General features: G+C 43.5%; 45 protein-coding genes and 5 pseudogenes. 19 read left to right on the top strand and 31 right to left on the bottom strand.

Annotated elements, in window-relative coordinates:
• A pseudogene (locus H6F92_RS16560) lies at positions 1-114 on the top strand (IS5/IS1182 family transposase); the annotation flags it as partial.
• Between the two features lie 45 nt (positions 115-159).
• Here H6F92_RS16560 and H6F92_RS16555 read toward each other — a convergent pair.
• Positions 160-771 (bottom strand): choice-of-anchor R domain-containing protein, encoded by a 612-nt coding sequence (locus tag H6F92_RS16555; protein WP_199308245.1) that lies wholly within the window; start codon positions 769-771, stop codon positions 160-162.
• Between the two features lie 582 nt (positions 772-1353).
• Between H6F92_RS16555 and H6F92_RS16550 the strand changes: the two genes are divergently transcribed.
• The gene (locus H6F92_RS16550) at positions 1354-2109 is read left to right on the top strand and encodes a cobalt-precorrin-6A reductase (RefSeq protein WP_190358755.1); all 756 of its coding nucleotides are present in this window, start codon (positions 1354-1356) and stop codon (positions 2107-2109) included.
• Between the two features lie 452 nt (positions 2110-2561).
• Here H6F92_RS16550 and H6F92_RS16545 read toward each other — a convergent pair whose 3' ends face one another.
• Together H6F92_RS16545 and panD are read right to left on the bottom strand one after the other, a co-directional pair.
• On the bottom strand, positions 2562-3749 hold the full coding sequence (locus H6F92_RS16545; protein ID WP_002741890.1) for a TRC40/GET3/ArsA family transport-energizing ATPase: 1188 nt from the start codon (positions 3747-3749) through the stop codon (positions 2562-2564).
• 74 nt (positions 3750-3823) lie between these two features.
• Positions 3824-4243 carry an aspartate 1-decarboxylase gene (gene panD / locus H6F92_RS16540; protein ID WP_190358754.1) on the bottom strand — a complete coding sequence of 140 codons (420 nt, stop codon included), beginning with the start codon at positions 4241-4243 and terminating at the stop codon, positions 3824-3826.
• Positions 4244-4280: 37 nt separating this feature from the next.
• Here panD and H6F92_RS16535 point away from each other — a divergent pair, with 37 nt between their 5' ends.
• Both H6F92_RS16535 and H6F92_RS16530 read left to right on the top strand, forming a co-directional pair.
• The gene (locus H6F92_RS16535) at positions 4281-5105 is read left to right on the top strand and encodes a DUF3598 family protein (RefSeq protein ID WP_190358756.1); all 825 of its coding nucleotides are present in this window, start codon (positions 4281-4283) and stop codon (positions 5103-5105) included.
• Between the two features lie 254 nt (positions 5106-5359).
• Positions 5360-5653 (top strand): shikimate dehydrogenase, encoded by a 294-nt coding sequence (locus H6F92_RS16530; protein WP_043995933.1) that lies wholly within the window; start codon positions 5360-5362, stop codon positions 5651-5653.
• A gap of 137 nt (positions 5654-5790) precedes the next feature.
• Here H6F92_RS16530 and H6F92_RS16525 read toward each other — a convergent pair whose 3' ends face one another.
• Positions 5791-6318, bottom strand: a complete 528-nt coding sequence (locus tag H6F92_RS16525; RefSeq protein WP_338420910.1) for a choice-of-anchor R domain-containing protein — start codon at positions 6316-6318, stop codon at positions 5791-5793.
• Between the two features lie 1449 nt (positions 6319-7767).
• On the opposite strand from H6F92_RS16525, the gene H6F92_RS26150 reads away from it, so the two are divergent.
• Complete coding sequence (locus H6F92_RS26150; protein WP_242030164.1) at positions 7768-7956, top strand: hypothetical protein; 189 nt, start codon at positions 7768-7770, stop codon at positions 7954-7956.
• A gap of 42 nt (positions 7957-7998) precedes the next feature.
• On the opposite strand, the gene H6F92_RS16520 is transcribed toward H6F92_RS26150, so the two are convergent.
• The gene (locus H6F92_RS16520) at positions 7999-8781 is read right to left on the bottom strand and encodes an aldolase/citrate lyase family protein (RefSeq protein ID WP_190358752.1); all 783 of its coding nucleotides are present in this window, start codon (positions 8779-8781) and stop codon (positions 7999-8001) included.
• 220 nt (positions 8782-9001) lie between these two features.
• On the opposite strand from H6F92_RS16520, the gene aspS reads away from it, so the two are divergent.
• On the top strand, positions 9002-10789 hold the full coding sequence (aspS, locus tag H6F92_RS16515) for an aspartate--tRNA ligase (protein ID WP_190358751.1): 1788 nt from the start codon (positions 9002-9004) through the stop codon (positions 10787-10789).
• Positions 10790-10858: 69 nt separating this feature from the next.
• Here aspS and H6F92_RS16510 read toward each other — a convergent pair whose 3' ends face one another.
• From H6F92_RS16510 to rpsO, 9 genes and pseudogenes are all read right to left on the bottom strand, one after another.
• Positions 10859-13246 (bottom strand): SUMF1/EgtB/PvdO family nonheme iron enzyme, encoded by a 2388-nt coding sequence (locus tag H6F92_RS16510; RefSeq protein ID WP_190358750.1) that lies wholly within the window; start codon positions 13244-13246, stop codon positions 10859-10861.
• A gap of 28 nt (positions 13247-13274) precedes the next feature.
• Entirely contained in the window at positions 13275-14096 is an 822-nt protein-coding gene (locus H6F92_RS16505; protein WP_190358749.1) for a hypothetical protein, read from the bottom strand.
• A gap of 389 nt (positions 14097-14485) precedes the next feature.
• A pseudogene (locus H6F92_RS26835) lies at positions 14486-14608 on the bottom strand (Uma2 family endonuclease); the annotation flags it as partial.
• 159 nt (positions 14609-14767) lie between these two features.
• The gene (locus H6F92_RS16500; RefSeq protein WP_190358748.1) at positions 14768-16195 is read right to left on the bottom strand and encodes an SUMF1/EgtB/PvdO family nonheme iron enzyme; all 1428 of its coding nucleotides are present in this window, start codon (positions 16193-16195) and stop codon (positions 14768-14770) included.
• A 368-nt stretch (positions 16196-16563) separates the two neighbouring features.
• Entirely contained in the window at positions 16564-17220 is a 657-nt protein-coding gene (locus H6F92_RS16495) for a Uma2 family endonuclease (RefSeq protein WP_190358747.1), read from the bottom strand.
• Positions 17221-17227: 7 nt separating this feature from the next.
• The gene (locus tag H6F92_RS16490; protein ID WP_190358746.1) at positions 17228-17881 is read right to left on the bottom strand and encodes a Uma2 family endonuclease; all 654 of its coding nucleotides are present in this window, start codon (positions 17879-17881) and stop codon (positions 17228-17230) included.
• A 65-nt stretch (positions 17882-17946) separates the two neighbouring features.
• Positions 17947-19002: a 3-deoxy-7-phosphoheptulonate synthase gene (gene aroF, locus H6F92_RS16485; RefSeq protein WP_190358745.1), complete on the bottom strand. Its 1056-nt coding sequence runs from the start codon at positions 19000-19002 to the stop codon at positions 17947-17949.
• Positions 19003-19060: 58 nt separating this feature from the next.
• Positions 19061-19525, bottom strand: a complete 465-nt coding sequence (locus H6F92_RS16480) for a PAM68 family protein (protein WP_002738795.1) — start codon at positions 19523-19525, stop codon at positions 19061-19063.
• Positions 19526-19549: 24 nt separating this feature from the next.
• The gene (gene rpsO, locus H6F92_RS16475; protein ID WP_002741886.1) at positions 19550-19819 is read right to left on the bottom strand and encodes a 30S ribosomal protein S15; all 270 of its coding nucleotides are present in this window, start codon (positions 19817-19819) and stop codon (positions 19550-19552) included.
• 307 nt (positions 19820-20126) lie between these two features.
• Between rpsO and ndhM the strand changes: the two genes are divergently transcribed.
• Positions 20127-20456: an NAD(P)H-quinone oxidoreductase subunit M gene (ndhM, locus tag H6F92_RS16470; RefSeq protein ID WP_002738864.1), complete on the top strand. Its 330-nt coding sequence runs from the start codon at positions 20127-20129 to the stop codon at positions 20454-20456.
• A 198-nt stretch (positions 20457-20654) separates the two neighbouring features.
• Complete coding sequence (locus tag H6F92_RS16465) at positions 20655-21182, top strand: hypothetical protein (protein ID WP_190358744.1); 528 nt, start codon at positions 20655-20657, stop codon at positions 21180-21182.
• Positions 21183-21223: 41 nt separating this feature from the next.
• Here H6F92_RS16465 and H6F92_RS16460 read toward each other — a convergent pair whose 3' ends face one another.
• On the bottom strand, positions 21224-22003 hold the full coding sequence (locus tag H6F92_RS16460; protein WP_190358743.1) for a pentapeptide repeat-containing protein: 780 nt from the start codon (positions 22001-22003) through the stop codon (positions 21224-21226).
• 575 nt (positions 22004-22578) lie between these two features.
• A complete protein-coding gene (locus tag H6F92_RS16455; RefSeq protein ID WP_190358742.1) occupies positions 22579-23466 on the bottom strand; it encodes a helix-turn-helix domain-containing protein in 888 nt (295 codons plus the stop codon).
• A gap of 197 nt (positions 23467-23663) precedes the next feature.
• Here H6F92_RS16455 and carA point away from each other — a divergent pair, with 197 nt between their 5' ends.
• The 5 genes from carA to H6F92_RS16430 all read left to right on the top strand — a co-directional run bounded on the left by carA (position 23664) and on the right by H6F92_RS16430 (position 26973).
• Positions 23664-24812 (top strand): glutamine-hydrolyzing carbamoyl-phosphate synthase small subunit, encoded by a 1149-nt coding sequence (gene carA, locus H6F92_RS16450; protein WP_190358741.1) that lies wholly within the window; start codon positions 23664-23666, stop codon positions 24810-24812.
• Between the two features lie 74 nt (positions 24813-24886).
• Positions 24887-25237 (top strand): STAS domain-containing protein, encoded by a 351-nt coding sequence (locus tag H6F92_RS16445; protein ID WP_190358740.1) that lies wholly within the window; start codon positions 24887-24889, stop codon positions 25235-25237.
• A gap of 3 nt (positions 25238-25240) precedes the next feature.
• On the top strand, positions 25241-25657 hold the full coding sequence (locus H6F92_RS16440) for a Mini-ribonuclease 3 (RefSeq protein ID WP_002734315.1): 417 nt from the start codon (positions 25241-25243) through the stop codon (positions 25655-25657).
• Positions 25658-25697: 40 nt separating this feature from the next.
• Entirely contained in the window at positions 25698-26564 is an 867-nt protein-coding gene (gene rlmB, locus H6F92_RS16435; protein WP_190358739.1) for a 23S rRNA (guanosine(2251)-2'-O)-methyltransferase RlmB, read from the top strand.
• Between the two features lie 112 nt (positions 26565-26676).
• Entirely contained in the window at positions 26677-26973 is a 297-nt protein-coding gene (locus H6F92_RS16430) for a DUF1816 domain-containing protein (RefSeq protein ID WP_002768846.1), read from the top strand.
• Between the two features lie 421 nt (positions 26974-27394).
• On the opposite strand, the gene H6F92_RS16425 is transcribed toward H6F92_RS16430, so the two are convergent.
• Together H6F92_RS16425 and H6F92_RS16420 are read right to left on the bottom strand one after the other, a co-directional pair.
• The gene (locus H6F92_RS16425; RefSeq protein WP_190358738.1) at positions 27395-28828 is read right to left on the bottom strand and encodes a bifunctional orotidine-5'-phosphate decarboxylase/orotate phosphoribosyltransferase; all 1434 of its coding nucleotides are present in this window, start codon (positions 28826-28828) and stop codon (positions 27395-27397) included.
• An 11-nt stretch (positions 28829-28839) separates the two neighbouring features.
• Positions 28840-29844, bottom strand: coding sequence for a CHAD domain-containing protein (locus H6F92_RS16420; protein WP_190358737.1), 1005 nt, complete (start codon positions 29842-29844; stop codon positions 28840-28842).
• Positions 29845-29962: 118 nt separating this feature from the next.
• Here H6F92_RS16420 and H6F92_RS16415 point away from each other — a divergent pair, with 118 nt between their 5' ends.
• The gene (locus tag H6F92_RS16415) at positions 29963-31492 is read left to right on the top strand and encodes a glycine betaine ABC transporter substrate-binding protein (RefSeq protein ID WP_190358736.1); all 1530 of its coding nucleotides are present in this window, start codon (positions 29963-29965) and stop codon (positions 31490-31492) included.
• Here H6F92_RS16415 and cysS read toward each other — a convergent pair.
• Positions 31475-32917 carry a cysteine--tRNA ligase gene (gene cysS / locus H6F92_RS16410; RefSeq protein WP_190358735.1) on the bottom strand — a complete coding sequence of 481 codons (1443 nt, stop codon included), beginning with the start codon at positions 32915-32917 and terminating at the stop codon, positions 31475-31477. The genes H6F92_RS16415 and cysS overlap by 18 nt on opposite strands.
• Before the next feature lie 556 nt (positions 32918-33473).
• On the opposite strand from cysS, the gene H6F92_RS16405 reads away from it, so the two are divergent.
• Positions 33474-33749: a hypothetical protein gene (locus tag H6F92_RS16405; RefSeq protein WP_002768833.1), complete on the top strand. Its 276-nt coding sequence runs from the start codon at positions 33474-33476 to the stop codon at positions 33747-33749.
• A 250-nt stretch (positions 33750-33999) separates the two neighbouring features.
• On the opposite strand, the gene H6F92_RS16400 is transcribed toward H6F92_RS16405, so the two are convergent.
• Entirely contained in the window at positions 34000-35157 is a 1158-nt protein-coding gene (locus H6F92_RS16400; RefSeq protein WP_190358734.1) for an NAD(P)/FAD-dependent oxidoreductase, read from the bottom strand.
• Positions 35158-35278: 121 nt separating this feature from the next.
• Here H6F92_RS16400 and H6F92_RS16395 point away from each other — a divergent pair, with 121 nt between their 5' ends.
• On the top strand, positions 35279-35920 hold the full coding sequence (locus H6F92_RS16395; RefSeq protein ID WP_190358733.1) for a Uma2 family endonuclease: 642 nt from the start codon (positions 35279-35281) through the stop codon (positions 35918-35920).
• A 24-nt stretch (positions 35921-35944) separates the two neighbouring features.
• On the top strand, positions 35945-36586 hold the full coding sequence (locus H6F92_RS16390; RefSeq protein ID WP_190358732.1) for a Uma2 family endonuclease: 642 nt from the start codon (positions 35945-35947) through the stop codon (positions 36584-36586).
• 3 nt (positions 36587-36589) lie between these two features.
• On the opposite strand, the gene recN is transcribed toward H6F92_RS16390, so the two are convergent.
• From recN to H6F92_RS16335, 11 genes and pseudogenes are all read right to left on the bottom strand, one after another.
• Entirely contained in the window at positions 36590-38317 is a 1728-nt protein-coding gene (gene recN / locus H6F92_RS16385; protein WP_190358731.1) for a DNA repair protein RecN, read from the bottom strand.
• 57 nt (positions 38318-38374) lie between these two features.
• Positions 38375-39055, bottom strand: coding sequence for a two-component system response regulator RppA (gene rppA, locus H6F92_RS16380; RefSeq protein WP_190358730.1), 681 nt, complete (start codon positions 39053-39055; stop codon positions 38375-38377).
• Between the two features lie 84 nt (positions 39056-39139).
• Positions 39140-40198, bottom strand: a complete 1059-nt coding sequence (locus tag H6F92_RS16375) for a DUF2157 domain-containing protein (RefSeq protein WP_190358729.1) — start codon at positions 40196-40198, stop codon at positions 39140-39142.
• 482 nt (positions 40199-40680) lie between these two features.
• Positions 40681-43035 carry a GH116 family glycosyl hydrolase gene (locus H6F92_RS16370; protein ID WP_190358728.1) on the bottom strand — a complete coding sequence of 785 codons (2355 nt, stop codon included), beginning with the start codon at positions 43033-43035 and terminating at the stop codon, positions 40681-40683.
• 126 nt (positions 43036-43161) lie between these two features.
• Complete coding sequence (locus H6F92_RS16365) at positions 43162-43605, bottom strand: DUF3531 family protein (protein ID WP_002752631.1); 444 nt, start codon at positions 43603-43605, stop codon at positions 43162-43164.
• A gap of 38 nt (positions 43606-43643) precedes the next feature.
• Complete coding sequence (locus H6F92_RS27075; RefSeq protein ID WP_416338788.1) at positions 43644-43760, bottom strand: DUF3531 family protein; 117 nt, start codon at positions 43758-43760, stop codon at positions 43644-43646.
• A gap of 44 nt (positions 43761-43804) precedes the next feature.
• Positions 43805-43915, bottom strand: a pseudogene (locus tag H6F92_RS16355) (DUF3531 family protein); the annotation flags it as partial.
• A gap of 228 nt (positions 43916-44143) precedes the next feature.
• On the bottom strand, positions 44144-44725 hold the full coding sequence (locus tag H6F92_RS16350) for a CPBP family intramembrane glutamic endopeptidase (protein ID WP_190358727.1): 582 nt from the start codon (positions 44723-44725) through the stop codon (positions 44144-44146).
• Positions 44722-45780, bottom strand: coding sequence for a DUF3326 domain-containing protein (locus H6F92_RS16345; protein ID WP_190358726.1), 1059 nt, complete (start codon positions 45778-45780; stop codon positions 44722-44724). Before H6F92_RS16345 ends, H6F92_RS16350 begins: the two co-directional genes overlap by 4 nt.
• The gene (locus tag H6F92_RS16340; protein ID WP_190358725.1) at positions 45777-45953 is read right to left on the bottom strand and encodes a hypothetical protein; all 177 of its coding nucleotides are present in this window, start codon (positions 45951-45953) and stop codon (positions 45777-45779) included. The genes H6F92_RS16345 and H6F92_RS16340 overlap by 4 nt, the downstream gene beginning before the upstream one ends.
• Positions 45954-46265: 312 nt before the next feature.
• Positions 46266-47480 (bottom strand): annotated as a pseudogene (locus tag H6F92_RS16335) (ISL3 family transposase).
• 215 nt (positions 47481-47695) lie between these two features.
• Here H6F92_RS16335 and H6F92_RS16330 point away from each other — a divergent pair.
• Positions 47696-47943 (top strand): annotated as a pseudogene (locus H6F92_RS16330) (transposase).
• Positions 47936-48214, top strand: coding sequence for a hypothetical protein (locus H6F92_RS16325; protein WP_199308243.1), 279 nt, complete (start codon positions 47936-47938; stop codon positions 48212-48214). Before H6F92_RS16330 ends, H6F92_RS16325 begins: the two are co-directional and overlap by 8 nt.
• Positions 48215-48324: the final 110 nt, after the last annotated feature.

Raw genomic sequence — 48324 nt, 5'->3', positions numbered from 1 at the left:
ATTTTATCATCAAGATATAGGAATCGGAGACGGCGTTTTGGTCTGAGATTTAATTTAATCGCTGGCATTTACAACTATGAACTTGCTTTAGGCTATCATCAAGTAGCTGAATAAGACTTTTGCAGGAGGTCTAATCGAGTCGCCCCCACCCTACTGTTCCTATTTCCGTTTCTTCAGGCTAGAAGCTAACCCTAATCCTCCCAATCCTAACAAGGCAACCACGGAACCCGGTTCAGGGACGCTAGTGGGTGGTGGAGGAGTAGTCCCCTCAAGGCTAAATTGGTAAGGGCCATCCGTAGGAAAAGAATCCCAACTTCCCCCTTGATTGTTACTAGCAACGTAACCATCACCAATCGTCCAACTGGGTAGTCCTGTTTGAGCGTAAGATGTAGTATAACCCCATTGATAATTCCCGACATTATCTGAAACACCACTGACTAACCAGTAAGTGGTATTAGCGGCTAATGTGTACGGAGTAGCCAGGGTAAAGGTGTTATTGGCGAGAGAGGTGGTAATGGAAGCCGGGTTAGTAAAACTGGTTATCAAAGTGCCGGGGGTTCCACTGCTGTTGCTATAGAGACGAACAAACAAGTTGGGACTGGCGGTTAATTGTTGGAACAAAAGAGTAGCAGACTGAAGATTGTAACTGCTACTACCAGTGGTAAAGCTTGATCCATTCCAAAAGTTAAAGTTTATACTTCCTATGCCATCATTTGATTCACTTAAGTTCTCAACGAGGGTGACAGCATAAGCTTGTTGCCCTAAACCCAAGGAAAGAAGGAGAGCAAGGCTACCCCCCCCCGATTTTTGCTAGAATTTGCTGGTTTTTGGTCACTTTTGGAAGTCCTAACGACAAAAAGAGTTAAATTGGTCTTGATTGATGGTCTATGTTCTGAGCATCTGCTGGGAAAATAAACTTTGTGGTAACTTAGCGCAGGTTAACTCGCTAGGTGGTACGGCATCATCCGCAGAATACAGAATTTAGGTAGAAATGTCAAGTTTTTAAGATAGGTAGTTGATAAGTAGCTGGTTATTAAAGACTGATTATTTATTCCCCTTTTTGCATGAGTGCATGGGCAGAAAACGGGTTTCTCCGAGAAACCCGTTTTCTGTTTCTCCGAGAAACCCATTTTCTGTGCGTTACTCAACGGATATGGTTAATTGCCCTCACCCCTAACCCTTCTCCCAGAACGGGAGAGAGGATTAGAATGTCTGCCTCTTTGTGTGATAAGTTTAACTTATATGGGAGCGATCTTTCTTTGTCTTCTTTGTGTCTTTGTGGTTCCTTCCTTTACCCACCCAAGAGAGCCGGTGGGAAGATGGAAAATTAGTTAACCTTTTGGCGATTGCTGGATGACTAAAAATAAAAGAGTGCTGATTTTAGGGGGAACGGGGGAAGCGGCGGCATTAGCGGCTAAAATTGCGGCAATTCCGGGTATAGATGCCATCGCTTCCTTTGCCGGTCGCACGAGAGAACCGATTACTCTCACAACTCCTTCTCGCCGGGGGGGGTTTGGTGGTGCCGCCGGGTTAGCCAATTATCTGCGCCAAGAAGGCATTGATTGTTTAATTGATGCCACCCATCCCTTTGCCGCGCAAATTTCCTTTAATGCCGCTCAAGCCGCCTCGGATTGTGGTATTCCTCGATTAATGTTAAGTCGTCCAGCTTGGGAAAAAGTATCTGAAGATAATTGGATTGAAGTAGAAAACAATCAAGCGGCGGCGAATATTTTATCGGGGTTAGCGCCGCGGATATTCCTCACTATTGGTCGGCAAGAACTGGCAAGTTATGCACATTTAAACAATATCTGGTTTTTAATGCGGATGATCGACCCGCCGGAACCAGATGCCATCGTACCAGTTGGAAAATTATTGTTGGAACGGGGGCCTTTTTCCTTGCAGTCAGAGCGCTCTCTTTTACAAGAATATAAGATTGGGGCGATCGTGAGTAAAAATAGCGGCGGTGATGCCACCTACGCCAAAATTATCGCCGCTAGAGAGTTGGGAATAACCGTGGTAATGGTACAACGTCCACCTGTACCTGAAGGAGAAAAAGTGGCAGATGTTCAAAGTGTCCTGGTATGGTTAGAAAAAAGACTGCTCTCTTGATTTTTCTGGGAAAATCATCAGTAGCGTTGGCTGAATAAATGTGAAATATGGACTAGGTAAGGGGTTTGGGGCCTGTTTGGCGAAGCATCTGTAAGATTTTCAAGTTCTGTAAGGGCGAAGCATTCGGGCAATAACCTATCGCTGAAACCATAGATTTTCTATCCGAATGCTTCGCCCCTACTTTTTGCCGCAAACCCTAAGTAGTCGTGCAAAATTAATTTCCCAGTCGAGAGGGTTGATGGGAGACAGCTATCAGTTATCATACTAAATCCGTTGAGTAACGCACAGAAAACGGGTTTCTCGGAGAAACCCGTTTTCTACTCATGCACTCATGCAAAAAGGGGAATAAATAATCAGTCTTTAATAACCAGATTTAGTATCAGATGTTATTTTTCAGTTCACTGATTACTGATCACTGATCACTGAAAAGCTTCCCACCTACTCTGGGGAAATTACACTTTCACCACGTTGCTAAAAGAGATTTTCAGGTAATCATCTTCCATCTTTGCTCCAGAAGGTTTCAGGGCTGCCAAAGCTTGGGGTAAGACTAAATTACGACGGTGATTACCGATGCGAATATTTAACTCATCTCCAGTTTTATTTAGTTGTATTTGTTCCTTGGGTATGCCGGGTAAATATAATTCCAGACTGTAATTATTTTCCTGTTGAACTACCCGAATGGTGTTTTCTTGGTAATAAACCTTAGTCGGATCTTCCCCAGCAAAAAGAGTTTCTTTCAGTCTTTCTAAAGCGGGTAAACCACACATTTCCTCGGAGTAGAGAGGAACTTCCTTAACTGGTAAAGGATGAAAATTATCGTAAATTTCCTGTTTATAACCCTGTTGATTTTCTTTCCAACGAGCAAAGAAAGGATCGGTTACTTTGTCGGGAATAATCCGATTGGCAATAATCAAATCGGTGGAAACATTATAGAGACTTAGGTAGGCATGGGCGCGTAAAGACTCCTTAATCACCATTTTTTCGGGGTTTGTCACCAAACGAACCGAGGTTTGAGTATTATCGGTCAAAACTTTTTCTAAAGCCTCAATCTGCTCATAAAACTCGTAGGGAGCATCCATAACTTCCTTGTCCGGTAGGGAAAAACCGGCGATCGGTCGAAAAAAAGGTTCCACCAGTGGTCGCAATGCCACCGACATTCCCTGTAAAGGTTTGTAAAATCTTCTCATGTACCAACCGCCCACTTCTGGCAAACTCAACAATCGTAAAGCTGTCCCCGTGGGTGCGGAATCGATAATCAACACATCATAAGTACCCTCATCGTAGTGGCGCTTCATGCGAACTAAGCCGAAAATCTCATCCATTCCGGGTAAAATCGCTAATTCTTCCGCTTGCACTCCATCTAAACCCCTAGCTTGCAATACCTGAGTAATGTAACGTTTTACTGCGCCCCAGTTGCCTTCTAACTCCATTAGTGCATCTAATTCTGCCCCCCAAAGATGGGGACGTACCAAACGAGGATCGTGACCTAATTCGAGATCGAAACTGTCAGCGAGAGAGTGAGCGGGATCGGTGCTGAGAACTAGCGTTTTATAGCCAAGTTCGGCGCAGCGGAGTCCTGTAGCGGCGGCGACAGAGGTTTTACCCACGCCTCCTTTACCGGTCATGAGAATTACACGCATGGGGGTTGATTTAAGAAAATTTACATTACTTATTCTTATTATGACGGGAAAGTTAACAAATTTTAGGACAAGAATCAGCATTCTCGGCTATAAAATTCCACTCCCTGACCATTACCCCGGGGAATTAGGCTCTGTTCAAAAAATTGCTGACAGCGATTTTCAGCATCAGCGACGAGAACTTTGGCAAAATGACCCTTTTCGAGAACTTCTTGCCTCGGACGTTGTTCGTAGGCATAGATAATCAAAATATCTCCGGGTTGACAGAGCAGCGCCGCACCACCGTTGGGGCAAATTTCCCCGGTTTGGCCGGGAAAAACGTAGGTGGAAAAGCGCTTACCATTGCTAAGATTGACCACATCCACCTCTTCAAGGGGCAAAATGCCGACCCGCTCAATCAATTCTCGATCGATCGTGATACTGCCGACATAATCGACGTTAGCCTCGCTGACGCGCACTCGATGGAGTTTGGCGTGCATTAATCGAATTGTTCCCATGTATTTTTTCCTATTTCCCCCAATTACCTCAATTATTATGCTCTCCCAGTGGGAATGTTTACTAAAAAATCTCGGTCAATGGCAAGGTTCTTTTACCCGTCTGTCTCCCCAAGGCGATCTGATCGAAGATACCCCGACTTTGGTATCTTTGCAAGGCATTAATAATAATCGATCGATTCGTCAATTGGTTCGCCGTCTCTACAGCGATCGAGCGCCGGAAGATTTAATTTTAGAGTATAGTTCTCTCCATCAGGGTATTCTATTTAGCCAGACGGGAGCTTTTTGCCAAGGTTCTTTATATTTTAGTAGTTTTTCCTCACCATTCGGAGCAGAATTTGGCTTAATCTCCGGGGAAAGACGATTAAGAATCGTACAGTTATTTAATGAACGCTGTGAGTTCGATCGCTTGACTTTAATTCGGGAAAAGTTAGTTGATTCTCAGTCACCAGAAAGACCGATGTTAACGGTGGAGCAATTACTGGGTCAATGGCGAGGACAAGCAGTGACAACGGGACGGGATTTTTATAATTCTGCCGCCTATTCTACCCATGTCTCGATCGAGCGTCAGGGGGATAATTATCTCTCGCAAACTTTGACTTTTGGTGATAATCAAATTACTTCTAGCGCTCGTATCGAGGGACAAAGATTGTTGTTTGAAAATAGTCCGCTGCTGGTGCAAATCCTGCTACTGCCGGATGGTTCTTCCTGTAATACACCTCTGAAAATTACTGCCGGTCATCCTTTTGTTTTAGAGGTGGGTTGGTTACTTTCTCCTGCTCAAAGACAGCGCTTAATTCGTTCTTATGATCAGAAGGGAGAATGGACAGGTATTACTCTGGTGACGGAGGAAAAGGTGTTTTAAAGGAAAAAGTAAACAGTTATCGGTGAAAAGAAAAGTAAATTCGTAGGTCGGGTTGAGGCAACGAAACCCGACATAAATCCTCGGTGGTTGGGTTTCTACGGCTTAAAGCTTCCCCCCCTTGCCCCCCCGACATCGGGGGGGTTGGTAAATTTGTAGAAACCCGACATAAATCCTCGGTGGTTGGGTTGAACGATAGTGAAACCCAACCTACAGCTACAATATTACTAGGCGATCAAATATTCCCGGAAATTCAGATGAGTCAATCCCCCGTCACTATCACCTATTCCCTAGAAACTGTTCTAACAAGAATCGAAGGCAAGTTAGACTCTTTACAGAAAGATGTCGCTGATCTAAAAGTAGATATGGCCGAGGTGAAAACCGAACTCAAAAGTATTGATAGGCGATTGGAAAAAGTAGAGGGAACACAGGACGCTTTAATTCAGGATGTCTCTGACCTTAAGGGAGCAAAATCGTTGATTATTCCCGTGGTAGTGGCAGTATTAACCAGTATTCTGACTCTGCTGGTGCGATCGATCCCGAATCCTTAAAAGTTTCCCCGTTTGTATAGTAAATTCGTAGGTCGGGTTGAGGCAACGAAACCCGACATAAATCCTCGGTTGTTGGGTTTCACTATCGTTCAACCCAACCTACAGCTATGAGAGTTGATTGATGAATCAAGCTACTATTACCCCTTGTTCCGACGACCTTTAACCCCCAGTAATCCCAATCCGAACAGGGACAACGCCGCGATCGCACCAGGTTCGGGAACCTTGGTTGCGTTGATCTGGAAACTGTTGAAATTGGCAAAATTAGAGAAAGTCGATCCACCGTCATTACTCACTCGGTTTCCCGATAGCGTCGCAATTCCCGTCGGGTTTATACCAGGAGTCGTACCGATGTTCCAGCCGAACTGCCCCTGGGTGCTGGCAACGGTTAACCAGTATTTTGTCCCCGCAATAAACGTGAAGGGGGCAGTGGGAGTGAAGCTGTAGTCAAAGGTTCCCGGTCCTTGATTGGGGGGATTGGTGAAACTGGCGAGGACGGTACTGCCCGGATTGATGCCCCCATCATTGCGAATCTGGACGAGGGGAATGTCTATGGGACTGACGATACGGAGGTTACGGAGTCGCAGGATCACGTTGTCGAGGCTGTAATTGTGACCCGCGGGTAGGGTAAAGGCGAGCGCTCTTACCCGATCGTTATCAACACTAATGGCAGTAGCCGTATCATCATTATTTGGCGGGAGATTCCCGATGAGAACCGCCGCGCGGACAGGGTTTACCCCCCCCCATTAGCACAAGAGAACTACTAACACCCGCTAACACCAAAGACATAGATAAGGTTTTCATGATCTCTAAAAAGGTTAAGAAATATTACGGCGACTCTATCGCAGCCGTCTCTTCTTTTCAACCATTGATCAGTTATTGTTATCATTTACCTACTATAATTATTAATTCTTTCTATAGTGTATTGACAAAGTAGCTATAAAGTGGTAAGCAAGATCGGGCGGTTTCTGGTCGTGCCAAGTAAATTCGTAGGTCGGGTTGAGGCAACGAAACCCGACATAAATCCTCGGTTGTTGGGTTTCACTATCGTTCAACCCAACCTACAGGTATTAACCTAAAACTACTATAGGGTGTTGACAAAGTAGCTAGGAAGTGGTAAGCAACATCAGTCGGTTTCTGGCCGTTCCAAGTGGGATTGCTCTAGGGAGAGGGTAAAGAGCGAGTACGGCGGTAATAATCGGGGATAATCGGCGATTTCGCCCCTTACCTGAACCCTCAGCCATCTTGGGTATAGGAGTGGTTTTAGCTGACTGCCCACTTAATACCGTTCACTGAAAAATCAAATCTGATCACTGGTCTTTGTATAACAAAAATTTATCAAAATCCCAATATACTTGAGAAGATTTAAATTTACATTCCTTCATCTTTACTTTTCTTAAAAAATAATTGAGAAAAATTCCTATTTGTCAACGAGATTGCAATAGTTACAGCCTGCTGCTAGGATCTAAGAATTGGCTTACTCTGTGCATTTTTACTCCTTGTACCTTGAAACCCTTACCACGTCTAGGATGACTAATTCGTGCCCAGTAAAAACTTGCCAATTGCCCCTTTGACGAAAAAGATCTTTTGTCAAAAATATGTGTACTTATGTTAAAACGAAAAAGTTTTTTTGACAAAATAGACCAGATGTGCTGCGACAAAAGATCCAGATTAGCTACTGGGGATGGGAAACTGTTAACTATCTAGGGTTTGCAGCAAAAAGTTGGTTGGTGGGGGCGGGGGTGTGGTGCGAACCACAAAGACAGGAAGGACACAAAGATTGATCGCTCCTATATAAGTAGCTGGTTTTAATTAAATTGAAGATAGATTTTGGGTTCGATCCCCCCTGCCCCCCCTTGATAAGGGGGGATCGGCATCCCCTTAATCCCTCCTGAATAAGAGGGCATCTGACAATTTTTAACACCTACCTACTTAAGTTAAACTGGTCGCAACGCGCTCGCTACGCGAGATCACACCAAGAATAAGAGGGCCAATTTACCCCCGAGCGATCCAATCCCTGGCACTTTTTGGAAACCAAAAAGCCTAAAAATCTGATCCAACAAGGTTTTTAGATTTATGCAGCCGGACTTACCTTTTATGGTTCTTCGGTTTGTGTTATGCAATGGACGGGAGCTATAAGGGATGTAACCCTTATAGAGAAAGACGTTTGGCGATTTTTGTCAATTGTTTTTGATCTAGAGCGAACTAATCAATTAAATCTCTTGCCAGATAAGGATTTAGCCGATTTATGCCACCCTATCGAACCATACCAAGTAACGAAGAACCCCTTTTATTTGTCAGATTGATTGGATATGCCTAGGTTTTGCACGATCGAAGGACGAATATCTTTAACCAAAAAGTAAATCATGGAGGATTTCTAAACGCTGGTCATCTTCACGAACAATAGCACCATAATAATTTTTTTTATTCTCTAGCCAGAGTAATTCAAACTCGATCGCCTTGGACAAAGCTAAACTAAAATTATCCAAAGCTTGGGGACAATTAAAGATAACTTTGCGCGTCTCGAATCGGTCAAAATGTCCTTGGCAGAACATTTTGAAAAACGGTAAAGAATCTAGTGATACTCCACCCCCAATAGCAACAGTCAAACCGGCAGCCTTAGCTTTTTTTGCCAAAGGTAAAGCCAGATCCAAAACTTGCTCGCTATTCACATCCCGGCGAGTTAATCCCAAAGAACAGGCTAAATCCATCCGTCCGATGACGATACCATGGAGAGATTTTATCTCTGGAATCGCCAACATTTCCTGAAAATTCTCACAGGCAGTAATCGTTTCAATATTAACTAATAACTCCACATCTTCCACCCCTTGATCAGCTAAAACCCTCCTAGCTCCCCGCAGATATTTTTGTAAAGCGTAGGCTGTTTCTACCATGGGAGCAATTAAGCGATCGACTCCTAAATTAACCGCATCAAATATATCTCTGATCGCTTCGCAACCAGCGATTTTCAGATTAAAATCCACCCCCGCTTGCAGACTAATTTCTTTCAACCGCATCGCTTCCGTCAGTCGGGTTCCTTCCGTCTCGAATTCCGCTTTTACCCCTGAAACATGGTGATCTTCCCTGAGTTCTCTTAACAGTTGCACCATTTTTTTTTCTAAGCAATTCATGTTTTTAATCGTTCAAAATTGGTAACTGCTAGAGGAGCCTTGTTGATTATAGCCCATCTGCGAAAAGCCGATAGCTGAGGACTAGAAGACCATAAAAATACCCTAAACAAGAGGACAAAAGCGACAAAATACTGGCATAATAAGCAAGGCCGTCTGATTTTTTTCTGGCCCCATCCTTTCTATACTACATTCGTAATATAAGTAATTCTCTAGTTAGACTATGCGAACTCACTACTGTGGCGACCTTAGCGCGATCGAAATTGAAAAAAGTGTCACCCTCTTCGGTTGGGTCGATCGCCGTCGCGATCACGGTGGCGTTATTTTTATTGATCTGCGGGATCGCAGTGGTATTGTCCAGATCGTCAGCGATCCCCAACGAACCCCCGCTTCCTACCCGATCGCTGAAACCGTGAGAAACGAGTATGTCCTCAAGGTGACGGGAACAGTCAGTCAACGGCCCCCTGAATCCCTTAACCCGCGCATTGCCACCGGAGAAATTGAAATTTATGCCAGTAGCATCGAGATTCTCAACGGGGTTACTAAACAACTGCCTTTTGTCGTCTCCAGTTCCGAAAGTGAATCGGTCCGGGAAGATGTGCGCTTGCGATACCGCTATCTAGACCTACGCCGGGAGCGGATGAGTCAGAATTTACAACTACGTCACCAAGTTGTCAAGGAAATGCGCCGTTTTCTCGAAGATGAACAGCATTTTATCGAAGTGGAAACACCAATTTTAACTCGATCGACTCCCGAAGGAGCGCGGGATTATCTGGTCCCTTCCCGTGTCAGCCCGGGCCAATGGTACGCTTTACCCCAATCACCGCAACTATTTAAGCAATTATTAATGGTGTCGGGAATGGATCGCTACTATCAAATCGCTCGCTGTTTCCGCGATGAAGATCTGCGTGCTGATCGTCAACCGGAATTTACTCAGTTGGATATGGAGATGAGTTTTCTCTCCTTAAGCGAGATTTTAGCCCTGAATGAGGCTTTAATCGCTCATATCTTCAAAAAAGTCAAAAATATCGATATAAGCCTGCCCCTGCCCCGTTTAACCTATGCTGAGGCTATGGATCGCTATGGGATCGATCGCCCTGATACCCGTTTTGGCTTGGAATTGGTCAATGTGGCGGAGATTTTTGCCGATTCGGGATTTAAGGTGTTTTCAGGTGCGATCGCTAGTGGTGGGACGGTGAAAGTTTTACCGATTCCCAACGGTAACGAGGCGATTTCTAACGTCAGAATCAAACCGGGTGGGGATTTATTCAAAGAAGCCACCGATGCGGGGGCGAAGGGAATTGCCTACATCCGCGTGCGCGAGGACTACGATTTTGATACCATTGGTGCGATTAAAGATAACCTGACAGAGGCACAAAAACAGGCTTTAATCGAGAAGACTGGCGCAAAACCGGGGCATCTGCTCTTATTTGGGGCGGGAGATACCGATACAGTCAATAAATCCCTATCCCGCCTACGCTTAGTTTTAGGGGAACAATTGGGATTAATTGATCCCGAGAAAATCAACCTCCTCTGGGTGACGGATTTCCCGATGTTTGAATACAACGCCGAGGAAAAACGCCTAGAAGCATTGCATCACCCCTTCACTGCCCCTAATCCCGAAGATTTAGAGGATCTAGCCCACGCTCGCGCCCTCGCCTACGATATGATTTTTAATGGTATTGAAATCGGTGGCGGCAGTTTACGGATCTATCAACGGGAAGTACAGGAAAAAGTCTTCGCCACCATCGGTCTATCCCCAGAGGAAGCCTATAATAAATTCGGCTTTTTGTTAGAAGCTTTTGAATACGGAACCCCTCCCCACGGTGGCATCGCCTACGGTTTAGATCGCTTGGTGATGTTGTTAGCAGGAGAAGAATCGATTCGCGATGTGATTGCTTTCCCGAAAACCCAGCAAGCTAGTTGTTTACTCACTTCTGCACCTTCAACAGTGGCAGCGAAGCAATTAAAGGAATTATCCGTTGCTTCTACCTACAAACCGCCATCCTAAGATTAGGGTGGGCATTGCTCACCTAATTTTTGCAAGTCTGTTGACACCATGCTCTTAAATTCTTTTCTGCTACAAAGTCCTCCCAGCACCGCACACCACCCGAAAACCGTTGTTGAAGAGGAAGTGCCAATCGTAGTTGACGCGGTAAGCGGAACCGCAGGAATTCGGGTTGTTTAACCAAGAACCGCCCCGCAATGGAGAACGATTATCATCACCATTTTTTATCCAGACACTGCCATCCCTCGGCGCATCCTTATAGTTATCGTGCCAGGTATCGGCGCACCATTCCCAGACGTTCCCGTGCATATCGTACAGTCCAAAAGCGTTGGGGGGAAATTTACCAACAGGGGTGGTTTCTTGACGATAAACACCTTTGGGTTCCTGAGCATAAATAGAATTGCCGTCGTAGTTGGCTAAATCCGGGGTGATGGTTTCCCCGAAATAGAAGGGAGTGGTGGTTCCTGCACGACAGGCATATTCCCACTGCGCTTCCGAGGGGAGGCGATAGTCTCGTCCCGTCGCTTTCGAGAGTCGCATACAGAATTCCACTGCAGCGTACCAAGAGACTTGTTCAACGGGGCGATTATTGCCAGAGAACTTAGAAGGATTTAAGCTAAGGTCACGTTCAATTTTTGGCAGGGAGGCCACTGCTTTCCACTGGGCCTGAGTGATGGGATATTTGCCCATAAAGAAGGCAGGAACAGTCACTAGATGTTGGGGACGTTCGTTATCATTTCCTTGTCCATCGGGTGAACCCATCTTGAATTGTCCTGCTGGAATAGCGACCATTTCCAGGGTGACACCATTGCCTAAGTTTTCTGTAAAATACCGCGCTGGTTTCTTTTCCCGTTTGACTTCCTTGCCTCGACTATCGACGGTGACAGCTTGAAAATCAAAAAATTGAGCATTACTAGGTAATTGGGGACGGAGTTGGTTAAGTTGAGAATGATTGGGATAACGTTCCAACGCAGCATTAAGGTTCGATAAAGCTTCTTGCAATTGACCTGAATTCAGCAATTTAATGCTACGTTGGTAAAAAGATTCAGCACTCAATTGTTCTGACAATAAACCTTTAACTTGAGTAGCAAGCTGACGACTTTCTAGTTCTGCCAAACAGTGATGTAATTTATTAAAATACACTTCATCTGCTACGGTAACAACAGATTTCATCGCTTTAATCGCTTGCTCTAAATTATTAGGAGGATTTATCCCCCGCAATCGCAACCAAGACTTAACGGAATAATCTAGCTGTTCTCTTGCCCAATTTTTATCAGGCAAAGCAGTTAAACTATCAGCTAAATCTAATGCTAATTCAGGCATCCAAGCGGGGCGTTCATTTTCTAAAGCCTCATAAACCTGACGATAGCCAGAAACGATAGTCTTTAATAACTTAGGATCATCAATACCTCGCATTAAATCGGGTATAAGCTTAGGCAAAATGGGCGGGACATTGTGATGAATTAGGTAGTGAATATCGGCAATCCAACCGCCTACCAGTGATTGACATTTGACTAAAAACTGACAGAGATATTCAAAATCCTTAGCCGTAACTTTATACGGTTGAGTCGCTAAATCACTGCTATCGATTCCCGCACTCTTGAGAGCTTCTTCGTCTTGTAAAATTTTCAAATTAAAGGCATTATCACTCCCATATTGCCGATCAATTTCCTCCAAAGATTTATTTAATTGTTTTGCCAGTTGCTCTCTTTTTTCTCGCCATTGTCTTGCTCTAATTTTAACAGATTCATAGACAACTTCTCGATAGGGAAGATTAGAAATAATCGATTGATAAAAATATTTTTGCTGTCCTTCTCCCCAATAGCCCACATTAAGATGAAGATAATCCCCATCAATTTGTGACTCTAAAATTAACATGGGTTCAGATTTTAATAAGGCAAAAAGACCTATAATAGCCGCACCACCATGATAGCGTTTACTATCCCATCCACCATCAATTAGTTCGATCGGTCTTTCGGTACTTTGAAAAGAATAATGTTGATTAAAAAATTCCCGTAATCCTTGCGCTAAACCAGTTTCAATATTAGGAAAACTTTTGTTGTTGCCACCAAATTGATCAAAATCGATAACAGGAGGTGCGGGAATTATTCTCAGAGAAAGTAAATTCTCATCATGATTAGCATTCAAAATTTGATCGGGAACAATTCTCAAAGGCCAGTTTTGAAATAATTTCTGATCTTGAACAACTTGACGAGCAGTATTTCGTTGTTCTAGGGCTACTTTTAACTGAGTTTGACGGTTATCTTCAGCAAGTTCTTTCTGCAATTGCTTCTGTTTTTCAAATTGCTCTCGCTGAAATTCCTGATTATTTAATTGTTGCCATTTTTGAAATTCCTGTCGCTTATCTTCCAGTTTTTCCGTTGCTTGTCTCGCCAATTGACTATTAATTAAATTGATAACCCCATTAACAACATAAAATCCCATTATTTCATCAGTCATAAGATTTCCTCTCCCAGATCAACTTTGCTCAAGTAGTTTTAAACGGCCAAGCTTCTGCCGGTTTATCGGTAATTAAAACCTCCCCAGTCAACTGCTCATTTGCTTGTTCAATTTGTGAACAAGACCAAAACTTTTCCTCATAGGGAAAATTAGAATCAATCCCCTGATAACCAATAACGTCACCATCGAGATTTCGGCTAACATCGGTTAAAGTAATCGCGTGCCAAGATTGGGAATCGGGATAGGAAATCGGGTCTAAATCGTGGGCATCCCCGACAAAAACCACGGGACGATTCTCATCTAAAGCATTAACCAATTCCTGATGGTCAAAACTTGCCCAATGGGAGGGTATATCATAAGAACTCAAAATTTCTTGATAATCTTCAGGATTTAAAGCACCTCCTCGACCGGGATAGTCTATTTGCAGTTGGTCTGAGAAATTATTCGTAATGTCGGGATGAAAACACTGGATAATATTTTCCATGGTTTCGTAACCACAGGTTGGCCCCGTTTGTAAATCTGCCAACAAATGCACATTTCCTAACCCCGTAAACCCTAATTCTTGATGGGGAATATCATTAATTAAAGCTTCTGGCGATTCATAATGAAAATCCTGATGGCAGTGGGATACATCTTGCCAAGACTCATCAGGTTGATAGTTGAAAGCGGCCTCCATCGTCTCATTTTGCCAATTCCAATACTCTTGATTCGGCATTTCCTGCCAACCGCTTTCGGTTTCCGGCAGATTCACCTCGGTAAAATCTGGGGAAACTAACTCCAAAGCTTGACTATCTAAAGGGTTAAGCAAATAGTCTTCTGGCGCAAAGCCTTGGCCATAGAGGTCATTCATGGTCGCCTCCGCTCCTTGACTGGGGCTATTTTTTAACCTAGAGAATCGGCATCACTAAGTATTTATACTTCGATGATACTCCCAACCCATGAAAGTCTAGTCTGGACGTTTATAAAAGTTAACTGATGTTGACAGCCTCGAATTTTGGGCGCAAGGCTTCACTGGTGTTAACTTAACGGTTGAGATTCCCTGTTTTTTTGATGGGTAACAATAAACCTCTCGCATAATTGATTTTTGAGGATTCAAAAACGTCAAAAAGGCGGATTAACTGGCAGAAAATCTCTAAATAAACCATCTAATTAATTATTACTCATTCTTAATTCTCCTGACTCCTGACGACCGGCTCCTGACTCCTAACCCCACCAACAAACTTTTTCAGCAAACCCTAGTTAATTATTTTCAGCTAGTTGACTAACAACCCATGCTCTTAAATTCTTTTCTGCCCTCACTTCATCCTCTTGAGCAGTGGCTAAAAATTCCTAGAGTTTAGTTTTGGGAACTAGGGGAAAAGTGTAGGGTAAGCGCATCTTAACAATCCTTGACAATTGTTAAGCAAAAATCGACCAAATGGGTCGAGTTCGCCCCTACAAAATCGACCCGCCTAAGGGCGGGAAAGAAAAGAAAAAAGAAAAAATAGGGAATGAGGGTAAAAGGGGAAAAAGGAAAAAGGGTTAGAGAGTTCTCCCGAAAACGCAGGCTACCCGAAAACCGTAATTGTTGATGCGGTTGACGCGGCGGAAGTAGTAGTCGTAGCGAATCGCGGAACGGCAGTAAGTAGGATTGTAGCCCCAGGAACCGCCCCGCAGAGGAGAACGATTATCATTACCATTTTCTATCCAGACACTGCCATCCGTCGGCGCACCGTCATAGTTATCGTGCCAAGTATCGGCGCACCACTCCCGGACATTGCCGTGCATATCGTACAGTCCAAAGGCGTTTGGGGGAAATTGTCCCACGCGAGTTGTTTCGTTTCGATATTCTCCGTTCAGTTCATCGGCGTAGGTATTACTGGCATTGTAGTTAGCCAATTCCCCCGTAATGGTTTCCCCAAAGTAAAACGGGGTGGTGGTTCCAGCACGACAAGCGTATTCCCATTCCGCTTCACTCGGTAGTCGGTATTCCCGAACCGTTAGTTTTGATAATCTCGCACAGAACTCGATCGCATCGTACCAGTTGACTTGTTCCACGGGTCTATCCCAGTGCGTGGGCGATCCCCCCCTAGCCCCCCCTTCAAAAGGGGGGGAATCGGAAGCCCCCCTTTTTAAGGGGGGTTTGGGGGGATCTTTAAAATAGGCTGGGTTGAAATCAAGGTCTTGTTTAACTTTTAAATCCGTGCGAGAGGCGATCGCTTTCCACTGGGCCTGGGTGATGGGGTATTTACCCATAAAGAAGGGTGGGACAGTTACTTCATGTTGTGGTCTTTCCCTTCTAAATCCTTCCCAATTAAATTTTTTAACCAGTCTTTCGATTTCCTCATCTTCTGTTCCCATCAGGAAAGTTCCCCCCGGAATGGCGACCATTTCTAAGGTGATGCCTTTGCCCAGATCTTCCCTGAAATATTGGGACTGTTTCGACTCTTTTCTAATTTGCTCACCCTTCGCATTTACTCCCACCACCTCAAAGTTAAATACTGATAACAGTTGTTTTGGCTCTTCCGGTTCAAGCTTGAATTGATAGGTAATTGCTCTTTCTAGTTGCTCAAATCCGTCTTCTTCCCAATAATCAAGCCAGTGGAGGTCTCGCAGATTCAAGCCATACTCCTCCTGTCGCAGGTCGGGGATATCGCATTCATCCAATCTTAGCGGAATGAGATAGATTGAATTGGGCGGTCTGTCAGCATATTGATTGAGGGCCATTTTAAATTCCGGCTGCACGAATCCTTGTTTAGCAATCGAGCGTTGGGAGAGACAAGCGATAAACAGTTGACTATCTGCGATCGCCTTGGGGATGACTGAACGCCAGTTCTGGCCCGGAATCAGGTCTTTTTTATCCAACCAAGGTTTATATCCCGCTTGCTTAAGGCGCTCATGCAGTGCCAAAACTGCTGGTTTGTCCTCACTAGCGTGAGCTAGGAAAATTTGAATCTCTGACTTTTTCATAACTTTTTCTTATGACCACAAGTAGGGGAGAGCCAGATTAACTGGCAGAAAATCTCTAAATAGGGCTTGCTGAAAAAGTACGGGCGAAGCATTCGGATAGAAAATCTCCAGTTTCACCGATAGGTTATTGCCCGAATGCTTCGCCCCTACAGGACGCGGGCCGATGAAGACGCAAGGTTTTGAAGGACGATTCTCTCAAAATCTGGCACCTGTTTCAAGAGAAGAGCCACAAAACCCTTACCTTGCCTACATTTCACATTTATTCAGCCAACCCTAAATAAACCATTTAATTAATTATTACTCATTCTTAATTCTCCTGTCTCGGAGTCTCCTAACCCCACCAACAAACTTTTTGCCGCAAACCCTAGTTAATTATTTTTAGCTAGTTGACTAACAACCCATGCTCTTAAATTCTTTTCTGCTTTAACTTCATCCTCTTTAGCAGTGGCTAAAAATTCATAGAGTTTAGTTTTGGGAACTAGGGGAAAAGTCGCACTAAATTCTCCTTCCTGATAAACCCCCTTTTCTAACCGATAAATGCGCCAGATTTCTCCATTAAAACGCCATAATTCTGGCACTCCCAAACGGGCATAAAGTGCTAATTTATTAATATCCGTGTGGGTTATATCCACTTCCACCACTAAATCTGGGGGCGGATCTTCAGTTAAATTAATCCTTTTTCCTAGCACTTTAGCTTGATTTTGAATATAGTAAGCATTGTCGGGTTCTGCCCCTCGTTCTAAATCTTCCCTAGCTAGAGTTGTGGAACCCATACTTTTAATTTTTAAACCCAATTCTACCACCAAAATCCGAATAAATAATCCGATTAATTCTCGATAAAACTCGTGTTCTTCTAGGGGCATAGTAATCTCTAAAGTACCACGATCATAAAATAAATGGGCGCGATTATTTTCTCCTATTGCTTGTAAAATTTGCCGATAGGATAACCAACTGAGATGATTAAAAACTACCCGTTTTTCGCCCCTAATTTGCTCAGTATTTAACTCCAGAGGAACTGTCACCATAATTACCTCAACTTTCAGCTAGTTGACTAACAACCCATGCTCTTAAATTCTTTTCTGCCCTCACTTCATCCTCTTTAGCAGTGGCTAAAAATTCATAGAGTTTAGTTTTCGGAACTAGGGGAAAAGTCGCACTAAATTCTTCTTCCTGATAAACCCCCTTTTCTAACCGATAAATGCGCCAGATTTGTCCATTAAAACGCCATAATTCCGGCACTCCCAAACGGGCATAAAGTGCTAATTTATTAATATCCGTGTGGGTAATATCCACTTCCACCACTAAATCTGGGGGCGGATCTTCAGTTAAATTAATCCTTTTTCCTAGCACTTTAGCTTGATTTTGAATATAGTAAGCATTATCCGGTTCTGCCCCTCGTTCTAAATCTTCCCTAGCTAGAGTTGTGGAACCCATACTTTTAATTTTTAAACCCAATTCGGACACCAAAAAATAGATAAAACGTCCGATTAATTCTCGGTAAAACTCGTGTTCTTCTAGGGGCATAGTAATCTCTAACGTGCCACGATCATAAAATAAATGGGCGCGATTATTTTCGCCTATTGCCTGTAAAATTTGCTGATAGGATAACCAACTGAGATGATTAAAAACTACCCGTTTTTCGCCCCTAATTTGCTCAGTATTTAACTCTAGAGGAATCGTCACCATAACTGCCCCGAAAAGCGAAATTTATGCCCAAAAAAGGGGGTTGATTCACCCCCTGATCATCTTAATTAAACCAGTGCCGGAACCTGGGGCCAACGCCCAATCGTCTTACCAATGACCGCTAACTCCCGAGTTAATCGATCGAATCGGTCCGGAGTCAAGGATTGCGGCCCATCGGATAGGGCCTTGGCTGGGTTAGGATGCACCTCGATCATCAAGGAATCGGCCCCAGCTGCCAGGGAAGCCATGGCCATGGTCGGTACATATTCCCATTTACCCGTACCGTGGCTAGGATCGATCATGATCGGCAGGTGAGTTAAAGTTCTTAAAACGGGAATACAGGATAAATCTAGGGTATTGCGAGTATATTTACTGTCAAAGGTGCGGATACCGCGTTCGCAGAGAATAACATTGCTATTTCCTGCCGCGAGGATATATTCTGCCGCCATCAACCAATCTTCAATAGTGGCCGCCATGCCGCGCTTGAGTAGGACTGGTTTCGGTTGCGCTCCAACTTTTTTCAAGAGGGAAAAATTCTGCATATTGCGGGCCCCCACTTGCACCACGTCGGCTATTTCGACAATCTTAGAGAGATCCGCCGCGTCCATTACTTCCGTGATAATACCCAAACCACTGGCATCTCTAGCCGCTGCTAGTAATTCTAAAGCACTTTCCCCATGACCTTGGAAAGCGTATGGAGAAGTGCGGGGTTTGTAGGCACCCCCCCGGAGGAATTGCGCTCCGGCTGCCGCCACTCGTTTGGCAGTTTCCACGATCATGGCTTCATTTTCCACCGAACAGGGGCCGGCGACAATGCTAACGGGATGATTTCTGCCGATGGGGATAACACCGTTAGGAGTGGGGACTAAAACCTCGCTGTATTCCCCGTGACGGTATTCTAAACAGGCGCGTTTGAAGGGTTGTTCGACTCGTAGGACGGTTTCGATCCAAGGGCTTAATTCTTGGATTTGTAGGGGGTCTAATTCCCTGGTTTCTCCGACTAAACCGATGACAACTTTATGCTTACCGACGATTTTCTCGGGACTTAATCCCCATGCCTCGAATTCGGCACCGATGCGCTCGATTTCAATTTCCGGGGAACCAACTTTCATGACAACAATCATGGCATTAACCTTTTATTGTTTCCTTTAATCTCTATTGTTGACGATTTCTAGAGGTTATCTATTTTTCTTCCACTTCTTTTTTGCCGGACCGCCAAGCGGCGATCGTTCTACCAAAATTAGCTTGAAATTCTTGCCATCCTAGCCAATCCCCCACCCGATCCTCATCCCAAGAAGCGGAGAAGATGCCATAACTCAGACCGATAAAACCTAGACCAAATAGGCTTAAACTGACGAGCATGGCGACGTAGGAAGGGATTTCGAGAAGATTGTGGCTAATAATCCAGTAGAAGCCAAAAAAGGAAGTTATCCCCAATACTGTCGGAATGCCACAAAATACCGCCATCCGTTTGGCCATCCGTTGACTGACCGCTTGCGGAATTGCCTTTAAGCTGGTTTCCTCGGAGCGATTCTTTATCGGCGGTGGCACGGGACTAGGGGCAATTTTCGGGGTTTTTCGCTTATTTTGGCGCGGCTCAAAGGGAAGACGCTCTTTTTTCTCCGTCGATTTCGATTCAGAGGCCATGGTAGGGATGCAAGGGGGGTAAGCTTAACGGCGAATTCCGAGACGACCGATCAGGGTTTGATAACGTTGTTGATCTTTCTTCTGAATATAGGTTAACAGTCCCCGACGACGACCGATCATCTGGAGTAATCCCCGGCGGGAAGCGTGGTCTTTTGGGTTAGCTTTCAGGTGTTCGGTCAGTTGGTTGATTCTCTCGGTTAAGAAAGCTACCTGTAACTCCGATGATCCTGTATCGGTTTCGTGGGACTGATATTGGCTGATTAGTTCTTGTTTTTTGGTCTGGGTTAAGGCCATAGGACTCGTGATCTCTGCTTAAACACTGCAATCTATTATAGTATCACGTTTCTGGTCGATCCGTAAACATTGTTCGGGAGACAGCCATCTCAGGGATCAGTGATCAGTTACCAGTTATCAGTGGGAGTATTAAGTGAGCAGTATGTGGGTGACAGTAACAGTGCTGTCTTTTCACTGATTACTGTTTACTGATTACTGGACGGCTACGCCGTGCCTTTGGCAACACTGAAAAAAACTTCCCAATTCCCCATTGCCGCAAATCATGGCAAAATCTTAGACATAGCGTCTAACTTACCTTGAAGATTCCATGCTGTTAAAATCCACGACCCGTCATATTCGCATTTATACGGCTGAAGTAAAAAATAATCAATTAATCGAGAGCAACAATGTCTTGACTCTTGATGTGGATCCCGATAATGAATTTAATTGGGAAGAAGTGGCTCTCAATAAGGTTTATAGTAAGTTCGATGAATTGGTGGAATCCTACAATGGGGAAGAACTGAGCGAATATAATCTCCGTCGCATCGGTTCAGATCTAGAACATTTTATCCGTTCTCTCCTGCAAAAAGGCGAAATTAGCTATAATCTCAACGCCAGAGTCCAGAACTATAGTATGGGTTTACCGAAATTAGGGTGAATAGTCGAGAAACCCCACGCTGTACTCTCAGGTTAGCGTGGGCGGAATTCTATTGCTAGGAGCCAAGGACGATTTGGCTACTGGAAAATTTTAATTGTTGCCAGAGATCGATCGTGGTAATTTAAGAAGGCGATCGGGGAACCCTAACAGGGAAGCTCCCGACCCTGGCCAAGGATTGTCTGTTTAACCATCTGTCCTATGTACAAGTCTATTAGTGTTTTAACGCTGCTGACGGGAATTATCGCCGTTGATGTGGTTTTAGCTCAATCTACTGTTAATCTTCCCATCAGAGTTAAACAGGGAGAATCCTACGAAGGATTATTGACTAGAGCATCGCAATTAGCAGAGAAAACTATCATCAGTCGTTTTAATCAACAACAGGGTCTTAATAAAATTGATTTATTAATAACGGCCGAAAAATCAGGAGCGATCGCACCTCTCCTGGCGGTGAAGGTATCCCGTCAAGATTGGTTTGGCAACCCTAATATTCAACGCTGGACGAATGTTTTTCCCTTTGGCAAAGATCTCCTCGGTTTTAGCTCTCCCGCACCCGTCGTCACCCCGAAAAGTTCCCCCGCTGCCGTTAATCCCAGTCCATCTCCAGCACCATCTCCGGGTGCTACCACTCCTCCTCCTCCCCCTGCTTTACCCTTCGAGGATGAGCCGAATAATGCTCCCCAAATTCCTATTCCTAACCAAAGATTAACCAGTCCAGCTAATCGTTAATTGAGAAGAAAAGGAGAGGCTTTCGGCAGATATATTGACTTTTAAGTGGCAAAACGGGGCTGAAACCAGTCTAGGGGAAAAATATCATCTTCTTGGGCGGTTTCTGTCCAACCGGTGACGCTCTCAAAACAAGTCCCCGTCAAGTTAGCACCCCTCAAGTCCGCTCCCTGTAGATTTACCTCTTGTAAACGCGCTCCCGCTAGATTAGCACCCACTAAATTAGCCCCGCGTAAATCACTACCCGTCAGACGTGCCTCGCTAAAATTAGCCCTTTCTAAATTGGCCCCTTGAAAGTCCACCTCTTTCAGAAAAGAGCCGCTAAAATTGGCTTCCCTTGCGGAAATCTGACGACATTTAGCCCCACTTAACCGCGCTTCCTGCAAATTAGCCCAATTGAGATTGACTTTATCTAGGTTTGCCTCCAAGAGATTAACTAAGTATAAATTCGCCCCGCATAAATTCGCCCCGCATAAATTCGCCCCCCGGAGATTAGCATGGGAAAGATCCGCCCCACTTAATCGGGAGTTACGCAGGTTTGCCTGTACCATAAAGGCCCCGGTGAGATTGGCTTTGGTTAAGTCCGCTTCCACTAATTGCGCTTGACTTAATTTGGCATAGGTTAAATTCGCCCAATTCAAACTCGCTCCCCGTAGATTTGATTTAGTCAAAAAAGAGCGGCTCAAATTAGTTCCGCGCAAATTGGCCGCCGCAAAATTGACAGCAATCAGAGTCACTTGTTGTAGGTCTAGACTCATCAAGTCAATACCCAAAAAATCCCGCTCTCCTTGTTCGTAGAGTCTTAGTAACTGATTAACTTTCATCTCCCTTCTTCTACTTCTAAGATGGTGGTTAAGAAGTAATCAACAAAAGCACCTAAAAACTTTGTCTGATAACTCACTCCGCTTTTATTTGAGTTTATGTAAAGTTTTTTATCGATTTTTTAAGAGAAGATAACCCGAACAGCAAGTTAATTTTAATCATAGTTAAATAGCTTGGCTAAAACAGTTTGACTGGTTTTTCTAATTCTACCCCAGTCCATCGGGTAATTAGTATCTGAAACTACTCTTGTTAAAAAACTTATCTATTGTTCAAACTCGATTATATTTAGGGTTTCCTGAAAAAGTTTGTTGGTGGGGTTAGGAGACAGGAGGCGGTCGTCAGGAGACCGGAGACAGTATTCAGGAGTCAGTATTCAGGAGTCAGTCCCGAGGAAAAAATTTTCATCCCCACAGAGGTTTCTTTCCCTACACCCCACACCCTCTTTCCAGTCAGGAGGATTATTTTTATTTATTCTCCCTGCTCCCCATCTCCCTGCTCCCCATCTCCCCACTTCCCCAATTCATAATTCATAATTCCCACTTCCCCACTTCCCAACCCCGGCTAATCCTCTCATCCCCTACTCTAAAGCGTAGATACGACCATCCATGAGCAGACGGGTGATCCCTTTAGCTTCCAGTTGAGCGTGAGCTTTTTCGATCAGGCGACCGTCGGGAACTTTAATCACTTTTTCCTTGCGCTTGGAGAAACGACGAGCGATGCGATGACTTTCAAAGATGGGGAGAGTGCGCTGCTGGATTTCCTGAGGGGGAACCTTACCCAATTCGGCAAAATCCTTGAGGGGACGGGTGATTAATTCGGCAGCGCGATCAATGACCAAGTAACAGGTTTTGGGAAAAGCCGCTGCCGAGAGGGGTAATATCTGTAATTGGGCTGTTTTAACGATAGTCGGGCCTAAATAGCTCCCCGCTAGTTCCTCCTCCTCCTCGTCTTCATCTTCATCTTCATCCTCCTCTTCATCCCAATCCTCGTCAAGCTCATCTTCATCCTCCTCTTCCTCGAGAGCTTCGACGAAAAATTCGCTTAAATTAGCGTCTTCTAGGGGTTTATCGCCATTAATTTCTGTATCTTCTGGATTATCTGCTTCTGGCGAGTAAGAGGTATCCATTAATAGGGTTAATTGTTCCACAGAAGTGATCGGTTGCTGAAAAGCCTGCTCATCCTTAGCTGCGATTTGGGCTGCCCGAACACTAATCACCTCGATCGCTTTTTCCGGTAAATCCGCTGCTGCCTCCTCCTCCTCAAGGCTGCGACCATTGCGGGCCAAGCGTTTTTTCTGGATTAACTGCTCGTATTCCTCGCTAGAAAAAGAATTTTTGAGAAAACGACTGACCGTAGAACTACTCACTCCATAACGCTCGGCTAACGTGGAAGTGGTGGCCTCCGTTTCCCGATAAAGCTTAAGAATTTCTTTTTTCGTGGCATCAGTCAGTTTTCTTGCACTCATATTACTTATATAGTTATTTTTTAAGCGATAGGATTTTGCCGATGGCTAGTCAGGGGAAACTATTGTCCTTGAGCGGATGTACTCTTAATCATAAAACGCTCTAGCCAATTAAAACTAAGCAATTCGTTTTCTAGTCCCTGTTCTAGTCTATCCTTGACTTCTGTTTCTCACCACTACTCAAGATTAAAAAATTGACGATGATATCCAGTGCTGCTAGTCAAAAAGCCTTATTAGTTCTGGCCGATGGTACGGTTTACGAGGGTTATTCCTTCGGCTCCAAGGGAACCACTGTCGGCGAAGTTGTCTTTAACACGGGGATGACCGGTTATCAGGAAGTCCTCACCGATCCCAGTTATGCTGGTCAAATCGTCACTTTTACCTATCCAGAATTGGGAAATACGGGGGTTAACCCCGAGGATGAGGAGTCAATTCGTCCCCAGGTGAAAGGAGCGATCGCCAAAAACATCTGCCACCGGCCCAGTAATTGGCGTTCTAGCCAATCCCTACCGGATTATCTGGCCGATCATGATGTTATTGGCATCTATGGCATCGATACCCGGTCTCTGACCCGCAAAATTCGCTCGGTTGGGGCGATGAATGGGGCAATTTCCACGGAAATACTCGATTATCATGATTTACTGCGGCTGGTGCAGGCAGCCCCCAGTATGGCTGGGTTAAATCTCGTCAAAGAAGTTACCACCAAGGAAGTGTACGAGTGGACGACTCCCACCCCGTCCGCTTGGGAATTTGCGCCAATTGATAGTGATCAAGAACCGTTAACGGTGGTGGCGATCGATTTTGGCATCAAACGCAATATTCTCCGGCGTTTAGCCAGCTACGGTTGTCGGGTGATCGTGGTTCCCTCTGACACTCCTCCCGAAAAAATCGCCGAATATAATCCCGATGGTATTTTCTTTTCTAACGGACCGGGAGATCCGGCGGCTGTCACCGAAGGGATTGCCCTAGCCAAGGAACTTTTACAAGGGGAAAAACCCACTTTTGGCATCTGTATGGGTCATCAAATTTTAGGCCTATCCCTAGGAGCAGAAACCTTTAAACTGAAATTTGGTCATCGCGGGTTAAATCAACCCTGTGGACTCCAGCAACAGGTGGAAATTACCAGTCAGAATCACGGTTTTGCCGTGCAGGAGGCATCTTTAAATCCGCAAGTGGAGATTACCCATCTCAACCTCAATGATCGCACCGTAGCGGGTTTAAAACACAGGTCCTTGCCCTTTTTCTCGGTACAATACCACCCCGAAGCCAGTCCCGGCCCCCACGATGCCGATTATCTGTTTGGCCAATTTGTCGATTTAATGCGGCAAGCAAAAAAGGGTCGGTCGTAAATTTTTAGGATATACTAGGGTTTTGATTTTTACGGCTCTAGAGCTAGGAGGCGATTATTCCAGAAGCAATTAACTTGACCGTCAGCTTGCGAGGCACGCGTGAGGTCAGAGATAAGTACCAAATTTTCCGTTTGACGGGTCTTTTAGATGCCTTTTCCGAACCGACTTTTTGTAAGGTGATCGAAGGCTATGTGGAGCAAGGTCCTAAGGATGTGATTATTAGCCTCGCTCAGATTGATTTTATCGATAGCTCCGGTTTAGGGGCCCTAGTAAAATTGGTAAAAAAGGCCAAAACCGAAGGGGGCAGTTTACAAATTGTTACCAATCCCCGGGTAACTCAAACCGTAAAACTGGTGCGATTGGAGAAGTTTTTTTCCCTGCGATCCACCCTGGAAGAAGCGATCGAATATCTAGAAAAAGCGTAAATCGTGGAATCTCCTCTCGAAAAACTTCGCTTACAGGTCAGTGGCCAGGGTTCACCAATCCTAGAGGGTCTTGACCGATTATCGCCTGCTTCTCTGGCCTATCTAGGGGATGCTGTTTATGAATTATACATCCGCACTTATTACTTACTGCCGCCCCAGCGTCTGGGAGACTATCACGCTCAGGTGGTGGGCAAAGTTAGAGCAGAACAACAGGCCTTAGATTTAGCGCAACTGCAGCCCTATCTGACAGACCAAGAAAAAGAAATTCTGCGCCGGGGACGCAATGCGGTCACGGGAAAACGCCGTCGTCTGACAGCCCAAGTCTATCAGCAGGCCAGCAGTTTAGAAACCCTGTTCGGCTATCTTTATCTGCAAGACCCCTCAAGATTACATCAACTATTAGAAAAACTAGAATTATAGCCATCGGGATGACTCCCGACTCCTTTACTATTAATCAATCATGAGCGATCGACCATTTCGTGACAAGTCCGATAATCGTAATTCTCGCCGGCCCTCGCGGCCAAAAACCGGGCCAATTCTGACTAAATCCCCGACAGTAACTCCAGAAAACCAAGAAGCTGATGATCTGCTCTACGGTCGCCGGGTGGTTTTAACAGCCATGGAAGAGGAGCGCCAACTGAATCGGATTTGGGTGGTCAATCGACTCCGTTACGATCCCCGTTATCATACCCTCTTAGAAAAAGCCAAAGCCAACGGCACGGTAATTGATGAGGTGGACGATCTGCGTCTCGATCAGATTACCAGTAAGGCCAATCATCAGGGGATCGCCGCCCAGATGTCTCCCTATGATTATATCGAATTAGCCGATCTGATCGAGAAAGCTAAGGGCAGAAGTCGCCACCCCGTCATCGTCATCGCTGAAGGTATTACGGATCCCCATAACCTTGGGGCAATTATTCGCACCGCCGAAGCCATGGGTTGTCAGGGGGTAGTTATTCCCCAACGTCGCGCCGCTGGGGTGACATCGACGGTGATGAAAGTGGCGGCGGGGGCCCTGGAATATTTACCCGTCGCTAGGGTGGTTAATCTCAATCGTGCTTTAGAGGAATTAAAAGCGGCTGGTTTTTGGCTCTACGGCACGGCGGCAAAAACTGGTAAATCTTTACACACAATCAATTTAACGGGTGCGATAGGATTGGTGGTAGGTTCGGAGGGAGAGGGTTTGAGTCTGCTAACCCAAAAGTCCTGCGATGAGTTGGTATCTATCCCTTTGGCAGGCAAAACCCCCAGTCTCAATGCTTCGGTGGCGGCGGGTATGGCTCTTTACGAGGTTTACCGTCAACGCTGGCAAAATTCCCCCGACTGAGAATCTGTATTTTTCGACACTCCCAATAGCCAAAAGGAAAAAGTATAAATAAAATAGGAAGGAAGTTTGCGAAATGTAAACGAACGTAACAAAACCACCAGAGTAGATTTAGATGGGGAACGAAATGAAAGAATTTTTGATTAGCTTACTCGAAAGGTTCGGATTAGCCTACTGGGTCGAGATTAAAACCGACTATCCCAGATGTACTTATTATTTCGGTCCTTTTCTCGCTAAAGACGAGGCTGAAGTCGCTCAAGCTGGTTACGAAGAAGATTTGAAAACAGAAGGAGCGCAGGGGATTAAATTGCATATAAAACGTTGTAAACCGAAAGATTTAACTATTTTTGAGGAAAAAGAAGAAAGCAAGCTCCTGAATACCCTAAAGGTCTTACGCAGTCAAGTTTCTTAACAATTTTCAGTGAGCAGTAATCAGTGATCAGTAATCAGTAATCAGTGATCAGTAAACAGTAAACAGTAAACAGTAAACAGTAATCAGTAAACAGTAAACAGTAATCAGTAAACAGTAAACAGTCAAAAGACAGCAGGAAACTGCCATTTGATGAGGCTCACTTAATACATACTGCTGGGAGCATCTCATTTATGCAAGTGAGTAATTATACTTATCACTAAAACTGTTTTCCAGCAAGGCTTTCAAAATAGCTTGACATAAAAACCTGATTTAGGGGTTACAAAGGTGAGATGCTCCCCATACTGCTTACTTAAAACTGATAACTGATAACTGATAACTGATAACTGATAACTGATAACTGATAACTAATAACTGATAACTGATAACTGATAACTGATAACTGATAACTGATGGCTAAATATCAATGGGAGCGATTTAAAAAACAGCTATATTCTGCTTCTGTCAGTCTTCCCGCTTCGTAGAGAGTATCGGTAATTTCTGCTAGGGTTAAAACCGAATAAGGTTGATAACCATGGCTACGAAGTTTATCTTTAACGGGGCCACCATGGTCGATAAAAACCACGATATCATTAACTAATAATCCCGCCGATTTAATCTTTGCTGCCCCCTCGATCGCACTTTTGCCAGAAATTAAAATATCGTCCACTACTACCACGGTTTCCCCCACTTGAAAATTACCTTCAATTACTCTTCTTGTGCCGTGGGCTTTTACTTCTTTGCGGGGGAAAATCATCGGATGATTTAATAATAAAGATAAACCCGTAGCCGTAGGTAAAGAGCCGTAGGGGATACCAGCAATGCGGTCAAATGTCAAGGTTTTTAATATTTCTCCATAGGCTTCAATTACCTGCTGAAAAATATTAGGATTAGAGATAATTTTTCTCAGATCGATATAATAGGAAAAAGTTTCTCCCGATGCTTGCACATAATCGCCAAACATCAAGCAGCCAATATCAAATAATTGTAGAATTAAATCCTGATGAGGATGTTGTTTTAAAAGACAAACGTTAGCGGTCCAAGTATCATCTTGGCTCGATTCTTGCTGGTGATTTTGTTTAATTTTGTTGACTTCCTCGCGTAAATCCTTGACTTTTGTTCCCAAATCGGGTTGAGATAAAAAGTCTTGGGGTACAGGAATTAATAAACCCTCGCCATGACTATTTAAACCCACAGTAATTAACTCGGAGAATTTACTTTTTTCTTCCCAAATACTGCGTAATAAAATCAATCTTTCGGGGGCAAAATTGCGAATCTTTTTCAATATCTCTGGTTGAGTGGTTCCCACTTCTAAAAATACTTGTTCGGGAGTTCCCCAAGTGCAAGCTTCTTTGACAACTTGCAGATAAAAAGGATTGTCGCGACTGGGAAATTCTTGCAGATTAATCGCGCCTTGATTGGAAGTATGACAGAGGATAAAAGCACCATGCTCGGGATAAACTAAAAAAGGAGCAACGTGATCCTGTCCGGAGTAGGGATTGAGAGTAACCGCGTCCACCTGCCAAGTTTTAAAGATAGTCTCGGCTAAAATACTGCTAGTATTAATATCGCCGTGTTTAGCATCCAAAATTACCGGGATATGATCGGGAATTGCCGTTAAAATTCGCTGTAATAATTCTAAACCTGCCGCTCCCAAAGCTTGATAAAAGCCTAAAGTTGGTTTGTAGGCACAGACAAAAGGGGCAGTTTCATCGATAATAAACTTGAGCCACTGTTCTAAATTAACGATTAATTCTCCCGGGGTGGAGGGCATCATTTCGGGGTTAGCATCTAAACCGAGGACAAGTAGAGTCTGGTTTTGACTAATGGCGTGGTTTAACTTTTGAAAAAAATTCATCGGTTCTAATCTCAGGATTCTGGATTAGTCTCTAATTCTACACTATTTTGCCGAAAAATAGGCTGTAAAATTGTCTGGTGCAGACTTTTTCTGGTGTCAGCGTCAAGGAATTTCTTTTGTAAGGGTTGCCATTCTTGCCATTTTTGGTGACGGATATTTTGGAAAATTTCGAGTAAGGTGGGCATTTCCTTGGCGAGACAATTAGGGAAAATTTGGCTAAGAAAATCCGAGAGAACACAACAATCCTGCATTTCTCCGAGAATACCTTGAAGGTTTTTAATATCTTCTAGATACTCTCGATACTTGTCGCCATAAAACTGAGTGAATAACTCCATATTATAGCGAGAACGCTTGGCTTCTTTGCGGAGATCATGCAGTAATAATCCTTCTTTTTCCAATAAGTCATCAATTTCTTGACTAGAAAACTCTCTTACTTTTTGATCTTCCTCTAAATTTACCCCAACTAACCAGCCTTCGTGCAGTAAAAAGCGACTCGCTTGCGGTAATAATAAGTCTGGTAAAACCGTAGCAATATCTAATTTTCCCATCGGTTGATAGGTGGGATTATCCAACCAACTGGCAAAATCTGCCTTAAAATTGAGAAATTTGTCGGACTTTAACAGCTTTTCTACCTTAGCAAAAGCCTTTTTTCTTTGGCTTTCGAGAACTTGTAAAACTTTCTTCAGTAAATCCTGTTCTTGCGGGGGCAAAATTGGCTGATAATGACCGACAAAAGCCTCTTTTAACACATCTAAATCCCGCAATTCTCCTAAAATTCTGCCCAGATTACCCACCCGTTTTTGATCGGCAGATTTCGGCATGGTTAAAGCGGGATCAAAACCAGTTAAGGTACTGCGAAGACGGCGCATTCCCACACGAATTTGATGTAATTCTTCTGGATCCTGATCGAGTAAAACCCCAGCTTCGTGTTTAAGAACTTTATGAAAATGTTTATCAATACCGATATAGGCCCAATCGGCAACAGTTTTAGCCCGAGGATTAAATTTGTTAGTCATTGGTCTTTAGGGAGGAGATAATGTCAAGATGGTGATAGAATCTTTAAATCAAGACTGGAACTAATAGATCCCATTCATTCTATACAATAGGATGAAGCAGCCGCTTTAAGAGAAGTTTATGGATAGTTTTTGGCTAGATTATGGGGGGGAAATCGCTTTTCGCACTGGAGAACATCTTTTCTTGACGGGAATAGCCATGGCTATGGGTAGCTTAATTGGGATTCCTCTAGGTATTTTGATTAGTCGTCAAGCTATTCTCGCCCCACCAATTATAGCGATCGTTAACACCCTACAGACTATCCCCAGTTTAGCCCTATTTGGTTTTTTAATTTCCGTGCCTTTTTTGGGAGGAATCGGCAAAATTCCCGCTATTGTTGCCCTAACTCTCTATACCTTACTGCCAATTGTTTTAAATACCTATCTGGGCATCAAAAAAGTTGATCCCGAATTAAAATTAGCCGGGTTATCCCTAGGCATGACCGACGGTCAAATCCTGCGCTATATCGAATTACCCCTGGCCGGGGCGACAATTTTGGCAGGAGTGAGAATTGCCACGGTGATTGCTATCGGTGTGGCCACGATCGCAGCTGCCATCGGTGGCGGTGGTTTGGGAGTGTTTATTTTTCGCGGTATTGCCACGGTCAATAATCAGTTAATTTTGGCGGGGGCAATTCCTGCCGCTTTTTTAGCCCTTGTTGCCGATTGGAGTCTCGGTCGGCTAGAAAAGACCTTTTCCCCTTCGCAACGCCCGAAAAAGCCCTCTAAATGGCAATGGGGCTTAGGTTTAATCGGGTTGGCCTTGCTATCTTTCCTCTTGACTCAAATTTTCCATTCATCCCCCGGCACAGTGGTGATCGGTTCCAAAAATTTTACCGAACAGGTGATTTTAGGGGAAATTTTGGCACAGAAAATCGAAAAAGAGACGAATTTACGGGTTGAGCGTCAATTTAATCTCGGTGGTACTCTGATCTGTCATGAAGCGGTGAAAGCGGGTAAAATCGATGGTTATGTGGAGTATTCTGGCACGGCTTTCACGGGAATTTTGCAGGAAAAACCCCTTAACGATGCCCGATTAGTCTCTGAAAAGCTGCAAGAGATTTATCCGGAAAAATTTAATCTAGAAGTCTTTCCCAGTCTAGGATTCGAGAATACTTTCGCCATTGTTATCCGGGGAGAAACCGCCAGTCAATACAATCTGAAAACTCTCTCGCAGGTGGCTAAATATACTCCCAATTGGCAAGCGGGTTTTGGTTATGAATTTTTGGAAAGGGAAGACGGTTACAAGGGATTAGCGAAGACCTACGGCCTAACTTTTGCCCGACCCCCGAAAGTGATGGATTTAGGGTTAATGTACCGCGCTTTAGCCGAAAAACAAGTGGATTTAGTGGCGGGAAATTCCACCGATGGCTTAATTCCCGTGCTAGATTTAGTCATCCTAGAAGATGATCAACGCTATTTTCCTCCCTACGAAGCGGTACCGATTTTTAACCGGGATAGTTTGCAAAAATATCCGCAATTGCGACAGGTTTTAGCCAAACTCACTGGCAAAATCACCTCCAGCACTATGCAGAAATTAAACTATCAGGTGGATGGACGCGATCGCAGGGTGGAGGAAGTGGCCGAAGAATTTCTAGTCTCCCTCTCTTAACCATTTAGTCACTCCCCCGGGTTGGTCGATTAAACTAATCCCTTGCGCTTTTAATTCTGCGCGAATGCGATCGCTTTCGGCGTAATTTTTCGCTTTTTTCGCCTCTGTGCGTTGTTGGATGAGATTTTCGATATCCGCTGCACTAATTCCCTCAGAAACAGGGGTTTCCCTCTGGTCGGCGGCAATTTCTAGACCCAAAACCCTAGACAATTTCACCAAAGTCTGCCATTTTACCGCTAATTCGGCCAGATTGCTGTCCGTCTTACCCGCATGGGTTAAATTATTACCCTCCTTGCGTAATTCCTTAGCGATTTCAAATAACACCGCTAAACCACCGGCAAAGTTAAAATCGTGATTTACCGCCTCTTGAAAGCGATTTTCTAGCTCTTGGTCAGTAATTGCGGGATTATCTGGCGGAAGATGCTTATAACCAAAGGATAAACCCTCTTGTAAAGTATGCCAGCCATTAGTGGCCGCCTGCAATCCCTCATCGGAAAAATCGATCGGTTTGCGGTATTGGGCCCCTAAAATTAATAATCTCACGGCTAAGGGGTCATATTTTGTCAATAACTCGCGAATAGTGATGAAATTACCGAGGGATTTCGACATTTTTTCCCCGGCCACCTTAACCATGCCATTATGTAACCAATAGTGGGCCAGAGGTTTACCAGTTGCCGCTTCACTTTGGGCAATTTCGTTTTCGTGGTGGGGAAAAATCAGATCACTTCCCCCCACATGAATATCGATAGTTTCTCCCAATTGTTCTTTGACCATGGCCGAACATTCAATATGCCACCCTGGACGACCTTGGCCCCAGGGAGAATCCCAACTAGGTTCCCCCGGTTTTGCCCCCTTCCAGAGGGCAAAATCAAAGGGGTCTTGTTTTTTAATTGCTTCCGGGTCGTCGGTTTCTACCCGGCCGCTGGCGCCGGCTTGCAGATCATCCAGTTTTCGCCCTGATAGTTTGCCATAATCAGAAAAACGACGGACGGAATAGTAAACATCGCCATCGCTGGGGTAAGCATAGCCTTTTTGTTCTAATTCATAGACTAGGCGCTTGATACCGTCGAGGGTATGAGTGGCCCGGGGATAAGCGTCCGCCGGTCTGACTCCTAATTTTGCCATATCTTCAAAGTAGGCCTCGATAAATCTCTCGGCTACGGCTGCCATGGTGGTATGTTCATTTTTAGCCCGATTGAGAATTTTATCGTCAATATCAGTGAAATTCTGAATATAGCGCACTTTATAACCGAGATACTCCAAATAACGCCGCACCACATCCCAAACCACACAGGTACGCGCATGACCCAAATGGCAATAATCATAAACGGTAATGCCGCAGCAATACATGGAGACCATGCCGGGGATGAGGGGGGTAAAGGGTTCTTCGCGACGACTGAGGGTGTTGTAGAGGATTAAGGTCATGGATGGGGATTTTTTTCTGGGGAAAAAGGCTAGTCCAATTTTATAGCAGTTATTTTCAGTTATCAGTAATCAGTGATCAGTTATCAGTGATCAGTTATCAGTGATCAGTGATCAGTGAGCAGTTATCAGTGAGCAGTTATCAGTGAGCAGTTATCAGTGTAAGTATCTAAGCACAATTAATTACACATCTAAGCCACTACTCCGTCAGACTTCTGCGGTGGTGAGCAAACAGAGAACTGAAAACTCAAATCCGATCCCTAATAGCTGTATCCCGTCTCCTGTCTCCTGTCTCCTGTCTCGACTAGGAAATTAATTTTGCACGACTACTTATCAGTGACCGCTAACCACTTTCCCAGATTTACCTACTATATTTTGTGTTTTTTGTCAAGGGGTTTTTAGGGTTTTAGCAAAGATGTGACGGTAAGATTCGAGGAGATAGGACTGTTTTGATGAGGACTATTATTGATGAAATCGATAGAATAACGATAGGGGAAGCTTGATTGTTTGCCTTAACCGACAATTTTTATTGTTAATCAACTTTGACCAGACCATCATCATGAATGAACCACCTAATAGCGCTGGCGATGAAATCCAATTACCCCGGGGAGAAAGAGTTGACCAGCTAAGAAATCTCATCGAAACCCTACGCATTGCCGATGAAGTGGCCAATCGCGGTTATTTGATTACCAGCGCCGAAGTGGCCGATTTAATGGATATTAATCCAGGGGCCGTTACCAGTCGCGGCGACCATTGGCCGTGGCGAAATTGGGTAATCTCCCGGGTCAGACGCGAGGGAAACCAAATTCTTTGGCAGTTGGAAAAAGTCGATTAGGGTTAATTGCAACCATCAGTTAATTTCTCTCTTAACTTTTGTCAATTAGCAATTAGGGTTTGCTAAATAAATCTAAAAACCTTGTTGGGTAAGACTTTTAGACTTTTGGTCAATCAAAAAGTCCCAGATCCCGGAGGGATCGGGGGGAAAATTCCGGGACTTTTTCCCTGAAAATTAGGTAATTTACCAGATGAAAATGGGTAAAAACCTACACCCCACACCCCACACCCTGTCCCCACGAAAAACTTTTTCAGCAAACCCTAATTATCTCGTCATTTTCCCCGAGCAGATGACGCGCAAAACGTCGGGCCAGGGGCGGAGCCGATACAAGCGTACTGGTAAAACCAGAAAATACCTGCAATCCCAGTTTATCGGCGATCGCTCCCACTAGGGGCCGTCCCGAGGGAGCAAAGGCCACTAGGCAATGATGACAGCTGCCGGGGAGAGAGGCTAAAGAAGGCAGCAATGTCCCCACGGCGGCGCGTATTGCTTTTTCCCCCGCCAGAGGGTTTAAAATCCCGTCTGGATCGGTGATAATGGCGCTAATTTGCCCTAGATAAAGGCTTTGATCCCGGAATTGTACCGCTCCCGTTTCTAAAACACTGGCAATTATTTCTGGGGTTTCTCTCTGCCAAATGCCCTGATTTTCTAGTTGGGTAATTTTTTGCTCTAATACCAATCTGGCAGGAATTGCGGGCATAACTAGGGTGTTTAATTTGATCTCGCTGGGGGGAATTTTGATCACCTGGGCATGGGTAAAATAGACGGGAGCAGTAATACCGGATTTTTGCAGTAAAGACCGAGTTAATCCCCCCGCACAAACGATAGTTTCCCCGGCATAATAATTATTTTTAGGAGTTTTTACGCCGGTAATTCTCGATGCAGTTTCAATTAATTCGATGACAGCTTCCCGAATAATCTTGCCTCCCAGACGTAGAAAAGCTTGTTGATAGGCAAGATTAGTTTTTTCGGCGTTGATGTGACCGTGGGGCAGTCGTAAAACTCCGGAGATAGCTGCGGGATTTAATAGAGGTTCTAAAGCGATCGCTGCTTGCGGATCGAGAATTTCGGGGGTAATAGCAAAGATAGCAAATTTTTCGGCCACAGCGACTGGATCATCTTCAGGGTTAACGGTGAGAATTAACTCTATGTCCCGGTATTCGTTATCTATGCCCAATTCCTGGGATAAATTGCGCTGAATTTCTCGACCTTCTTGGTATAATTTTCTCTCGATTTCTGTGGTAGCCGACCAATAGGCTAAACCCCCGTAACTGTAGAAAGTGGCGTTGAGGGGATGGGTTTCTTTTTCTAATAAGAGGACTCGACTGCCTAGGTTAGCTAGTTCATAACTTAAGGCGGAACCGGTGATACCACCACCGATAATTATATAATCATAAGTTGTGGTCATAATTGGGCTAATTTTTTCTCAATTAATCTATTCTATCATTATACTTGCTCGGTTCCCTGGTTCTGATTTGAGCAATAATTGCTATAATTAGAGAAAAAGTTCAAAGCGGGATCGGATAACTATGCAACAGCTAGAAACTAGGGGGATAACTGACTCATGGATTAAAGGTAGTTGGGAAGAATACCTAGAAGCAATTAACAACTTCCCAGAAAATCAAGGAAAAAGTTATTATTACAATGGCTATTATCGCTTAGAAATGACTCCTATTGGATTTGAACACGCTAGAGATCATCACGTTGTCTTTTTGGGGGTGAGTCTCTACGCTATCCTCAAAGAAATTCCTTTTCAAGGACTCCCCACTTGTTCCTATCGCAAAAGAGGAATTAGAGAAGTGCAGCCCGATATATCTTACTATCTAGGAGAGAAAGCGAATCTGATACCAAATGGGACTTCGATTATTGATTTAAATCAGTATCCCCCACCAGATTTAGTCATTGAAATCTCAAAATCTACCCTTAATGATGACTTAGGCAATAAACGCTTACTCTACGAAGAATTAGGGGTTAGTGAATACTGGAGTGTTAAGGTAGATGATCCTCAAATATTTGCTTTTGAAATAATCGATCGAGGTAGTAAAAGAATTGATATATCAAAGGTTTTACCTAATTTAAAACTTGCGGTTTTAGAGTCAGCTTTACAACAGGCACGCAGCAAGGATCAAAGTCAGGTGGGACGTTGGTTAATCACTCAATTTCAAGGTTAACTCCATAAAATCGAGGCTAAGATTATGCAACAGCTAGAAACTATTATCTCGACAGATTTATGGATTAAAGCTAGTTGGGAAGAATACTTAGAAGCAATTAAAAACTTCCCAGAAAATCAAGGAAAAAGTTATTATTACAATGGCTATTATCGATTAGAAATGACTCCTATTGGTAACGATCATGCCAGCGATCATGCTATTTTGATCTTCGCTGTTAGTCTCTATGCTACCCTAAAAAATCTGACCTTTAATGCCAAAGATAATTGCAGTTTTCGCAAGTCTGGTTATCGAGAAGTTCAACCAGATATATCTTATTATTTTGCTGACAAAGCTAATCTGATTCCCTACGGTACTTCGCTGATTGATTTAAATCAGTATCCCCCACCAGATTTAGTCATTGAAATCTCAAAATCTACCCTCAATGATGACTTAGGTAATAAACGCTTACTCTACGAAGAATTAGGAGTTAGTGAATATTGGAGTGTTAACGTCGATTATCCCCAAATATTCGCTTTTGAAATAATCGATCGAGGTAGCAAAAGAATTGACATATCAAAGGTTTTACCTAATTTAAAACTTGCGGTTTTAGAGTCAGCTTTACAACAGGCACGCAGCAAGGATCAAAGTCAGGTGGGACGTTGGTTAATCAGTCAATTTCAAGGTTAAATCTTACTGTTTTTTGGCAGCCGCTTTCTCCAATAAAGACTCGGCAAAAGCGATGGCATCTGCTGCCGAATTTCCTCCCGTTAATTGTGCCAATTCTTCCCTTCTCGTCTGACGATTATCGAGAGAAGTAACCCGGACAACCGTGCGAATTTCCGAGAGATTAGTGGGATTATCTTCGGCAATCATTTGTTTATAAACTCGAAAATGGTGATCAGCTAAAGCAGCCACTAAGGGTTGATGAGTAACGCATAAAACTTGATATTGTTGACCTAATTGATCTAATTTATCGGCAATTGCTTGGGCAACTTTTCCCGATACTCCCGCATCAATTTCGTCAAAAATTAGGGTTGTCGCTGCCGATTGGGATTGGGAAAAACAGGACTTTAACGCTAGGAGAAAACGACTCATTTCTCCTCCGGAAGCGGTACTGGATAAAGGTTGGATTTTTTCCCCCGGATTGGGACTAAAATAAAATACCACTTGATCGACTCCCAGACTGCTAGGATTACCCGGGTTAATCCGACAGACAAAAATCACCTTTTCCATGGCTAAAGGTTTTAATTCCTGTACCAATTGTTTTTCTAGTTGACTAGCGGTTTCTTGTCGCAAAAAGGTCAACTGGGTGCTAGTTTCTCGATAGATTTTTTCCTGTTGCTGACAAATTTTTTCTAATTCCTCAATCGATTGTCCTTCTCCCGTCAACTCCGCTAATTCCTGCTGTAATTTCTGATAATAATCGATCGCTTCGGCTAAACTTGGGCCATATTTGCGACAAATGCGCTTAAGTTGGACAATTCTCTCTTCTATCTCGTTCAATCTCTCGGGATCTGCCTCTAGACTATCCCCATAAACGTTGATTTCCTGTCCCGCTTCCACCACCTGATTTAATGCCGATCGCACCATCTCTAAAATTGGCTCTAAACTCGTATCATAAACCATCATATTTGTCAAGATATTTTCAGCTTTTCCTAACAAATCAGCGACAGCGGGTTGATCGCGATCGTTTTGGTAGAGTAGTTGATAGACTTGATAGCTGGAATTTTGCAAATCGACACCGTGGCAGAGTCGGTTTCTTTCCTGTTCCAACTGTTCCAACTCGTCAGCGTCAGTTAAATTAGCTGATTCTAGTTCTTTTAGTTGATATTCTAGTAAATCTAATCTCTGTAGGCGATTTTGTTCCGATTGCAACCTATTGTTTAAACTATTCTTGCTTTCTTGCCAGTTAGCGTAGGCTGTGGCTACCTTTTCCCGCTGCCGCAGCAGCGATTCACCCCCGTAGAGATCTAATAATTCCCTCTGTCGATTAGCGTCCATTAACTGAACTGTTTGACCTTGGGCGGTGATTTCTACCAAAAAATCTCTTATTTGCGCCATTTGTTGGCGATTAGCGACGACTCCGTTAATGCGAGAACGAGAACGCAAGGAATTATTAGTAATCACTAATTCCCTGCTAATGGTCAGACTATTATCCTCTAATAGGTCAATTTCCTGACTTTCTAGCCAAGCAATTAATTCTGGAGTCAGAGAAAAAGTCGCTTCTAGGGTTGATTGTTGGCTTCCCTGACGGATGACGCGATGATTGACTTTACCACCGAGAACAATATCGATCGCATCTAATATAATCGATTTTCCTGCCCCCGTCTCACCGGTCAGTACATTTAATCCGTTCCCGAAAGTTAATTCTAAGCGATCGATGAGGGTAAAATTTTCAATTTGTAGGCAGGATAACATATATCAGTAATCAGTAATCAGTAATCAGTTGGTATTCTCATTATCCTTCAGCATTCCCTAATTTTCCCCGAAACGGTAGCCCTTCCCATAGACAGTATTAATTAGAGGTGTTTCTCCAGCCGCTTCGATTTTACGACGCAGCAAGCGCATCAGGGCAGCAACTACATTACTATTAGGTTGCTCTCCTTCTGACCAGAGATGCTGATAAATTTGTTCATGGGTGAGAAGTTGCCCTGGATGGGTCATAAATAAAGTCAATAATTGTACTTCTTTTGCTGATAAACTAATCGTGCGACCGTGACGATAGGCTACTTGATTTTCGCTATCGAGTTCTAAATCAGCACATTTTAATTTACTGCTATTACTAGCTTCAAAATTGGGAGAACGACGCAATAAAGCGCGGACTCTCGCTAATAATTCTCGCAGTTGAAAGGGTTTGACTAAATAATCATCAGCACCGGCATCTAATCCCGCCACTCGATCGTCTATGGTATCCTTAGCGGTTAGAAATAAAACGGGAGTGGTGTCCCCTTGATCCCGTAAATATTGACAGATTTGTAATCCGGATTGCTGGGGTAACATCCAATCGAGAATTAAGAGGTCATAATTATTCTCTTTTGCCAATTCTAACCCCGTCCGACCATTATCAGCAATATCAACTTCATAGCCTTCTTGAGCAAGAATTTGTTCTAAGGGTTCGGTTAATTCTTTTTCATCATCCACCAAAAGTATTCGCATAGAAGTAACATTATCAGTTATCAGTTATCAGTTATCAGTGATCAGTTCACTGTTTACTGATCACTGAAAAACTATTTATCCTAATTATCTATCTTTGGGTAATAAATTGCGCCATTCGAGAGGGATATAACTTTCAATAAATCTAGCCAGGGTTGGGTAATGACGCTGATATAAAACTCCCATATAGATAATACCAAGTCCTAGGACAGTTAGGGCAAAGGGAAAGAAAATTGAATCGGCAAAGAGACGATAGGAGAGATAGGAAAGATAGGCAAATACTCCGATACCTCCAAAAACCACAAATAATCTTCTTTTTAGCAGGACGGATAATAACATTAATCCCAAGTTAATTAGACAGTATAAAAATCGTTGCGCTTCATTATCCTCGATGAGGAGAGATAGACTAAACCAAAACATAATCAATCCGAATAGATATAGCCAAAAAGCAAAATCTCCCCGACTACGACGCTGACGTACATCAATTAAATAGGCAGTTATTAAACAGGCAATTCCCAACCAAAAGGATACCCAGCGTCGCATTCTCCATGTATATTCGTTCTCTCCAAATAGTAAAGGGGTTAAGTCCATTGACATATACCATAAACTAAAGGCGATCGGTGCAGTTAAGAAAGGAAATTTAACAAATCGCAAAGTTATTAATCCTGCGATAATCGTGCCTAATTCCATTAAAAACCAACTGCCTTTAGTCCAGGTATAGAAATCTGGATAAATGGCCATATTTCCAGCTTGCCAGTATCCTGTCCAGCGTTGTAAACCATAGATTGCTAAGGGAGTCATTGCCACTGCCATGGTAAATAAAAGGCCGCCGGGGATTTTGAGATTTTGCTGAAAATAGAGATTTTTACCCGTGAAAATAAAACAAACTGCATAAAACAGGGCGATAAAAAATAGGCCTGCACCACCAAAACTCTCCCAAGCTTTGTTCATAAACCACCCCAGGGCAGAGATAACAATTAATGCGCCAAAATAGTAAGCCACATTAGCAAAATTAAAACGAGGGCGATTAACTTCATCTTCCTGGGGATAACGGGATAAAAAAGCTGTCCATAAATTTTCAGCTTGGCTGGCAGTAATTAGGTTTTGTTGTACTGCCCAATCAAAATCTTCTTTTTCTAGTCTCATAATCTTCTATAGTCCTTAAGCTAATGATACTAAATCCTGTTTAAAAGGTATGGGAGAGTGGCAAGTGGAGAGAAAGGATTATAATAAGTATAAATTATTATTTAAGAATAAATAATTAAAATATTTAAATACTTTAGCCAATCAGTTAAATGTAACAAGGAAGTTACAATATCTAAACTTTCCCAGAATTTGCCAAAATTTGGCTGTAAATCGGGATTGCCTACATTTCTTAATCTGGTATGATCGTGGTATGCTGTGGGCTTAGTTTAAGCGTTAAGCCTCAAATCAACGCAAAACTGCGACAATCAGAGGACTGCATTGATACCATTCCCCAAAAAAAGCCCCTAGGGATGACATTTTTTTGTGAGGCAATTTTTGAAGTTTTGTAAAGGCTATTGACTTAAAGCCAGAATTGTGTATATTAATGGCATTGTTACATTAAAACTGATAAAAGGCGACCTAGTGTTAGTCCAAAAGAAAACTTAGCCCTGAAATTCCGTCAAAACCCCATAGATGGCCCAGATAGCCATGGCGCGTAAATAATGACAGGCGCGAAAAGTTCCCACCGACGTTATTGCTTCTGGGGTGCGAAATTGTAAGCCATTTTCATAAATTTGTTGCACCACCGCCTCCGTAATTTGCCATCCTTGCTTTTCCATTCCCATTTGCAGTAAAAAAGCCACCAACCCAAAATTAATTCCTACCCAAACTTCCAAGGGATGAGTTGCCTGGGGATTTTCGGGAGTACCATCGGGTTTTAACCCATTTGCTGCCCCAAATTTTCCCTCATGAAACTTGAGAAAACAAGCCTGATAAATCTTACTTAAAGCTGATTGCGTGTATTGATTTTCTACCACATCTGGCAAAGCCAATAAACGGGCATAAAATTGACCGCATAATTGGTCAGTCATCACCACATCGGAACCACTGCCACTATCTAAATTATAATATTCTCCATTCCAGAGAGTATCATGATAAATAGCGCGAGATTGCTGTAACCAACTGGCAAAAATTGCTGTATCTTCTCCAAGAATTGCCCCAATTTTAAGCGCCGCTTCTAGGGCCGCTATCCACAAACCACCACAATAGGCACTAATTCCCTGTAAACGCCAATCATCAAAGGTTTGGTCTGGTGCGCCGGAATTTTCGGGAATCCCATCGTTATCAAGGTCAAAAGTTTTTAAATATTGCAAAGTCAGGACAATTGACGGCCAACATTCCCGCAGAAAATCCTCATCTTTAGCCCCCGTTAATAAATAATCCCGATAGACTAATAAAACAAAATCACTGCCTAAATCTTTCCAGAGATTACAATCTTGATAACTGGTGTAATTGCTCTTTTGCCAAGGGTGTTCATTGGGTGCGCCTAAATCGTGGGGAGTGGCATTTTTAGCCTTACGAATGGCACTAGCTTGATTATAACCGATAATCCGAGGAGTGTCGTCACTGCTGGGAATTGCCCTGGCAAAAGCTTCCATGACGGCCTTTTCTAAGCGCGGCCATAACATCAATAACCCAAAGGAACCATAGAGACGCACATCAAGACTTTCATACCAACGATAATCTATACATTCTAAGACCCCAAATTGACCGATGGGATCCTGTTCCGTGGCTGCCGTCCAGAGAGTGCCGCCGTCCGTTAGGAGGTATAATTCGTTAAATAAAGCCATTTTAAACCAATCGGCCAGATCGCTGCGTTCTAGGATCGGTTTTTGCCAGTTAATAATATTTTCTCGCCATGTATCGCCGTGTTTTAAGGCTGTGCGTACCATCGCCCAAGCATTTTGACCATTGCGACCGAAAAAGTCCGTATAACGACGATAATAGTTAATTCCTTGAGCAAATTCCGTGATAGGTAAATCCCAAGCTAAAATAAAAGGAATTTTGCGAGTTTTCCCCGGACGAATGGTAAAACGAATCGCCATGGCCGTGGCCGTTTGTTCCCCTTTTTGGGCGGGGGTTTCGTCCTCAATATCCGGTAAAGAGCCATTCATGGCGAAATAGTCCCAAACTTCGCCTCCATCGCCCGCAGGGTTCCATTTACCCAGATAAAATACCTCTAGACTCGGATTAGTGATACTAGCAATCGCCATCTGTCCATCCCCTTCCCCGGGGTTTTCGTAATCTCGACCCATTAGACAGCCAACGCGGAAATTATCGACAATCCATTGATTATAATTACCCTCACTTTCCCCCCATTTTGATTGATATTCATAGACGGGACTACCATCATCTCTCACTTTAACCACTGGGGATTTAATCGCGTTAGTAAACCAACCGATTGTATTTTGCCAAGTCAGCATAATACTAATAGTAATCGGTTTATCGGTGGGATTATGAACCGTCCATTCAAATAGGGCAATAGGATAACTACTTTCTTGATAATTATGCGCCCAAACCGGTGAGAATTGTTCGCAAATTAATTGAGTCTGAAAAACATCTTTGTACTCGTACCAACTGCGGGGATAAAGGGCAGAATATGTTCCCTTTTCGGCAGGATACCACGACCAGCGCGATAATGTTCCATCCGTCGGGCTTTCCGTCGCCATAGCGTAGGCTTGGGCGCTTCCGTCTTCTGTTTGTTCAAAAATGCTAAATTGACAGGCAGGAAGGCTATTAAAACTGTGTTCACCGCCGTCCAGATGCCAGAGGTTAAAGTCACCTTTGGGGGAACGTCCGATGCAACCGGCCCCAAATCCCCCCAGAGGCATCCCATGCCAAGGACCATCATCTAAATTGCTGGCGTAGCGGACGCTGTAGGGTTTTTCCCAACCTTTGCCTAGAGGACGTTTCCAAGCGGCGGCGGGAATTTCTGGAAGGGAGACGAGATTAAGCATAGATGTTTTTAAGTGGGGTGTGGGGTGTGTGTGGGGTGTAGGGTGTGGGGAGAATAAATAAATAAAAATAAACTCCTGACTCGGAGAATACTGACTCCACCAAGAAACTTTTTCAGTAAACCCTAATTATTCGCTAAAGAGATAATTACTGCGATCGCTTACTGGCCAATCTTGATTTTCTCCACCGATAATTAAACGTTTAATATCGACAAAATCCTTACTTAATTGGGTCAAGGCATTGATTAAAATATCTAAAGCAATAAGATCGCTAGTACCGAGATCAAACCAACAACGTCCCCAAGTACCTAAGTATTCAAAATCGGTCATATTGTGCATCGGTGACATAAAGGCATTTTCGGCCATATCTGGATCGTATTCCATATAACTAATATCGATTCCCACCTCCTGTACCTGTAGGTTTTCCGCATTGAAAGCCCCTAATTTACCCAAATAAAACCAAGAGGCAAAAACTTCTTCTACATACTGCTGTTCCATATTCGAGGGAACCGTCGAAAATTCCAGCCAAAACCAGACATCAAAAGGATTAAATTCGCGAAATTGCACTTCCATATTTTTTATAGGAGACAGGAGTAGTCACTGATAACTGATTACTGATTACTGATAACTGATAACTGATAACTGATAACTGAATTCGAGGGAACCGTCGAAAATTCCAGCCAAAACCAGACATCAAAAGGATTAAATTCGCGAAATTGCACTTCCATATTTTTTATAGGAGACAGGAGTAGTCACTGATAACTGATTACTGATTACTGATAACTGATAACTGATAACTGATAACTGAATTCGAGGGAACCGTCGAAAATTCCAGCCAAAACCAGACATCAAAAGGATTAAATTCGCGAAATTGCACTTCCATATTTTTTATAGGAGACAGAAGACAGAAGACAGAAGACGGGGAAGTGGGAATTATGAATTATGAATTGGGGAGAAGGGAGTATTTTCAGTAAACAGTAATCATTGAATAGTGAACAGTAATCGGTGATCAGTGAAAAGACAGTAGGAAACTTTTATTTAATACTGCTCACTTAAAACTCAAATCTGATCACTGATAACTGATAACTGATAACTGATAACTGATTACTGATTACTGATTACTATTCTGTAATTTCCAGAGAAAACTAGCGAGGAGATTGGTGATAATATGAGCGAGGATTGGGATTAATAAATTACCGGTGATGATGACGGTATAACCGAGGGCAAAACCGACAACAGTTGCCCAGATAACATAGGGCCATTGTTGGGAACCGCTAAAATGGAGAATGCCAAAAATTAGACTAGAAACGGTTAAACCAAAGATATTTAAGCCCAAAGCTGGCAAAATTACCCCGCGAAATAATAATTCTTCACTTAACCCCGGCAGTAATCCAATCCAAATTAAATCGGGCCAAGCTAAAGGTTTAATGACTAATTCTAAGTAAGAGTTAGCACTATGGCGATAACTAGGCCAAAAACGATAGAGAAGCCCACTAATTCCACTAATCGCCCCCGCTAAGGCTAATCCGAACAGGAAATCCGGGAGAGTCCAGCGAATGGCGGGAATAGCGATCGCACCGAAATATTGCCAAACTTTGGCGACTACCAGCAAGATAATCGCCGTTACCGCCATAATGGTGAGGACTTGTGTGCGTGTCAGGGGATCAAATTCGGGATTAGGGGAATTAGTCACGGATTCTCGGATAAACAGCGTAAAGAGTTTAAATTAGGGCGAAGAGATGCGAGGCTAACCCCGGCCCGTTGACAAACGATCGCACCGATCGCCTCTGTATATGAGTGTACCCTAATTGCTTTCACCCCTAGAGGTTCCGGGGCCACCTTCATTCTTGTACTATTTTCCTCGACAGCAATCAGTACACTTTTTTCTTGACAAAAACTCAATACTGTGCTAGAGCCGCAGGCACTGGCGGGAACGATCAGCGCGTCCACCTCCCGGCGCCAAATAGCATCGGGACTGGGCTGCTTGACCAATTGGGGGGCGCGACTTAAACCCACCAAAACGCAGGGTAAAAAAGTATAACCGATTTCTTCGGCCGCGGCCTTGGGGGAAAGTTGCGGATCGAGGGGCAGCGGACTTAAAGCGGGGGCGTGGGCCGCCGGTATTTGGAATTGTCGCACCACCAGATGGGAAATTACCGCTTCGGCCCCGGCAAGGGGATCCACCCCCTGACCATGGCGATAATTAGCCAGGGCAATGCTATCGGGATCGTCGGGAAAACGGGCAACAATGGCGATCGCTTCTGCCCGGCTTTGCTTAATCAGTTTTTCTGCCCCCCGCAGCAAGCTGTCGGGATTGCCAATTGTTCCCCAACTGGCCCCGGAGGCTGCCTCTCGCAACTGCACATTTAGGGGGGCATCGGTGATAAGGTAATCGGTCAGATCTAAGCCTAGGGTAGCCCGAACAGCATCGGCAGCCTGAAGCTGTCTTTGCAAGAGGTCAAATTCAATGGTGCGATCAAATAGTAACCCGATGCGATTTTGATGGACGGGACTTAATCCCCAATCCCCCCGGGCAAAACGATCTAAAGCGTAACCCTCCACATAATAGGTGTTGTCCAGAGGCCAGTACAGTTGTGCGCCGTTGAGGACATTGGGATGGGTAATTAGGCGATCGCAAACTTGGGCGATCGCTCTGGCCACGGGAATGCCATCCCCAGCATAACCGCCAATCGCTGCCCCGATGCCGGTGGGAATAATTAGTACGGCGGTATAGGGACGGGAATTCACGAGACAGTGGTGACAATCGCTTCGACTTTGACTTGATTATTCTCGGTATCCACTTCTGTGATTGCCCAACGCAAGGGTTCACCGCGTTTGGCTAATTCTTTTTCGATTTCTTGCTGCAGTTGTTGCGGGGTTTCCTGTAGGTCGATTTCGGCACTAATAAAGTGAGTGGTCATGGGGATTGTCTGCGATAGTTATCCCCTCAGTTTATCAAGATTTTGCCCTCTTGCGCTGGCTTATACAATCCTTATAGAACCCATTTGGTATCTTTTATCCTGTAGATGCTAGGCTGAAAAGGTGAAGCGAAAACCTTGTCCATTATAGGTTTCAGGGAAGAGAGTCGGTAGCCTGTTTAACGGCAATACTTTGGTCTGAACCCCGTCAGTGAATGCGCCGCCGTCTAGTCGTCCCCGAAAATCGATAGAGGAGTAAGCCAAAATGTACTCAAGTAGTATGACGGATGGCTCTTCGTTACTCTTTATGCTAAATTAACACACAAAATGCCAAGCAAGCATACTTCTAATCCCAAAATTTCGAAAGTTTCTTAAACCATAACCTCTTCGTTTTATTAGTTTAAGTTTATTGTTGATTCCTTCAACCACCCCATTCGTTGTTCTTGGCTCGAAATCATTAATAATTTCTCCCAACCAGTTTCGGATTGTTTGACAACTCTTGGTCAAAATATTGGCCGATTTTGCCATCCATTCTGATAGGTCTATCATTCCTTCTGTCCCATTCTTCGAGGTTTTGTAAATTGTTCTGAATTCTTCTTTTAATTCGTGCATTTCTTTTAACTTTGGCAATGTTTTTTTGATTTATTCTAGTTTTATTTTTTGTTTTTCTGTTAACTCTTTTTCGTTTTTCAGCAGACTATATTTGCTTGGCTTTAACACTTCTAATTTTGCTTCCTATTCCGCTTAATTCTTTTGATTTTTTAGTTCATTTGACGCTTTCTTTTCTGCTCTTCTTTGTTGATCTAATTCTTGATTAATTTGTTTTATCAGATGGAATCTATCGGCGACCACCTCGGCCGATGGCATCAATTCTACCACTAAATTTTTATAGGCTGACCAGAGATCTATGCTTACCTCTTCAATTTTCTCTAAAACCTCTTTTCCCCAGCCCGTCAGTGTTTTTCTTAACTCTTCTTGTGTTCGCTTTTCTAGAATAGCTATTAGTTTCCCCGTATCTAAATTTACTAAAACCGCACCATAATTTTTTTGTCCTTTAACTAGAGCGATTTCATCGATTCCAATTCTTTTTAATTTCGATAGATCGAGAGACATAATTTCTTCGGCGATATCCTCTAGCATTCTTTGAATTGCTTCTTCCGTTACTTCATTTCTTCGGCTAATATTTAAAATATCTCCTTCTTTTAGTTGCCCGAGTATGTTTTCAGCTAATCTTTTTGTATAGGTTCTTTTGGAGTTGACAAAATCTAATTTCTCACTAAAAGGCTTCTGGCAATTATCGCACTTAAATTGGCGACGATTAACTTGTAAATATACCGACTGCCCGGAGATCGGTAAATCCTTCACCAGATAGCGATGATTCTGGTGTACTTTATCGCTCGTCAACCCACAGCGAGGACAGGTCGCTTTTTTATTTTTCGATTCGATCCGGAAGATTAGGCCGATATTTTCTAAGTGTCGATAGCCTTGAATAAAGATTTCTTCTAGATTCAAAAACTTGTCAAGTGTCATAATTAAATACTCTCGTTTTTTACGATTATATTAAATAATAACTCTTTTGTCAATTTTTTTAATTATCTCGATTGCACCCTAAGTCTTTTCTTGCCTAGATTCTAACTACTTTTAGACTGACACAATTTTATCCACTTTTTATTTTTGATTAATTATTGGCATAACAAGTACCGAAAAACCTGACGGATAAAGAGTGGTCTATCGTAGAACCGCTATTGCCAAAGAAGAAATTGACTTGCCCCCCGAAATGGACAAAACGACAGATTTTAGATGGGATTTTCTATCAACTCAAAATGGCTGTAATTGGCGGGACCTCCCGAAAGATTTCCCGACCTACTCCACCGGGTTCTGGCATTATAAACAGTGGAGAAGTCAGGGAATCATCCCAAAAATAATCGAAGAATTACATCGCCGATTACGACAACAAGAAAAAAAACTTGTGGACGACTCTAATTATGATTGATTCTCAAGCCGTCAAAAATACCTGTAATGCGATTGTTGAGACGAAAGGATTTTGTTTCTACAAGTGTACCAATGGAATTAAACGTCATCTAGCGACAGATAGTCTTGGTTTTCCCAAATTCGCTCATTGTACTCCCGCCCACCTATCTGATGACCAAGGATTGATTGAGTTGTTAACTCGAGGTATTGACTATTTCAAGTTAAAACCGTCGGAACTACCTAATACCATTTTTCTTTATTCTTGGCAGGTATCTTACCCCCCCTTGCCCTAGGGTTGATTCATTTAAATTAAGTACAGCGGATTTTGAGTCAATAAATTTGAATGAAAATTCTCAAGTTTATCTTTTTCTAATCAAAAGAGTTAGTGACAATAACTAATCTT

The sequence above is a fragment of the Microcystis wesenbergii FACHB-1317 genome (genome assembly GCF_014696875.1).
Lineage (GTDB): Bacteria > Cyanobacteriota > Cyanobacteriia > Cyanobacteriales > Microcystaceae > Microcystis > Microcystis wesenbergii_A.
Note: the sequence above shows the minus strand (reverse complement) of the source record. Positions and strands in the feature narration are given on the sequence as shown.

What these genes read in the sequence shown, in the direction of transcription:
- H6F92_RS16325 (WP_199308243.1), top strand. Translation starts at nt 47,936, where the DNA reads ATGATTGATTCTCAAGCCGTCAAAAATACCTGTAATGCGATTGTTGAG.
- recN (WP_190358731.1), bottom strand. Translation starts at nt 38,317, where the DNA reads ATGTTATCCTGCCTACAAATTGAAAATTTTACCCTCATCGATCGCTTA.
- H6F92_RS16420 (WP_190358737.1), bottom strand. Translation starts at nt 29,844, where the DNA reads ATGACTAACAAATTTAATCCTCGGGCTAAAACTGTTGCCGATTGGGCC.
- H6F92_RS16500 (WP_190358748.1), bottom strand. Translation starts at nt 16,195, where the DNA reads ATGAAAAAGTCAGAGATTCAAATTTTCCTAGCTCACGCTAGTGAGGAC.
- ndhM (WP_002738864.1), top strand. Translation starts at nt 20,127, where the DNA reads ATGCTGTTAAAATCCACGACCCGTCATATTCGCATTTATACGGCTGAA.
- aspS (WP_190358751.1), top strand. Translation starts at nt 9,002, where the DNA reads ATGCGAACTCACTACTGTGGCGACCTTAGCGCGATCGAAATTGAAAAA.
- H6F92_RS16545 (WP_002741890.1), bottom strand. Translation starts at nt 3,749, where the DNA reads ATGCGTGTAATTCTCATGACCGGTAAAGGAGGCGTGGGTAAAACCTCT.
- H6F92_RS16415 (WP_190358736.1), top strand. Translation starts at nt 29,963, where the DNA reads ATGGATAGTTTTTGGCTAGATTATGGGGGGGAAATCGCTTTTCGCACT.
- H6F92_RS16340 (WP_190358725.1), bottom strand. Translation starts at nt 45,953, where the DNA reads ATGACCACTCACTTTATTAGTGCCGAAATCGACCTACAGGAAACCCCG.
- H6F92_RS27075 (WP_416338788.1), bottom strand. Translation starts at nt 43,760, where the DNA reads ATGGAAGTGCAATTTCGCGAATTTAATCCTTTTGATGTCTGGTTTTGG.
- panD (WP_190358754.1), bottom strand. Translation starts at nt 4,243, where the DNA reads ATGGGAACAATTCGATTAATGCACGCCAAACTCCATCGAGTGCGCGTC.
- H6F92_RS16405 (WP_002768833.1), top strand. Translation starts at nt 33,474, where the DNA reads ATGAATGAACCACCTAATAGCGCTGGCGATGAAATCCAATTACCCCGG.
- H6F92_RS16390 (WP_190358732.1), top strand. Translation starts at nt 35,945, where the DNA reads ATGCAACAGCTAGAAACTATTATCTCGACAGATTTATGGATTAAAGCT.
- H6F92_RS16520 (WP_190358752.1), bottom strand. Translation starts at nt 8,781, where the DNA reads ATGAATTGCTTAGAAAAAAAAATGGTGCAACTGTTAAGAGAACTCAGG.
- H6F92_RS16505 (WP_190358749.1), bottom strand. Translation starts at nt 14,096, where the DNA reads ATGAATGACCTCTATGGCCAAGGCTTTGCGCCAGAAGACTATTTGCTT.
- H6F92_RS16365 (WP_002752631.1), bottom strand. Translation starts at nt 43,605, where the DNA reads ATGGAAGTGCAATTTCGCGAATTTAATCCTTTTGATGTCTGGTTTTGG.
- H6F92_RS16490 (WP_190358746.1), bottom strand. Translation starts at nt 17,881, where the DNA reads ATGGTGACGATTCCTCTAGAGTTAAATACTGAGCAAATTAGGGGCGAA.
- H6F92_RS16480 (WP_002738795.1), bottom strand. Translation starts at nt 19,525, where the DNA reads ATGGCCTCTGAATCGAAATCGACGGAGAAAAAAGAGCGTCTTCCCTTT.
- H6F92_RS16375 (WP_190358729.1), bottom strand. Translation starts at nt 40,198, where the DNA reads ATGAGACTAGAAAAAGAAGATTTTGATTGGGCAGTACAACAAAACCTA.
- H6F92_RS16465 (WP_190358744.1), top strand. Translation starts at nt 20,655, where the DNA reads ATGTACAAGTCTATTAGTGTTTTAACGCTGCTGACGGGAATTATCGCC.
- rppA (WP_190358730.1), bottom strand. Translation starts at nt 39,055, where the DNA reads ATGCGAATACTTTTGGTGGATGATGAAAAAGAATTAACCGAACCCTTA.
- rlmB (WP_190358739.1), top strand. Translation starts at nt 25,698, where the DNA reads ATGAGCGATCGACCATTTCGTGACAAGTCCGATAATCGTAATTCTCGC.
- carA (WP_190358741.1), top strand. Translation starts at nt 23,664, where the DNA reads ATGATATCCAGTGCTGCTAGTCAAAAAGCCTTATTAGTTCTGGCCGAT.
- H6F92_RS16430 (WP_002768846.1), top strand. Translation starts at nt 26,677, where the DNA reads ATGGGGAACGAAATGAAAGAATTTTTGATTAGCTTACTCGAAAGGTTC.
- H6F92_RS16370 (WP_190358728.1), bottom strand. Translation starts at nt 43,035, where the DNA reads ATGCTTAATCTCGTCTCCCTTCCAGAAATTCCCGCCGCCGCTTGGAAA.
- H6F92_RS16425 (WP_190358738.1), bottom strand. Translation starts at nt 28,828, where the DNA reads ATGAATTTTTTTCAAAAGTTAAACCACGCCATTAGTCAAAACCAGACT.
- aroF (WP_190358745.1), bottom strand. Translation starts at nt 19,002, where the DNA reads ATGATTGTTGTCATGAAAGTTGGTTCCCCGGAAATTGAAATCGAGCGC.
- H6F92_RS16455 (WP_190358742.1), bottom strand. Translation starts at nt 23,466, where the DNA reads ATGAGTGCAAGAAAACTGACTGATGCCACGAAAAAAGAAATTCTTAAG.
- H6F92_RS16395 (WP_190358733.1), top strand. Translation starts at nt 35,279, where the DNA reads ATGCAACAGCTAGAAACTAGGGGGATAACTGACTCATGGATTAAAGGT.
- H6F92_RS16400 (WP_190358734.1), bottom strand. Translation starts at nt 35,157, where the DNA reads ATGACCACAACTTATGATTATATAATTATCGGTGGTGGTATCACCGGT.
- H6F92_RS16495 (WP_190358747.1), bottom strand. Translation starts at nt 17,220, where the DNA reads ATGGTGACAGTTCCTCTGGAGTTAAATACTGAGCAAATTAGGGGCGAA.
- H6F92_RS16530 (WP_043995933.1), top strand. Translation starts at nt 5,360, where the DNA reads ATGAGTCAATCCCCCGTCACTATCACCTATTCCCTAGAAACTGTTCTA.
- H6F92_RS16510 (WP_190358750.1), bottom strand. Translation starts at nt 13,246, where the DNA reads ATGACTGATGAAATAATGGGATTTTATGTTGTTAATGGGGTTATCAAT.
- H6F92_RS16535 (WP_190358756.1), top strand. Translation starts at nt 4,281, where the DNA reads ATGCTCTCCCAGTGGGAATGTTTACTAAAAAATCTCGGTCAATGGCAA.
- H6F92_RS16460 (WP_190358743.1), bottom strand. Translation starts at nt 22,003, where the DNA reads ATGAAAGTTAATCAGTTACTAAGACTCTACGAACAAGGAGAGCGGGAT.
- cysS (WP_190358735.1), bottom strand. Translation starts at nt 32,917, where the DNA reads ATGACCTTAATCCTCTACAACACCCTCAGTCGTCGCGAAGAACCCTTT.
- H6F92_RS26150 (WP_242030164.1), top strand. Translation starts at nt 7,768, where the DNA reads ATGCAATGGACGGGAGCTATAAGGGATGTAACCCTTATAGAGAAAGAC.
- H6F92_RS16550 (WP_190358755.1), top strand. Translation starts at nt 1,354, where the DNA reads ATGACTAAAAATAAAAGAGTGCTGATTTTAGGGGGAACGGGGGAAGCG.
- rpsO (WP_002741886.1), bottom strand. Translation starts at nt 19,819, where the DNA reads ATGGCCTTAACCCAGACCAAAAAACAAGAACTAATCAGCCAATATCAG.